Annotated in this window: 54 protein-coding genes and 2 tRNA genes (1 of these 56 only partly in view); 37 read left to right on the top strand and 19 right to left on the bottom strand. The window is 57.6% G+C overall.

Features of this window, described 5'->3' with window-relative positions; all coding sequences use genetic code 11:
* Window positions 1-480: 480 nt before the first annotated feature.
* From AC2FD9_RS04340 to AC2FD9_RS04360, 5 genes are all read left to right on the top strand, one after another.
* A complete protein-coding gene (locus AC2FD9_RS04340; protein ID WP_496835572.1) occupies window positions 481-2307 on the top strand; it encodes a BCCT family transporter in 1827 nt (608 codons plus the stop codon).
* 156 nt (window positions 2308-2463) lie between these two features.
* Window positions 2464-4011 (top strand): trimethylamine methyltransferase family protein, encoded by a 1548-nt coding sequence (locus tag AC2FD9_RS04345; RefSeq protein ID WP_496835574.1) that lies wholly within the window; start codon window positions 2464-2466, stop codon window positions 4009-4011.
* Window positions 4012-4087: 76 nt separating this feature from the next.
* Window positions 4088-5191, top strand: coding sequence for a mandelate racemase/muconate lactonizing enzyme family protein (locus AC2FD9_RS04350; RefSeq protein WP_496835575.1), 1104 nt, complete (start codon window positions 4088-4090; stop codon window positions 5189-5191).
* 11 nt (window positions 5192-5202) lie between these two features.
* On the top strand, window positions 5203-5934 hold the full coding sequence (locus AC2FD9_RS04355) for an SDR family NAD(P)-dependent oxidoreductase (protein WP_282170964.1): 732 nt from the start codon (window positions 5203-5205) through the stop codon (window positions 5932-5934).
* Window positions 5931-6665, top strand: a complete 735-nt coding sequence (locus tag AC2FD9_RS04360) for an SDR family NAD(P)-dependent oxidoreductase (protein WP_496835578.1) — start codon at window positions 5931-5933, stop codon at window positions 6663-6665. The genes AC2FD9_RS04355 and AC2FD9_RS04360 overlap by 4 nt, the downstream gene beginning before the upstream one ends.
* A 4-nt stretch (window positions 6666-6669) precedes the next feature.
* Here the strand turns inward: AC2FD9_RS04360 and AC2FD9_RS04365 are convergent, their stop codons facing one another.
* The 4 genes from AC2FD9_RS04365 to AC2FD9_RS04380 are packed head-to-tail and all read right to left on the bottom strand — an operon-like array spanning window position 6670 to window position 11142.
* Complete coding sequence (locus tag AC2FD9_RS04365; RefSeq protein WP_496835580.1) at window positions 6670-8010, bottom strand: NAD(P)/FAD-dependent oxidoreductase; 1341 nt, start codon at window positions 8008-8010, stop codon at window positions 6670-6672.
* Window positions 8007-9503, bottom strand: coding sequence for an aldehyde dehydrogenase (locus AC2FD9_RS04370; RefSeq protein ID WP_496835581.1), 1497 nt, complete (start codon window positions 9501-9503; stop codon window positions 8007-8009). The genes AC2FD9_RS04365 and AC2FD9_RS04370 overlap by 4 nt, the downstream gene beginning before the upstream one ends.
* A 3-nt stretch (window positions 9504-9506) precedes the next feature.
* Complete coding sequence (locus AC2FD9_RS04375; RefSeq protein ID WP_496835583.1) at window positions 9507-10424, bottom strand: dihydrodipicolinate synthase family protein; 918 nt, start codon at window positions 10422-10424, stop codon at window positions 9507-9509.
* Between the two features lie 7 nt (window positions 10425-10431).
* Window positions 10432-11142 (bottom strand): GntR family transcriptional regulator, encoded by a 711-nt coding sequence (locus tag AC2FD9_RS04380; RefSeq protein ID WP_058275363.1) that lies wholly within the window; start codon window positions 11140-11142, stop codon window positions 10432-10434.
* A 137-nt stretch (window positions 11143-11279) separates the two neighbouring features.
* Here AC2FD9_RS04380 and AC2FD9_RS04385 point away from each other — a divergent pair, with 137 nt between their 5' ends.
* The gene (locus AC2FD9_RS04385) at window positions 11280-12230 is read left to right on the top strand and encodes a GlxA family transcriptional regulator (RefSeq protein ID WP_108862113.1); all 951 of its coding nucleotides are present in this window, start codon (window positions 11280-11282) and stop codon (window positions 12228-12230) included.
* A gap of 384 nt (window positions 12231-12614) precedes the next feature.
* On the top strand, window positions 12615-13118 hold the full coding sequence (locus AC2FD9_RS04390) for a hypothetical protein (RefSeq protein WP_108862112.1): 504 nt from the start codon (window positions 12615-12617) through the stop codon (window positions 13116-13118).
* 331 nt (window positions 13119-13449) lie between these two features.
* Here the strand turns inward: AC2FD9_RS04390 and AC2FD9_RS04395 are convergent.
* A tRNA-Thr gene (locus AC2FD9_RS04395) sits at window positions 13450-13524 on the bottom strand.
* 83 nt (window positions 13525-13607) lie between these two features.
* On the opposite strand from AC2FD9_RS04395, the gene AC2FD9_RS04400 reads away from it, so the two are divergent.
* From AC2FD9_RS04400 to AC2FD9_RS04445, 10 genes are all read left to right on the top strand, one after another.
* On the top strand, window positions 13608-13763 hold the full coding sequence (locus tag AC2FD9_RS04400) for a hypothetical protein (RefSeq protein ID WP_199520031.1): 156 nt from the start codon (window positions 13608-13610) through the stop codon (window positions 13761-13763).
* 6 nt (window positions 13764-13769) lie between these two features.
* On the top strand, window positions 13770-15038 hold the full coding sequence (gene murA, locus AC2FD9_RS04405) for a UDP-N-acetylglucosamine 1-carboxyvinyltransferase (protein WP_109312459.1): 1269 nt from the start codon (window positions 13770-13772) through the stop codon (window positions 15036-15038).
* A complete protein-coding gene (locus tag AC2FD9_RS04410; RefSeq protein ID WP_058275388.1) occupies window positions 15035-15511 on the top strand; it encodes a DUF2948 family protein in 477 nt (158 codons plus the stop codon). The genes murA and AC2FD9_RS04410 overlap by 4 nt, the downstream gene beginning before the upstream one ends.
* 43 nt (window positions 15512-15554) lie before the next feature.
* Window positions 15555-16022, top strand: coding sequence for a GNAT family N-acetyltransferase (locus AC2FD9_RS04415; protein ID WP_496835587.1), 468 nt, complete (start codon window positions 15555-15557; stop codon window positions 16020-16022).
* A 60-nt stretch (window positions 16023-16082) separates the two neighbouring features.
* Complete coding sequence (gene hisD, locus AC2FD9_RS04420; protein ID WP_282169081.1) at window positions 16083-17384, top strand: histidinol dehydrogenase; 1302 nt, start codon at window positions 16083-16085, stop codon at window positions 17382-17384.
* A gap of 121 nt (window positions 17385-17505) precedes the next feature.
* Window positions 17506-18306 (top strand): hypothetical protein, encoded by an 801-nt coding sequence (locus tag AC2FD9_RS04425; protein WP_282169080.1) that lies wholly within the window; start codon window positions 17506-17508, stop codon window positions 18304-18306.
* A 68-nt stretch (window positions 18307-18374) separates the two neighbouring features.
* Window positions 18375-18854, top strand: a complete 480-nt coding sequence (locus AC2FD9_RS04430; protein WP_108862096.1) for a UPF0262 family protein — start codon at window positions 18375-18377, stop codon at window positions 18852-18854.
* A gap of 3 nt (window positions 18855-18857) precedes the next feature.
* Entirely contained in the window at window positions 18858-19310 is a 453-nt protein-coding gene (locus AC2FD9_RS04435; RefSeq protein ID WP_058275393.1) for an arsenate-mycothiol transferase ArsC, read from the top strand.
* A 2-nt stretch (window positions 19311-19312) separates the two neighbouring features.
* Window positions 19313-19711 (top strand): ketosteroid isomerase-related protein, encoded by a 399-nt coding sequence (locus AC2FD9_RS04440; RefSeq protein ID WP_496735260.1) that lies wholly within the window; start codon window positions 19313-19315, stop codon window positions 19709-19711.
* Window positions 19704-20297, top strand: coding sequence for a GNAT family N-acetyltransferase (locus AC2FD9_RS04445; protein ID WP_472723013.1), 594 nt, complete (start codon window positions 19704-19706; stop codon window positions 20295-20297). The genes AC2FD9_RS04440 and AC2FD9_RS04445 overlap by 8 nt, the downstream gene beginning before the upstream one ends.
* 138 nt (window positions 20298-20435) lie before the next feature.
* On the opposite strand, the gene AC2FD9_RS04450 is transcribed toward AC2FD9_RS04445, so the two are convergent.
* Window positions 20436-20849, bottom strand: a complete 414-nt coding sequence (locus AC2FD9_RS04450; protein WP_348774900.1) for a CHAP domain-containing protein — start codon at window positions 20847-20849, stop codon at window positions 20436-20438.
* A 443-nt stretch (window positions 20850-21292) separates the two neighbouring features.
* Between AC2FD9_RS04450 and AC2FD9_RS04455 the strand changes: the two genes are divergently transcribed.
* The 7 genes from AC2FD9_RS04455 to AC2FD9_RS04485 all read left to right on the top strand — a co-directional run bounded on the left by AC2FD9_RS04455 (window position 21293) and on the right by AC2FD9_RS04485 (window position 26666).
* Window positions 21293-22168 carry a carbon-nitrogen hydrolase family protein gene (locus AC2FD9_RS04455; protein ID WP_496835590.1) on the top strand — a complete coding sequence of 292 codons (876 nt, stop codon included), beginning with the start codon at window positions 21293-21295 and terminating at the stop codon, window positions 22166-22168.
* 91 nt (window positions 22169-22259) lie between these two features.
* A complete protein-coding gene (gene infA, locus AC2FD9_RS04460; protein ID WP_005978431.1) occupies window positions 22260-22478 on the top strand; it encodes a translation initiation factor IF-1 in 219 nt (72 codons plus the stop codon).
* Between the two features lie 11 nt (window positions 22479-22489).
* Window positions 22490-23068, top strand: a complete 579-nt coding sequence (locus AC2FD9_RS04465) for a Maf family protein (RefSeq protein WP_058279387.1) — start codon at window positions 22490-22492, stop codon at window positions 23066-23068.
* The gene (locus AC2FD9_RS04470) at window positions 23065-24087 is read left to right on the top strand and encodes a ribonuclease E/G (protein ID WP_496757358.1); all 1023 of its coding nucleotides are present in this window, start codon (window positions 23065-23067) and stop codon (window positions 24085-24087) included. The genes AC2FD9_RS04465 and AC2FD9_RS04470 overlap by 4 nt, the downstream gene beginning before the upstream one ends.
* A complete protein-coding gene (locus AC2FD9_RS04475; RefSeq protein WP_058275399.1) occupies window positions 24084-24266 on the top strand; it encodes a DNA gyrase inhibitor YacG in 183 nt (60 codons plus the stop codon). The genes AC2FD9_RS04470 and AC2FD9_RS04475 overlap by 4 nt, the downstream gene beginning before the upstream one ends.
* 79 nt (window positions 24267-24345) lie before the next feature.
* Window positions 24346-24420 (top strand) — tRNA-Phe (locus tag AC2FD9_RS04480).
* 233 nt (window positions 24421-24653) lie between these two features.
* Window positions 24654-26666, top strand: coding sequence for a DEAD/DEAH box helicase (locus AC2FD9_RS04485; RefSeq protein ID WP_496835592.1), 2013 nt, complete (start codon window positions 24654-24656; stop codon window positions 26664-26666).
* Window positions 26667-26727: 61 nt separating this feature from the next.
* Here the strand turns inward: AC2FD9_RS04485 and AC2FD9_RS04490 are convergent, their stop codons facing one another.
* From AC2FD9_RS04490 to AC2FD9_RS04510, 5 genes are read right to left on the bottom strand one after another with little or no spacing between them, the layout of a single operon-like run.
* Window positions 26728-28224, bottom strand: a complete 1497-nt coding sequence (locus AC2FD9_RS04490; protein WP_496835594.1) for an AMP-binding protein — start codon at window positions 28222-28224, stop codon at window positions 26728-26730.
* Window positions 28221-29642 carry an acylating sulfoacetaldehyde dehydrogenase gene (gene sauS / locus AC2FD9_RS04495; RefSeq protein WP_496835596.1) on the bottom strand — a complete coding sequence of 474 codons (1422 nt, stop codon included), beginning with the start codon at window positions 29640-29642 and terminating at the stop codon, window positions 28221-28223. Before sauS ends, AC2FD9_RS04490 begins: the two co-directional genes overlap by 4 nt.
* Window positions 29643-29697: 55 nt before the next feature.
* A complete protein-coding gene (locus AC2FD9_RS04500) occupies window positions 29698-30657 on the bottom strand; it encodes a Bug family tripartite tricarboxylate transporter substrate binding protein (protein ID WP_496835598.1) in 960 nt (319 codons plus the stop codon).
* Between the two features lie 44 nt (window positions 30658-30701).
* Complete coding sequence (locus AC2FD9_RS04505) at window positions 30702-31157, bottom strand: tripartite tricarboxylate transporter TctB family protein (protein ID WP_496696361.1); 456 nt, start codon at window positions 31155-31157, stop codon at window positions 30702-30704.
* Window positions 31154-32665 (bottom strand): tripartite tricarboxylate transporter permease, encoded by a 1512-nt coding sequence (locus AC2FD9_RS04510; RefSeq protein ID WP_496725499.1) that lies wholly within the window; start codon window positions 32663-32665, stop codon window positions 31154-31156. Before AC2FD9_RS04510 ends, AC2FD9_RS04505 begins: the two co-directional genes overlap by 4 nt.
* A 113-nt stretch (window positions 32666-32778) precedes the next feature.
* On the opposite strand from AC2FD9_RS04510, the gene AC2FD9_RS04515 reads away from it, so the two are divergent.
* Window positions 32779-33807: a LacI family DNA-binding transcriptional regulator gene (locus tag AC2FD9_RS04515; protein ID WP_496835601.1), complete on the top strand. Its 1029-nt coding sequence runs from the start codon at window positions 32779-32781 to the stop codon at window positions 33805-33807.
* An 18-nt stretch (window positions 33808-33825) separates the two neighbouring features.
* On the opposite strand, the gene AC2FD9_RS04520 is transcribed toward AC2FD9_RS04515, so the two are convergent.
* The 5 genes from AC2FD9_RS04520 to AC2FD9_RS04540 are packed head-to-tail and all read right to left on the bottom strand — an operon-like array spanning window position 33826 to window position 39595.
* Window positions 33826-34836, bottom strand: a complete 1011-nt coding sequence (locus AC2FD9_RS04520; RefSeq protein ID WP_496835602.1) for an Ldh family oxidoreductase — start codon at window positions 34834-34836, stop codon at window positions 33826-33828.
* A 10-nt stretch (window positions 34837-34846) separates the two neighbouring features.
* Window positions 34847-35476: a DUF3726 domain-containing protein gene (locus AC2FD9_RS04525; RefSeq protein WP_496835604.1), complete on the bottom strand. Its 630-nt coding sequence runs from the start codon at window positions 35474-35476 to the stop codon at window positions 34847-34849.
* Window positions 35473-37158, bottom strand: coding sequence for a hypothetical protein (locus tag AC2FD9_RS04530; RefSeq protein WP_496835605.1), 1686 nt, complete (start codon window positions 37156-37158; stop codon window positions 35473-35475). Before AC2FD9_RS04530 ends, AC2FD9_RS04525 begins: the two co-directional genes overlap by 4 nt.
* Entirely contained in the window at window positions 37155-38132 is a 978-nt protein-coding gene (locus tag AC2FD9_RS04535; protein WP_496696353.1) for a membrane dipeptidase, read from the bottom strand. The genes AC2FD9_RS04530 and AC2FD9_RS04535 overlap by 4 nt, the downstream gene beginning before the upstream one ends.
* Window positions 38132-39595 (bottom strand): aldehyde dehydrogenase family protein, encoded by a 1464-nt coding sequence (locus AC2FD9_RS04540; RefSeq protein ID WP_496707027.1) that lies wholly within the window; start codon window positions 39593-39595, stop codon window positions 38132-38134. Before AC2FD9_RS04540 ends, AC2FD9_RS04535 begins: the two co-directional genes overlap by 1 nt.
* An 85-nt stretch (window positions 39596-39680) precedes the next feature.
* On the opposite strand from AC2FD9_RS04540, the gene AC2FD9_RS04545 reads away from it, so the two are divergent.
* The 5 genes from AC2FD9_RS04545 (at window position 39681) to AC2FD9_RS04565 (ending at window position 45487) form a co-directional block, all read left to right on the top strand.
* Window positions 39681-40553: a LysR family transcriptional regulator gene (locus tag AC2FD9_RS04545; protein WP_058275410.1), complete on the top strand. Its 873-nt coding sequence runs from the start codon at window positions 39681-39683 to the stop codon at window positions 40551-40553.
* Window positions 40554-40809: 256 nt separating this feature from the next.
* Window positions 40810-41760 (top strand): ABC transporter substrate-binding protein, encoded by a 951-nt coding sequence (locus AC2FD9_RS04550; protein WP_282118889.1) that lies wholly within the window; start codon window positions 40810-40812, stop codon window positions 41758-41760.
* 78 nt (window positions 41761-41838) lie between these two features.
* Window positions 41839-42876: a quaternary amine ABC transporter ATP-binding protein gene (locus AC2FD9_RS04555; protein ID WP_058275713.1), complete on the top strand. Its 1038-nt coding sequence runs from the start codon at window positions 41839-41841 to the stop codon at window positions 42874-42876.
* Complete coding sequence (locus AC2FD9_RS04560; RefSeq protein ID WP_058275411.1) at window positions 42869-44458, top strand: ABC transporter permease; 1590 nt, start codon at window positions 42869-42871, stop codon at window positions 44456-44458. The genes AC2FD9_RS04555 and AC2FD9_RS04560 overlap by 8 nt, the downstream gene beginning before the upstream one ends.
* Before the next feature lie 54 nt (window positions 44459-44512).
* A complete protein-coding gene (locus AC2FD9_RS04565) occupies window positions 44513-45487 on the top strand; it encodes an arginase family protein (protein ID WP_496835608.1) in 975 nt (324 codons plus the stop codon).
* On the opposite strand, the gene AC2FD9_RS04570 is transcribed toward AC2FD9_RS04565, so the two are convergent.
* Window positions 45484-46452 (bottom strand): agmatinase, encoded by a 969-nt coding sequence (locus tag AC2FD9_RS04570; protein ID WP_496835610.1) that lies wholly within the window; start codon window positions 46450-46452, stop codon window positions 45484-45486. The genes AC2FD9_RS04565 and AC2FD9_RS04570 overlap by 4 nt on opposite strands.
* A gap of 71 nt (window positions 46453-46523) precedes the next feature.
* Window positions 46524-48044, bottom strand: a complete 1521-nt coding sequence (locus tag AC2FD9_RS04575) for a trimethylamine methyltransferase family protein (protein ID WP_496835611.1) — start codon at window positions 48042-48044, stop codon at window positions 46524-46526.
* 185 nt (window positions 48045-48229) lie between these two features.
* Between AC2FD9_RS04575 and AC2FD9_RS04580 the strand changes: the two genes are divergently transcribed.
* Both AC2FD9_RS04580 and AC2FD9_RS04585 read left to right on the top strand, forming a co-directional pair.
* Window positions 48230-50665: a GcvT family protein gene (locus tag AC2FD9_RS04580; protein ID WP_496835612.1), complete on the top strand. Its 2436-nt coding sequence runs from the start codon at window positions 48230-48232 to the stop codon at window positions 50663-50665.
* A gap of 89 nt (window positions 50666-50754) precedes the next feature.
* Window positions 50755-51726: a LysR family transcriptional regulator gene (locus AC2FD9_RS04585; protein WP_496835614.1), complete on the top strand. Its 972-nt coding sequence runs from the start codon at window positions 50755-50757 to the stop codon at window positions 51724-51726.
* Here AC2FD9_RS04585 and AC2FD9_RS04590 read toward each other — a convergent pair.
* Window positions 51723-52748 (bottom strand): LacI family DNA-binding transcriptional regulator, encoded by a 1026-nt coding sequence (locus AC2FD9_RS04590; protein ID WP_282118895.1) that lies wholly within the window; start codon window positions 52746-52748, stop codon window positions 51723-51725. The two genes, AC2FD9_RS04585 and AC2FD9_RS04590, sit on opposite strands and share 4 nt — an antisense overlap.
* Before the next feature lie 139 nt (window positions 52749-52887).
* On the opposite strand from AC2FD9_RS04590, the gene AC2FD9_RS04595 reads away from it, so the two are divergent.
* The 5 genes from AC2FD9_RS04595 to hisD (AC2FD9_RS04615) form a co-directional block, all read left to right on the top strand.
* On the top strand, window positions 52888-53073 hold the full coding sequence (locus tag AC2FD9_RS04595; RefSeq protein ID WP_108860892.1) for a hypothetical protein: 186 nt from the start codon (window positions 52888-52890) through the stop codon (window positions 53071-53073).
* Window positions 53074-53097: 24 nt separating this feature from the next.
* On the top strand, window positions 53098-54243 hold the full coding sequence (locus AC2FD9_RS04600; protein WP_058275419.1) for a TRAP transporter substrate-binding protein: 1146 nt from the start codon (window positions 53098-53100) through the stop codon (window positions 54241-54243).
* Window positions 54244-54354: 111 nt separating this feature from the next.
* Window positions 54355-54867 carry a TRAP transporter small permease gene (locus tag AC2FD9_RS04605; protein ID WP_496835617.1) on the top strand — a complete coding sequence of 171 codons (513 nt, stop codon included), beginning with the start codon at window positions 54355-54357 and terminating at the stop codon, window positions 54865-54867.
* A gap of 11 nt (window positions 54868-54878) precedes the next feature.
* Window positions 54879-56207 carry a TRAP transporter large permease gene (locus AC2FD9_RS04610; RefSeq protein WP_108860893.1) on the top strand — a complete coding sequence of 443 codons (1329 nt, stop codon included), beginning with the start codon at window positions 54879-54881 and terminating at the stop codon, window positions 56205-56207.
* Between the two features lie 12 nt (window positions 56208-56219).
* On the top strand, window positions 56220-56837 hold the 5' portion of the coding sequence (hisD, locus tag AC2FD9_RS04615; RefSeq protein ID WP_496835619.1) for a histidinol dehydrogenase. Its footprint extends 690 nt past the window's final position; only the first 618 of its 1308 coding nucleotides appear in the window; the start codon lies at window positions 56220-56222; its stop codon lies off the right edge, out of view.

The raw sequence follows: 56837 nt of genomic DNA on the forward strand, positions 1-56837 counted from the left end.
TAGCGCTTTTGATGATTTGATGTTTTTCTGGCTCAAGTTAAAGGCGGATGTCGCATTTTTCGTCAATGCGTCGGTTCTGGCCGAATTTTGAACGGAGCGCCACTATAGTCAGTTCTACCAACAAACGTTGTGTTTTTCGGGCTTTTCGAGAGAATTTTCCGGACGTCGCAAGACGGTACTGCGACACAATGATGTCCCGAACTGACAAACGGGAAAGGTCGAAAGGGGACGTGAAGGAGGCGCGAACCCATTCCCAGTTGGTAAGACCGAGTATCGCCTGATTGCACGGTGTGTTGAATTCAATGCAACTCAGAAGGCGTAAGACCATGCGGCGGTGCCGCATTTCTGAAACACAGAAACGAAACAAGAAAGAGCCGATACGTCTGCTGCAGCACCTTCCCCATCGTTCGAGGCGATTGGGCGAATTGCGTGAAATGCAGAGACAGTTTCGCAATTGATACAGCACCACGGAGGAGCAACATGTCGATACCCGAACCCTTTACGGATCTAGAAATAGAAACGGCCGATGCCGGATTCTATGAAAATTACAGCGTCCCAATCGCCCTAATCAGTAAGGGCATCATGGTTGCCCTTGTACTGTGGGCACTTGTCTTCCCGGCCAATGCCAACAGCACACTTGGCAGCTGGAATGGAAAGTTGCTGGAAATCTTCAACAGCTTCTACGTGGTCATTGTCGGCCTGTTTGTCATCTTCCTCGTCATTGTTGCCATCCTTCCAACGACCGGAAAGCGGGTTATGGGAACAGCGGGCGAAAAACCCGAGTTTTCGAACTTCTCCTGGTTCTCGATGATGTTCGGAGCAGGTCTGGGTGTCGGCCTGATGGTTTTTGCCACCGCTGAACCGTTGGGTCTGTGGGGATCGAACCCCGAGGTCGTGGCCGGTGCAGTTGCAGGCAATGATCCAGAGTCCGTTCAATCCGCGTATCGGTATACCTTCCTGCATTATGGCTTTCATGCCTGGGCAATTTACGTGGTGACCGGCTTGTCGCTGGCCTACTACGCCTATACTCGTGACATGCCTCTGACCATTCGCGCGGCTCTTACCCCGCTTTTCGGTCGTCTGATGAACGGTTTCCTCGGCCACGTCGTTGACGTTCTGGGCGTTGTTGCAACGATCCTGGGTGTGTCCGTTACGATCGGGTTTGGTGTCAGCCAGTTCATCGACGGTCTGTATGCAATCACCGGCATGGAATGGATCATGGATTTTGGCGGTGAAGTACCCACGCCAAGCAAGGTTGGTCTGATCGCGGGTCTGGTTGTCATCATGGGTCTGTCGATTATTTCGGCGGTCTCGGGTGTTGGTCGCGGTGTTAAATACCTGTCGAACCTGAACCTTGTTCTGTCGATCATCCTGCTGGGCACCTTTGTGATCTTCGGCTCGTTCGTATTCGCCATGACAACCTATGGCACAGCACTGTTTGACTACCTTCTGCACTTCCTCTCGCTGAGCTTTGGTGCATACGGTCCGTTGTCGACCGAAGCGTTTGCAGCGGCTCTGCCTGCAGAAGCGCAGGCGCATGCGGCTGATCTGGTGGGTGGCGCAACCAACGCATGGGGCAGCTTTGACGGCTTTAAGAGCGGTCTTGAAGGTGCTGCGGCTGAGTTGAGTGACGAGACGCTGGCGGCTGTTTATGCAGCAGGTGAGCAAGGCCGTCAGTTTGGCTGGCAGTCGGGCTGGACCACCTTCTACTGGGCTTGGTGGATTGCGTTCTCGCCGTTTGTGGGCCTGTTCCTGGCGCGCATCTCCAAGGGTCGGTCAGTGCGTGAGTTCATTCTGGGCTGCGTACTGGCGCCGGCGCTGGTTTGCTTTGCCTGGATGACTGTTCTGGGTGGTACTGCGATTGATCTGGAATTGGCTGGTGCAGCAGAAGGCGCGATCATCGGTGCGTCGAACACCAACAAGCTGTTCGTGACGCTGTCTTACATGATCGACGGTGGGCTTCTGTCCATGCTGAACGTCATGTGCGTGATCCTGATCATGACCTTCCTGGTGACCTCTGCGGACTCGGGCATTCTGGTTATGAACACCATCATGTCCGGTGGCAGCCAGGAAACCGGCGTCAAGCACCGTATCATCTGGGGTGTTATCCTGACCGCCGTGATCGGTGCGCTGATCTTGGCCGCTGGTGAAAACAACCCGATGGACGCGTTGCGCAATGCGATGATCATTGGTGCTCTGCCCTTTACTGTTGTTATGGGGCTGATGATGGTTTCGCTGACCAAGGCGCTTTATCGTGATGGTCGGCGCGACAAGCATGCTGATGCAAGCACGCAGGCCGCTGAATAAGCGCAGGTCTTAATGCCAAAACAGACGCCGCCCCAGTTGGGGCGGCGTTTTTCGTTCCGGGTTCCCGTGTCGTTTCCTGCAAACAGATATCGCAATCAGTGAGGCGCGCCGCCGCCGAATCCGTCAATCTGAAAAGTAAGATTGGAGGATTGCCCCGTGAACATTCGTACTGCGACACGCTCGGGCGGACGCTCTGCCCGTCGCGCCCTGCGCACTGCCCCGAACTTTGAAATGCTGCCCGGCCTGACCAGAGGTATCCCCTTGTGTGAGGTGATGGATGGTGCCCAGGTCGAACGCATCGACAGTGCCTCGATGGACATCCTTGAGAACGTTGGCGTTCAGTTCCGAGACCCCATCGCGCTAGAAGACTGGAACAAGGCCGGTGCCAAGGTCAATGGCGAGCTGGTTTACCTCGACCGTGGTTTGGTGCGCGAGTTGATTGCCACCATACCCAGCGATTTCACATATCACGCGCGGGACCCGAAAAAGAATGTGCGGCTGGGCGGTAAGCACTCGATCTTTGTGCCTATGACCGGCGCTCCATTCCTGCGCGATCTGGACGACGTGCGCCGAAATCCGTTGCTGGAAGATCTGGCGATGTTCCACAAACTCAGCCACATGATGCCTGCGCTGCATTCCTCGGCGCATCACATCGTGGAACCCTACGACCATCCGATCAGTCAACGGCACCTGCGCATCACCTACTCGTCGATGAAACACTCGGACAAGACGTTCATGGGCATGACGACCTCACCCAAGAACGCCGAAGATGTCATGGACATGTGCGCGATCCTGTTTGGCGAGGAATTCCTTGAAGATCACCCGGTGACTACCGGTAATTGCAATGGCAACTCGCCACTGGTGTGGGACGAAACCATGCTGGGTGCGTTGCGGGCCTTTTGCCGCTGCAATCAGCCGGTGCTCTGCTCACCCTTCGTTCTGGGGGGGGCTAACACGCCCGCATCTGTTCCGGCCACGGTAGCCCAGTTGAATGCCGAGGCGCTGAGCGCACTGGCCTACACGCAGGTTATCCGCAAGGGGGCTCCGGCGATCTATGGTCACTACCTGTCGACCGTGTCGATGAAGTCCGGTGCGCCGATGGCGGGTACACCCGAGATCAGCCTGATGAATTTCATGATTGGCCAGATGGCACGGCATTATGACGTCCCTTGGCGTACTTCGAACACGTTGGGTGGGGCCAAAACCTTTGATGCTCAGGCCGGATATGAATCTGCCACCACCTTGCAGGCAGTCATGCATGCGGGTGCCAACTACATCTGGCACTCGGCCGGATGGAATGAGGCCGGGATGCACTGTTCCGTGGCCAAGTTTATCGTCGACGCCGAACAATGTGCGATGGCGTACCGCATGGCCGAGGGGCCAAAGTGGCACGATTTCGATCAAGCCCTCGCAGCGGTTCCGGATGTTGGGCCCGGTGGTCATTATCTTGGTCACCCCCATACACAGGACAATTTCCAGAGTGCGTTCTTCATGCCCGAGCTGTTCGACAACAACTCGATCGAACAATGGCAGGCAGAAGGCAGCATTGAAATCACCGCGCGCGCCCTGAACCGCGCACGCGCGTTGCTGGCCGAGTATGAAGAACCCAAACTGGATGAGGCGAAAAACGAGGCCCTGCTGGACTACATCGCGCGACGTGAGCGTGAAATCCCGGCCGCTGATGAACTGAACCAAAGTTACTGAAGTAATTCCCCCGTATTCCACCCGCCTGACCAGTTGGGCGGGTTTGTCCCTTCAATAGCAGTACGGAACACAAGCCGTGAAAATCGCTGAAATTCACATCTATAGCCACGATCTGCCTGTCAAAAACGGCCCGTACACAATGGCCAATGCCGAGGTCTGGGCGCTGGACACCACATTGGTCAAAATGGTGGCCGACAACGGGTTAGTCGGATGGGGCGAGACCTGCCCGGTTGGCCCCACCTATGCTGAGGCCCACGCCGCTGGTGCTCGGGCTGCGTTGGCTCAGATGGCCAAGGGTTTACTGGGTGCCGAGGTCTCTCTGCTTGGGCTGCACCGACGGATGGATGGCATTTTGAACGGACACAACTATGCCAAGGCGGCTATCGACATCGCGGCACATGATCTGCTGGGCAAGCAGTTTGGGATCAGCGTGTCGGAGCTTCTTGGCGGTGCAGAAGTAGACAAGGTTCCGTCATATTATGCGACGGGGGTTGGGGCACCCGACGATATAGCCGTTCTGGCTAGGGAAAAATTGGCTGAAGGTTACCTGCGCCTGCAAATCAAAGTTGGTGGTCGACCGGTTGAAATCGATATCGAAACCATCCGCAAAGTGTGGGAGGCAATCGGCGGGTCAGGCATGCGGCTGGCCGTGGATGGAAACCGCGGCTGGACAACCCGTGATGCGTTGCGTGTCAGCCGCGAATGCCCGGACATTCCGTTTGTCATGGAACAACCCTGCGATACGATCGAAGATCTGCAAAAGATACGGTCACAAGTGAGCCACCCGATCTACATGGACGAAAATGCCACCAATCTGAATACGGTTATCACTGCGGTGGGCACTGGTCTGGTGGATGGGTTCGGCATGAAAGTCACGCGGATCGGTGGCCTGCAGCCCATGCGCGCGTTCCGAGATCTCTGCGAAGCGCGGAATCTGCCCCATACCTGCGACGACAGTTGGGGAGGGGACATTATTGCCGCAGCATGCACACATATCGGCGCGACTGTTCGACCCGATCTGCTGGAAGGCGTTTGGCTGGCTGCGCCATACATCGAAGGCAATTACGATCCCCAGAATGGAATTCGCATTGAAGGCGGGCATATCCAAGTTCCAACCGGGCCGGGGTTGGGCGTCGTTCCCGACGAAACCCGCTTTGGCGCGCCGGTCGCATCTTTCTGATGGAGCATATCATGGAGTTTGCGGGAAAATCAGCTTTGGTCACGGGCGCTGCAGGGGGGATCGGAACCACTCTGGTGCGCCGCCTACGTGCCGCCGGCGCGCAGGTTGCCGTTGCTGACCGCCTGACTGACGGGATCGAGGCCGAGGCCCATCTGCCTGGTGATCTGCTGGACCCGACCTATGCCGATGCACTTCCGCAAAGGGCAGCAGATGCGCTGGGCGGGTTGGACATTGTTGTTAACAACGCAGGTGTCATTACGCGGGGTGCCGTCACTGAAACCTCGGATCAGGATTGGTCTCTGTCTCTGGGCGTGAACGTCGAAGCCCCCTTTCGCATTTGCCGCGCTGCGATCCCGATTATGGCTGCCAACGGAGGCGGTGCGATCGTAAACACCGCATCCTGCTGGGGCCTGCGCCCCGGTCCAAACCACGCTGTCTATTGCATGACCAAGGCCGCGATTGCCTCTCTGACTCAATGCATGGGGATGGACCACGCCCATCAGGGCATCCGCATCAACGCGGTTTGCCCGAACGAGGTGAACACGCCTATGTTGCGATCCGGTTTTGCCAAGCGTGGCTTCGACCCGGACACAGCTGTCGCCAAGCTGGGGCAGACTGTTCCCTTGGGGCGAATTGCTGAACCCGAAGACATTGCTGATGTAATCCTGTTTCTGGCCTCGGATGCGTCGCGCTATATCTGCGGCGCGGTGCTTGAGGTGAACGGAGGCAAGCCAGTATCATGACCCGATTTGAAGGCAAAACCGCCCTTGTCACCGGCGGACGCAGCGGGATCGGTCGGGCTATTGCTGAGCGATTGTGTCAGGACGGGGCGCAGGTGTTTACCGCGCAGCGCGGGCAAAATCCCAGGTTCGAAGGGATCGAGGCAGATTTTGGTGATCCGAGCAGCCCGCAATCTGTGGTAAATCAGGTCGTTGAGCGGGCAGGGCGTCTGGATATCCTCGTCAACAACGCGGGCATGATGCAGGAAGTCCTTGTCGAAGACATGAGCCTGGAGGATTGGCAGCGCAACCTGACAGTCAACCTGACGGCTCCTTTTCTGCTGATCAAGGCGGCGCTGCCCCATCTGCGGCAGACGCAAGGGAACATCGTCAATATCGGCTCAATCGAAGGATTGGGCTGTAATCCTGGCCATGCGGCCTATTGTGCGACCAAAGCCGGGTTGCACGGATTGACCCGTGCCGTCGCCGTGGATCACGGGGCGGAGAGGGTCCGGTGCAACGCGGTGGCGCCCGGCTGGATCGACACTGAACTGAACATGGGTTTCATCGACGCTCAGCCGGATCCGGATGCATTTCGCCGCGACATTGGCCGCATTCATCCCGTCGCCCGGACTGGCCGACCAGAGGAGGTCGCGGCAGTGGTAGCGTTTCTTGCGTCCGAGGACGCAAGCTTTGTCACCGGTCAGATTTACACGGTGGATGGGGGTCGCATGTCCAAGCTCAGCCTGCCCTGACAGGTCATTCCTTTCCTGAACGCCACTCTTTCCAAATCAGATAGCTATTTGCACCCAATGATGCGAACGGCTCTGGCGGCAGGCGCGACGGCATCGGTTGGGTCAGGAAATGATCCGCGATGTCCGATCCGCCCTGCGTGAACAATTCCGCCACTGCCATGCCCTGCAATGTCCCTCGGGAAATTCCCAAGCCGTTCTGACAACAGGCCGAGAAGACGCCCTCATCCAACTCTCCGAATGCTGCTGATCCGTTTCGGCTAAGGCAAAGCATTCCGGCCCAACGATGCTCCATTTGCACCTGGGGCAGATGCGGGAACCGTTCGCGAAATTTGCGGTCGTGCACCCAGCCTGCATTGCGCAGGCGCATTGGGCTGGTCTCGATTGTCGGATGAAAAGTTGAACAGGACCGGATCAAAATCCGGTCGCCATAGCTGCCTGAGACCCGCCGGACTGAGGTGCCCATCGGATCGGCCGGAGTGACCGACCAGCGGGATTGACCGCCCAATGTCGTGATCTGTTCAGGCGTCAAACGCTCGGTGATCGACGCGTAAAGGCAGATGTGCATCAGTCGGCGTTCGTAAAAGCCAAAGCTCTCCAGATGGCCGTTATTGGCTAGAATTATGCGGCCCGTCGAAACCTGCGCTTCAGGTGTTTTCACAAGCCATCCCACGCCTTGTTTTTCAAAGCCGGTAACAGGAGAGTTTTCGAACAGATCAATATGTGGCGATAGGTGAGAGGACAGAGCGCGAATGTAGCCGGCGGGCTGGATCATCACTGTGCCGGGTGCGTAGAGGCCCGAGCTGTAGTGCGGGCTGCCCGTGATCTCTTGCATCTGTTGGCGGTCAAAAAGCGTGCTAGGCTCTCCCAACCGATCCAGATGTGCGGCGAATTCGCGGTTGTGCCTGTCCCCGGCTCGTGTGGCAGCGGCGTTGAACTTACCGCAGGGGTCGAACATTTCCTGCGGCAGGTCGCATTCATCTGCCACGCTCGTCGCAAACCTTATTGCGCGGCGGTTTAGGGCTATGGTTGCGCGGTCCGCTTCCAGCCCGCCTCCGGCGTAATTGTCCGAGGCCAGATCATGGGGCAGATCGATCATGAAGCCCGAATTGCGGCCAGCGGAACCTTCGGCAAAACGACCGGCCTCTAGCAGAACAACCTTGAGCGCCGGGTCAAGCTGGCGCAGCCTGCGCGCGGCGCTCAGCCCGGTAAACCCGCCACCGACAATTGTGACATCGGCTGAGATGTTCTGTTCAAGTCGGGGTAGCGATGTTTGGGGCGGCAAAATGGCGTTCCACCCCGCCGGCCCGGTCTGTCGTGGCAGCCGTTTTGCAGTATAGGCCGTCAATCGATCGCCTCGTCCGCGTCATCGGCCAGATCAATCCAGATGGTTTTCAACTGGGTGTACTGGTCGTGGGCATGGACCGAGTTGTCGCGGCCACCAAAACCGGATTGTTTGTAGCCGCCGAAGGGGGTGGTGATGTCACCCTCGCCAAAGCTGTTCACCGTCACGGTTCCGGCGCGGATCGCCCGCGCGCCGCGTATGGCTCGCTTGGCGTTAGCCGTAAAGATCGAAGCACACAGGCCATAGTCGGTGTCATTGGCAATCTTGATGGCCTCGTCAAAGCCAGACACTTCGATCACCGACAGAACGGGACCAAAGATCTCTTCGCGCGCTAAAGTGCTGTGATTGCCGGGCACTTCGACCACGGTCGCTTCGACAAAACCCTTGTTGGCATTGCCACCAATCACCACGTTTTCGGCTTGCTCTAAGTAGCCGCAGACCTTGTTGTAGTGGCCTTCGCTGACCAACGCACCCATTCGGGTTTCCGGGTCCAGCGGATCACCGATGTTCCACTGCTTCGCGTGATGGGCGATCCGCTCCAGCAACTCGGCCTTTACGTCCTTGTGCACGATCAGACGGGACGAGGCGGAACAATTCTCACCCATATTCCAGAACGCGCCATTCACGACATGGGCCGCCACGCGGTCAAGGTTCTCGGCGTCATCCATCACGATGGCCGGGTTCTTGCCGCCCATCTCCAACACAACCTCTTTGGCGTTGCTTTCCGCCGAATAAGTCAGGAACCGTTTGCCAGTGACGGTCGAGCCGGTGAAAGAGACCATGTCGATATCCATGTGTCGACCAATCGGCTCACCGACATCAGCGCCGCCACCGGGCACGATGTTCAAAACGCCGCGCGGCAGGCCCGCCTCCATCGCCAGTTCCGCGAGGCGCAGGGCGGTCAGCGTGGTTTCGGTCGCCGGTTTCACCACGACGGAACAGCCCGCCGCCAGCGCTGGCCCGATCTTCCACGCCAGCATCAGCAGCGGGAAGTTCCACGGCAGCACCAACCCCACAACTCCGATGGGTTCGCGCACCACCATGGCGATGTGGTCGTCGCTGGCGGGCGAGACCTGATCATAGATTTTGTCGATCGCCTCGGCATGCCATTTCAGGCAGTGGATCGTTTCGGGGATATCCACGGTTTCGCAGTCATAGATGGTCTTGCCGCTGTCGATACTCTCCATCACTGCCAATTCACGGGCATTGCGAGTCATCAACTTGGCCAGTCGGATCAGTATGTCCTTGCGATCCGAGGGGTGCATCCTGGACCAGCGTCCATCGTCAAACGCCTCGCGCGCTTTTTCGACGGCAAAATCCACATCCGCCGCGTCGCAAGCGGCAATATCGGCCAGTTTCTCGCCTGTAGCGGGGTTCACCGTCTCAAAAGTCTTGCCAGAGACAGCCGGGCGGAAAGCGCCGTCGATGAAGGCGCCGGTGGGCAAGGTCAGGCCCGCAGCGATGGATTTGTATTCGTCCTGTGTCAGCAATTCCATGCCTTAGCCCTCCGCCACGATATCTGCGATTGTTTTCTTCAGCACGCGCGTCACCTGTTCCAAAGCGCGTTTGTCATCCTTGTTCAGCCCCTTAAGCGGGGGCCGCATCGCGCCTGCGTTGATCCCGTTCATGGTGACGCCATGCTTGATGGTCTGGATGAACTTGCCGCCCTGTTCCAGCACCCGCATCAACGGCATCATGGCGGACATGATGCGGCGGCCCTTTGCGAAGTTCCCTTCGACAACGCAGGCTTGATATAGTGCTACATGTTCGGCTGGCAGGAAGTTCGACCCACCGCAGACCCAGAACGGTGCGCCCCAGGCGAAGAATTCCAGCGCCTGATCATCCATGCCGCAGCCAAGCTGGATATGCGGGTAATCCCGCGCCAACAAATGCACCCGGTTGATATCCCCTGAGCTTTCCTTGATGCCGCAGAAGTTTCGGCTGCGCCCCACGCGGTCAAGGAATTCTTCCCCCATCATTGTACCGGTGCGGTGCGGGTAGTTGTACAACATCACCGGCAAGTCAGCGGCCTTGTCGATGGCCAGCGCGTTCAGGGCGTTTTCCCGATCGGTCGGCACCGAATAGGGTGGGCTGGCCAGCAGGATCGCGTCTGCGCCAATCTCACGCGCGCCCGAGGCCAGCGCGATAGAATCCGGCGTCAGCATCGCGCCGGTTCCGACCACCAAAGGCAACCGACTTTTCAACTGCTTATGCGTGAACGACGCCACTTCCAGCCGTTCTTCGACGGTCTGGGCATAGTTCTCACCCGTTGACCCGCCCGAGATCAGCCCGTGCACACCATTCTCAATCAGGTATTCGATCACGTGGGACAGGGCATCCCAGTTCACGCGGCCATCTTGGTGATAGGGCGTGACCACCGGGGTATAGATCCCCTCAAATCTGAAAATCGGGTTCATTCCGTCCTCATGCAGGTTTTGAAAGGGGCGGGATACCCATCGGGATATCCAGCGCAGCAGGCATCACGAACAGTTCGATTTGGTCGCGTGACAGGTTCCAGTGATCCTCGGCCAGCTGCGCAGCAGCCGCCTCATCGCCCGCCTCGATGGCGGCGATGATGGCGTCATGCTGGCGACTTGCTTCAGACAGATTCTCGGCCTTGTGCACGGATTGGGGTCTGTAGAAGGTCATCCCGATCCGGGCATGGTCGATCAGCAACCGGTTGAATGATGGCCGCAAGTAGACATTGCCTGACATCTCTCCGGTCACATCATGAAAGCGGTTATTGGCCAATGCCCGATCTTCGGCGGATCCGGACTGCAACGCAGCCTTGAACGCCTGTTGCGCGTCTTTCAAGTCGTTGATCTGAGTTCGTGTGGCGTTCTGCGCGGCAAGTCGCAAAACCGCGCCATAGACCATGGGTGCAGCCAGAAAGAAGTCACGCAGGGTGGTATAAGACATCTCAGACACCCGGGCACTGCGGTTGGTGCGTAAGTCCAGATAGCCTTCGCCCGCCAGTTGCCGGAACACTTCGCGCAACGGTGTCCGGGACAAGCCGAAAGCGTCGGACAGATGCGCTTCGTCCAAATCTGTGCCTGGTTGCAGGCGCAGCGTCAGGATCGACACCTTCAGGTGCTCCATCAACTCTGCCTTACGGGATTTGGCGTCGTCTTTCATCCGTTCCTCCAACAGTCGCTGCGCGAATCGTGTCGGCTAATTCGTTCATTCTCTGTATTCTAAAAAAATACAAGTTGTATACAGAAAAGAATCGTGCAGCATAGGCCGTCGACCACGTCAAACTGAATCGGACGTCTATGCGCCAACCCCGCCACATCACTTTCATCCTGATCGAGGAATTCTCGCATCTCGCCTTTTCCTGCGCGGTCGAGCCGCTGCGCATTGCCAACCTCGTCAGCGGTCAAGATCTGTATGAGTGGTCTTTTGTATCCGAACACAGCAAGCAGGCCGTCTGTTCCAACGGGTCGGTGACTTTGGTTCATGGGGGACTGGACGCGTTGCCAAAGACCGACCAACTGTTCGTGCTGTCAGGTATTCATATGCGCAACCATGTCTCGCGCCCTTTGCTTGCAACCCTGCGGCGCGAGCGGGCGAGAGGTACGGCCATCGGCGCCTTGTGTTCGGGCGCGTGGTTGCTGGCCGAGGCAGGATTTCTGGACGGGATGCAGGCCGCCATTCACTGGGAGTACCACGATGCCTTTATGGAGGCCTTTCCCGAGGTGAATCTGGTGCGCAGTGTCTTTGTCGCCGATGAAAAGCACATCACCGCCTCGGGTGGCACGGCGACCGCCGACCTGATGTTGCACCTGATTGAAAGGGACCACGGCGAAGAGTTGTCCATCGCGGTTGCTGACCAGATGGTCTACAACGCCGTGCGCAATGCCACAGCCAAACAGCGCGTGTCCCTTCAATCGCGCAACGGGATGCGTAACGCGCATCTCGCCAAGGCAATTCATATCATGCAGGACTGCATCGAGGCACCGGTTTCCCCATCTGATATTGCCGGGGATCTGGGGATTTCAACACGCCAGTTGGAACGGTTGTTCGGTAAATACCTCAACACGTCGCCCAAGAAGTACTTTATGGAGCTTCGGCTGGAGCGCGCTCAGAAGCTGTTATTGCAAACCGAGGCATCCGTGACCGAAGTGGCAATGGCCTGCGGGTTCGAAAATCCGGGACATTTTTCGCGCGTTTACCGGTCGAGTTTTGGTGTGACGCCACATGCTCAAAAGAACAAGATAGACTAAGTGATAAGGACGGGGGGAGCGTCTCTGTCCTAAGGCGAGCCTGGCTGAACAGGCGCTCACCCCCTGATCCTGCTTCGTACCCCCTCGTTAAAACTTTACTGGTAAACTGGTCAGCAGGATTGAGTATTCATACATATCGAAGTGGGCATAACTATTACAAGATCGTGTCAGATATGTGTGCTTTTTGTTTAAAACATTAACGTTTGCGGTGTTCACCAGTTGACCAAATGGCTCAAAACAGGCCAACTTTAGGGTGAAATGTATAGACAGACTCTGAAGTTGGCCAAAAAAGACGACAAATCGGGAAATTCTGACCGCAATTCCCATGCGGGCGATGCCGTCAGATTTTATATCTTCATCACAATTTGACGGTGGAGGATACCAATGCACTTGGAAATCGGTAAATCTGACTCCCGCTTCGCCAACGGCGCGGTTTCTCGTGCCAGTCGCGAGCGTCAGATTTGCGATGCGGCCAAATTGGCCGAAGCTGCCTTTTCCGAACTGACCGCTGTTGCGGGTCGCGCGCCGGATATGGCGGCGTCCAACGGTCAGGTTTTTCAGGTGTTCCGTTGGTATTTCTTGTCGGCTTATTGCACGCGATTGCTGACCAACGCCGCCCATCGGCTAGAGCGTCAAACTTTACAGGTCTCGATGGACGTGTTCAGCGCCGTTAGAATGATCCTGCCGGACACAGAGGTTGAAGCATCCATGGCCCTGGCTCAGGGTGAAGTGACAACACCGGCCGCGGCGCGCTTGAACAAGATCGGATGCCGTGGACATTCTGCGGGCTGGATCGCCGCAAAGCTGAATCAGCAAGGTCGGGACACCCCGTCAGAGATCAAGAGCTCGCTTGCGGGCGCATTGTCAGCGTCGGAACGGCGTATTTGACGCGACCGGGGATCCCACACGCGCTGGGCAATTTCGACAAAAAATAATTCCACGCACTGTCGGTTTCTCAATGGGAGAGTGGATCGACAAATTCAAGTTTATCCCGGCAAGTGGGGCTTACAAACGTCAAGTCCCACCCCCGTTTGAGGAAGGTTGCATTCATACTCCGCGAACAAGGCGTTTTGAGCTGAATGGTCCAAAGTAAACTCAATACCTCACGCGCAATTCGAACCGCACCACCGGGCTTGATACGTCCATGGCACATGCGAGCGGGTACTGGGCAGCCATGCTCATAACCGAGCAGCGTGCGCATTATTCAATGAAGATTATATGGTGCTGCTGGAGAGAATTGAACTCTCGACCTCTCCCTTACCAAGGGAGTGCTCTACCTCTGAGCTACAGCAGCGCTGTGGGCGGGTGATTAGACTCAAACGAAACGCGGCGCAAGGGTGTCTGGACGGTTTTTTTCGTCTCCTGTAGAGAAAGACAATGGCAGATAAAAATTCACCTAAAAAAGACGGTAAATCCGGGGACGCGCGCGAAGAACGGCTTAAGGCCGCGCTTAAGGCGAATATGGCGCGGCGCAAGGCGCAGGCCAAGGCGCGGGCGGCATCCGAGGACAAGACCGGCAAGGACGAGGGATAAGAGCAGATGGATTCGATTTTGGTAACGGGCAACGGGCCGCTGAACGGTCAGATACCGATTGCGGGGGCCAAGAACGCATGCCTGACGCTGATGCCCGCAACGTTGCTCAGCGAAGAACCGCTGACGCTAACCAATGCACCGCGACTGAGTGACATCAAAACAATGACTGCGCTGTTGCAATCGCTCGGGGCCGAGGTGTCCTCGTTGCAGGATGGTCAGGTGCTGGCGATGTCCAGCCATGATCTGACCAGTCAGACAGCGGATTATGAGATCGTGCGCAAGATGCGGGCGTCCAATCTGGTGCTGGGTCCTTTGCTGGCGCGTTTTGGACAGGCCGTTGTGTCGTTGCCGGGGGGGTGTGCCATCGGTGCGCGGCCGATGGACCTGCATGTCGAAGGTCTTGAGGCGCTGGGCGCCGAGATCGAGCTTAAAGACGGTTACTTGCACGCCAAAGCCCCGGGTGGGCTGAAAGGCGCAGTGCATGAGATGCGCTTTGCCTCGGTGGGCGCGACTGAGAACATCGTTATGGCCGCCACGCTGGCCAAAGGCACGACCGTTCTGAAGAACGCCGCGCGTGAGCCGGAGATTGTTGACCTGGTTGAGTGCCTACGCAAGATGGGTGCGCAGATTTCGGGTGAGGGGACCTCGACCATCGAGATTCAGGGCGTTGATCGCCTGCATGGTGCAACGCATCAGGTGGTGACCGACCGGATCGAACTGGGCACATATATGTTGGCCCCGGCCATGTGCGGCGGTGAAGTTGAGTTGTTGGGTGGTCGGATGGCTTTGGTCGAATCTTTTGCGGCCAAGCTGGATGCGGCGGGAGTGCATGTCGAAGAAACCCCAAATGGCCTGAAGGTTGCCCGTAAGAACGGCCGTGTTAACGCTGTGGACGTTGTGACCGAGCCGTTTCCCGGCTTCCCGACGGATTTGCAGGCGCAGATGATGGCGCTGATGTGCACGGCCGAAGGTACCTCTGTTCTAGAAGAACGTATCTTTGAGAACCGCTTCATGCACGCCCCGGAATTGGTGCGCATGGGCGCGAATATTGAAGTGCACGGTGGTACGGCGACCGTGACCGGGGTTGAACGTCTGAAGGGAGCGCCCGTGATGGCGACGGATTTGCGGGCCTCAGTCTCGTTGATTCTGGCCGGAATGGCGGCTGAAGGGGAAACGACAGTCAGTCGGGTCTATCATCTGGACCGCGGATATGAACATGTGGTGCGTAAGCTGGAAGGCGTGGGCGCAAAGATTGAACGGATCAAAGGCCAATGACAGATGCAAGTTTCGAAGACGGACGTGAGGCCCCACTGAATCTGGGGGCCGAGGATGCTGATGACCTTCAGGTGATCTCGACCTTGGCACAGGATGCGATTTTCCCAATCACCGAGATGACATGGCGGCCCTCTGAGCGTCGCTTTGGCCTGTTGCTGAACCGGTTCCGCTGGGAAGACAAGGATGCCGCCGCCCGCCGCGACCGCCCGTTTGAACGGGTACAGTCGGTTCTGGTTTTCGATTCAGTGCTGTCTGTGGCGAGCCAGGGGGTCGAACGCGGCGACAAGGAAATGGTGATGTCCTTGCTGTCGATTGATTTCGAAGCGGGCGAAGACGGTGCCGGGCAGATCATGCTAACACTGGCCGGAGATGGTACGATCCGCTTGTCGGTCGAGGCGCTGGATGTCACCCTCAAGGACGTGACCCGGCCGTATCAGGCCCCATCCGGTCAGGCACCGCACCATCCGGAATAAGCGCGGCATAGCGCAGGCATTCACCGGCCCCCCCCAGGGTCTGGTGCTGCGTCGTGCGACCGTTTTCGACGTGTTCGATCTAAGCCGTGTTCTGGTCCGGTCAATTACCGAGCTTTGCACGGCGGACCATCAGGATGATCCTAAGGTGATCGCACAATGGACCGCAAACAAGGATCCGGCGACGATCAGGGGCTGGATCAGGAACGGCGTACAAATCTGGCTTGCCGAGAATAACGGGCAGACTGCGGCAGTCGGTGGGCTGACCGAAGCTGGAGAAATCACGCTTTTGTATATCGATCCAGATCACATTGGTTGGGGTATTGGCGGCGCTTTGTTGAAGGCGCTTGAGCAAGAACTTATCGACTTTGGCTGTGCCGAGGGGCAGCTTGAAGCCACCCAAACGGCACAGGGTTTCTATGTGCGGCACGGCTGGGAAGCCACCGGAGGATGCAGTCAGCGCAATGACGTGTCCTGTCTGTGTATGCGCAAATCGTTGCACCTACAGGACTGAGGGTTGAGGCCGGCCCATCTGGGCGGTATGTCCCGATCAAACGCTCCGGAGTGCCAGAACATGCCTGTTTTCCTCGACACGACGTCGTCTGAATTCGAGACCGCCTTCAAAACACTATTGTCCGCCAAGCGCGAGGACAGCCCGGATGTGGACGCCGTTGTCGCCGGGATTATCGAAGACGTGCGGAAACGTGGCGATGCGGCGGTGATCGAGCTGACCGCCAAGTTTGACCGGCTGCAGCTGACGCCCGAAACAATGGCCTTCAGCGCTGAACAGATCACCGAGGCTGTTGATCAGGTCTCATCTGAAGATCGGGCTGCTTTGGAATTGGCCGCTGAGCGCATCAGATCCTATCACGAAAAGCAGTTGCCAGAGGATCACGAATGGACAGATTCGTCGGGCGCAACGTTGGGTTGGCGCTGGTCTGCTGTGTCGGCTGCCGGACTCTACGTGCCCGGTGGGCTGGCATCGTACCCGTCTTCCGTGCTGATGAACGCAATCCCCGCGAAGGTCGCTGGGGTTGAGCGTCTGGCCATTGCCGTGCCGACACCAGACGGGCAAGTGAACCCGTTGGTCCTGCTGGCGGCGCAGCTTTCCGGTGTGGACACGATCTATCGTATTGGCGGGGCACAGGCGATTGCCGCACTGGCCTATGGCACGGACAGTATAGCGCCCGTCGACAAAATCACCGGGCCGGGCAACGCCTTTGTCGCCGCCGCAAAGCGGCGTGTATTCGGGAAAGTTGGCATCGATATGATCGCCGGCCCGTCCGAGATTCTGGTGATTGCCGACAAAAACAACGACCCCGACTGGATCGCGTTGGATCTGCTTAGCCAAGCAGAACATGACGAAAGCGCGCAATCGATTCTGATTACAGATGACGCCGGGTTTGGACAGGCCGTTGCCAAAGCCGTCGACAAACGCCTTGAAACCCTGCAACGCCGCGCCATCGCCGGGGCCAGCTGGCGTGATTTCGGCGCGATCATCACCGTACGTGATCTGGACGAGGCAGCAGCGTTGTCGAACCGCATCGCGCCCGAACACCTGGAGCTGTGCGTGGCTGACCCAGCGGCGTTGAGCGCTAAGACTGTCCACGCCGGGGCCATCTTCTTGGGCCAGTACACACCGGAGGCCATTGGCGATTATGTCGGTGGCCCCAATCACGTGCTGCCAACAGCGCGTTCGGCCCGCTTCTCCTCTGGTCTCAGTGTGATGGATTTCCTCAAGCGCACGACACTCAGCCAAATGACACCAGAAGCCCTGCGTGCGATTGGACCCGCAGCCGAGCAGCTGGCCCACTCCGAAAGCCTTGAGGCGCATGGACTTTCAGTAACGGCGCGGTTGAAGCGACTGAACGGCTAAATCCTTATGGCCTAAGGGTCACACCCGCCGCGAACCTGCACGGATTATGTAGGTAGGGACTTGAAACAATCGGTTGTTCAACGGCGCCTTGACCGCAGGGCCTGACAAATAGGAGCCAGACTTGGAACGCGTGGCAACACTCTGGATCGGCAAGCGGTTTAGTTTTCTGGAGCATTTGTGCCTGAAATCCTTCGCGGATGTGGACCAGAAGCCGATCGTCTACCACTATGGCGACCTAGAGGACATTCCGGACTACATTGAGGCGCGCGACGCACGCGAAATTTTCGACACGTCCGAGACTTACCGTGATCCAATCACCCGATCCGTTGCCGTTCATGCGGATCTGTTCCGCCTGAAACTTATGCAGGATACGGACTATATCTGGGTGGATGCCGATGCCTATGCGAACAGACCGTTCGAGACGAACCAGGGCTACCTGTTCCCGCAAGGGAACCGTAACAAACAACGGTTGATGAATGGCGTTCTGGCCTTTCCATCTGGAAGCCTAGCGTTAAAGCAGATGTGCGAATTTGCATTCGAAAGCGATCTTGTTCCGCCCTGGTGGCCGGAAGATCAGCAACAAGCCTACCTGCGTATCTTTGGAAAATCCACGTATTGGAGTTTGCCCCTGTTTAGCCTGGGGCCTCCAATGCTGTATTACTATGTCTCTCGAAGCGACGAGAATTCGATGGCAACGCCTCGAACCGAGCTGTATTCAATTCCGCCGCGCTTCCGTGCTTTGTGGAACGACCCAGATATCTCAAAGCTGGATTTTCTCGAATGGCAGGACAAGATGTCGATCCACTTTTATGGATCATGGTTCCGCCGGATGTTTTCAGGCGTAAAGAGCTTTAATGAAGGCTCTCTGATCGATCAGCTTCTGAAAAACCATCAAATCGACCCTGCAGAGCATCCGATTTGATCTGCTCTTGCGTTGTTCATCATTTTTAATTGCGATAAGTCTGTCCCGACCTGAACGGACCACGCATTATGACTCGTATCTCGTACATCGAACTAGATGACCGAAACCTGCCTCCGCCGACCCCCGAAATCGAGCAGGAGCGTAAGGTTGCGATCTATGATCTACTGGAAGAAAACAGCTTTGCGCTGCCTGTACGCGATGACCGTGTCGTGCCCGACGGACCGTACCGTGTGCAGCTATCGATCCGCGACAAACGGCTGGTCTTCGACATCGCCACAGAGGCCGAGGAAAAGGCGGCAGAGTTTCATCTGTCACTGGGGCCGTTTCGCCAGGTGGTCAAAGATTACTTTCAGATCTGCGAAAGCTATTTCAACGCGGTAAAGACCCTGCCGCCCAGCCAGATCGAAACCATCGACATGGCCCGTCGCGGCATCCACAACGAAGGCAGCCGCGTTTTGCAAGAACGTCTTGAAGGTAAGGCTGACATCGACACCGATACCGCACGCCGTTTGTTCACGCTGATCTGCGTGCTGCATTTCGGGGGCTGACGCGTGAAGCCTTTGCCGCAGTCGGTCCTGTTTTGTTGCGACCATAACGCGGTTCGGTCCCCTATGGCCGAAGGGCTCATGAAAAAGTTCTACGGCACTGGCACCTACGTACAATCCGCCGGTGTGCGAAATGACCTTGAGATTGACGGGTTCTGCATCGCGGTCTGCCAAGAAGTCGGCGTTGAACTGTCCCGTCATCGGTCACGCTCGTTTGATGAAATGCAGGAATGGGGCGACGACCTCAGCTCGTTCGACCTGATTGTTGCGTTGTCGCCGGCAAGTCAGCGCCAGGCGCTGGAATTGACGCGCATTTTTCACCTGGATGTCGATTATTGGCCAATAATGGACCCTACCGGACTGGGCGAAAGCCGCGCAGACAAGTTAATTCACTACCGACAGACCCGCGACCAGATCATTCAGCATCTGAAAGGTCGCTGGGGCGAACCTACGGAGTGACCATGAACCAGACCGTCAAAACCTATTTCGACGCTTTCAACGCCGGTGACGTCGACGGCATGCTGGCCTGCCTGTCCGATGATGTGGCGCATCACGTGAACGAAGGCCAGATCCGCACCGGCAAGGAAAAATTTGCAGCCTTCTGCGCCCATATGAACCGCTGCTATCGGGAAAACTTGACTGACATCGTGGTGTTCGAAGCCGAAAACGGCACTCGCGCCGCAGCCGAGTTCACCGTGAACGGCACCTATCTGGAAACCGACGAAGGTCTGCCCGATGCGCATGGCCAGACCTATCGCCTGCCGGCCGGATCGTTCTTTGACCTGAAGGATGGCAAGATCACCCGCGTCACCACGTTCTACAACCTCGCTGACTGGACCAAGCAGGTCTCGAATGGCTGAGGTTACAGCTGTTCGTCCCCTGACCGGGGCGGCGCTGACAGATGCCTTGGATGATGTGGCGCGTTTGCGGATCCAGGTGTTTCGGGCGTGGCCGTATCTGTATGACGGCGACATCAAATACGAGCGGAAGTACCTTCAGTCCTACCGGGACAGCGATAAGGCTATCGTGGTCGGGGCATTTGATAGAGACCGCCTGATAGGCGCTTCGACCGGTGCCCCACTGACCGACCACGCTGATGATTTCGCTGCCGCCTTTGATGGCTCTGGTCTGGATCTGAACGAAGTCTTCTATTGCGCCGAGTCTGTCCTTTTATCGGATTATCGAGGGCAGGGAGTTGGCCATAAGTTCTTTGACCTTCGCGAGGAACATGCACGCAAGCTGGGCTTCAGAAAATGCGCCTTTTGCAGCGTGCAGCGCCCTGTTGATCACCCGATGCGTCCGGAAAACTATCGCCCCCTGGATGCCTTCTGGCACGCGCGTGGATACGAACCGCTACGTGGTGTGATCGCGCAGTTTTCTTGGAAGGATGTTGGCGAAGAGGGCGAAACAGCAAAGCGACTGCAGTTTTGGATGCGGGATTTATAGATAGTTTTCTGTTCTCTGTGGACGATATCGACGTTCTGCATCCCCGCGCAAACGGTAAGTGCCCGCGATTCACGGCCGAAGCAGGAAACGCTCGTGGCGCATTCCGATGCCTCGCGGTGGACGCGAAGAGAAACTGAGCTACCCGTCATCTTTCGGATAGATAAACCCGTTCACTGGGTAGAAATTGCCATACCGGCCCGGTTGGGTTTCAACACGGACCAAGGTCCAATCATTGCGTTTGGATACGTCCCTGACGCCCATTTTCAACGATACCTTGTTTCGGAGCCAGTTGGCGTGATTCACAATAACTTCCCGGTCCGTGACAATATCCGACACGACAGCCACATGACCCAGGGGCATTCCGCGGGTTGCCCGAAACGACATCACAGCACCGACAGCTGGTTCATTGCCGCGTTCAAATGTACTGCGCGCCCTTCCCCACCAATCCTTGGCGTTGCCACGAATTTGGATGCCGCTGAGGTTCCGTGCGTAGGGAACGCACCACACCCTTTGCCCCCGGGCTTGCTTTTGCGCGACCTCCCGCAAAGCCATTGACTGACGTTCCGGATTGAGGTCTGCATCGGTTGGACGCTCGGAGCAGGCGGAGACAAGACAAAAAACACCCACCGCAATCGCGGTTCGGGCGGTGCCGGACAGGCGCGGCCAAATCGTATTTGTTTTGTAGGTGCTGTATTCCAAGACGCTTCATTGCCGGTTCGAAGACTAACGGGGTTCTACGATGGTTTGACCGAAAATGAAAAGGGGCTTGCCAATTCTCCCGCAAGATTTTGCCAGTTCCCTGTGCCGTTGTTAACCCAATGGCTGAACTGGAAGACGCATATGCACTCGTTGTGATGGATGTTGCGCTTGAAAAAGAAGTCGGCACTGAGCCCACAGTGGAGTTGTTCATTCAATACACATGTTGACAGGATGGGGCTATACAGACCGCGAACTCACACTTAAATTCGCCCGAGTTTGGACCGCAAGGATAGCCCATGAAAGTCGCTACTGCCGCCTATAACCTCGATTGGCTCGACAGCTGGGCGCAGTATGAAAACAAGCTGGACCGCTGGGTCTCAGACGCCGCGGGGCAGGGGGCGGACCTGCTGGTTTTTCCTGAATATGGCGCGATGGAGCTGTCTACGCTCGACGGGGCCGAGGTGGCGGGTGATCTGGAGCGGTCGATCCACGCGGTCTCGGATCGGATGGCGGATGTGCGAAATCTGCACCGGCGCCTCGCGCAGGAGTACAAGACGTACATTTTGGGCGCATCGGCCCCGGTTGTGGATGGCCCTGGTCGACCTGTGAACCGGGCTGCATTCTATGCCCCAGATGGCAAACAGGACCACCAGGACAAACAGATCATGACCCGGTTCGAACGCGAGTCGTGGGATATTGCCCCTGGCGGCCCACTGAAACTGTTCGATACTGCGCTGGGCAAAATCGGGGTGCTGATCTGTTACGATAGTGAGTTCCCGCTGTTGGGTCGTGCTCTCAGCGAGGCAGACCTTATCCTTGTCCCATCCTGCACCGAGGCGTTGTCAGGCTATTGGCGGGTGCGTATCGGCGCGATGTCCAGAGCATTGGAAAATCAATGCGTTACGGTGATGTCGTCCCTGGTGGGCGCTAATGATTGGTCCGAAGCCGTTGATCTGAACACCGGCACTGGCGGTATATTTGGTCCACCGGACAAGGGCTTTCCCGCGACCGGAGTGCTGGCCGAAGGCTCGCTGAACCAACCCGGCTGGACTTATGCTGAGGTCGACATGTCGGCCATCGCCTGTGTGCGTTCCGATGGCCATGTCCTCAACCGAACGCATTGGGATGAGCAATCACCCCGAGTCGATTCGGTCACAATATCCGCCCTATAGGTGATTCCGCCCTTGAAATAGGGCCAAAATAGGCTCATTTAAGCGCACATCCCCGCAGATTCTGCGGGTGCAACTTAAATGTGGAGACAACATGGCCAAGGAAGATACGCTCGAATTTCCCGGTGTCGTGAAGGAACTCCTGCCTAATGCGACGTTTCGGGTCGAGCTGGAAAACGGCCATGAGATCATCGCACATACGGCAGGCAAGATGCGCAAGAACCGCATCCGTGTTCTGGCCGGCGACAAAGTTCAGGTCGAGATGACCCCCTATGATCTGACCAAGGGTCGGATCAACTACCGCTTCAAGTAACGCCTGCCGCAATGGCGTTTATCTTAGGATCGGGCAGCCCAAGGCGGCTGGACCTGTTGGCCCAGCTTGGCGTGCAGCCCGATGCCATCCGTGCACCCGACATTGATGAAACGCCGCTGAAAGGTGAGCTGCCGGTGCCCTATTGCAATCGCATTACGCGGGCAAAAGTGCAGGCGGTACAGGCCGATGGCGACGATGTAACTCTTTGTGCGGATACCACTGTCGCACTGGGCCGCCGTATTCTGGGAAAACCGGAAGACGCGGGCCAGGCGGCTGAGTTCCTGCATGCTTTGTCCGGTCGACGGCACCGCGTAATCACCTCGGTCGCCGTACGATGCGGGGACCGCGTTCTGCAACGTGATGTGGTGTCTCAGGTCAAGGTCAAACGCCTGTCAGACGTCGAAATCAACGCTTACCTGGCGACCGGAGACTGGCAGGGCAAAGCAGGCGCTTACGCCATTCAAGGCCCTGCCGGGGCTTTCATCCCTTGGATTTCTGGTTCGTTTACCGGCATCGTGGGGCTCCCCCTGTCCGAGACTGCCGCGCTTTTGCAAGGCATCGGCTATCCCCTGTATCGTGAGGTGTCATGAAGGGTCGAACCATTGTTCTGGATCACATCGAAAACCGCGAAGCTGCCGCCCTTATGGTCGACGGTCAGCTGGACGATTTCCTGATTGCAGCTGACGCGTCCGCGCCGGGTACGATTTACCGTGCCCGTGCCGACCGACCGGTCAAAGGGCAGGGCGGCATGTTCCTGACCACACCTGACGGTCCGGCCTTTCTACGACAGATCAAAGGGCTCGCACCCGGTGCACTGATGTTGGTTCAGGTGACGGGCTATGCCGAACCCGGTAAGGCGTTGCCAGTGACCGATCGGGTTCTGTTCAAAAGCCGCTATGCGATTGTCACGCCTGATGCGCCCGGTTTGAATATCTCACGTTCCATCCACGACGAAGATGAGCGTGACCGCCTTCTTGAAATCGCTCATGAGAGCATGGAGGGCAGCAGCCATGGCCTGATCCTGCGGTCCTGTTGTGAGGGCGAAGGTGCGGCTGAAATCGCCGAAGATATCGGCGCGATGCTGGCCCATGCGGATCAGGTTTTGAACGATCCGGGAACTGAGCCCGAGCTGCTGCTGGAAGGTGACGGGCCCCATGTTCTGGCCTGGCGCGACTGGACCGACCCGGCTGAGGTTGTGACGCAGCCGGGCAGTTTCGAAACGCATGGCGTATTGGATGCATTGGACGTGGCGCGTGGTATTTCCGAGCCGCTGCCCGGAGGCGGGTATCTATATATTCAGCCCACCCGGGCCTTGGTCGCTGTGGATGTCAACACCGGGTCCGACACGTCGATGGCAGGCGGAACCAAGGTCAATTTTGCCTGTGCCAAGGGGCTTGCCCGTGCCTTGCGCGTTCGCGGTCTTGGGGGGCAAATCACTCTGGACCTAGCACCAATGCCTAAAAAGGATCGCCGTGGGTTCGAGGCCTCTCTGCGCGCTGCGTTGAAGGCAGATTCGGTCGAAACCACGCTGGCAGGTTGGACCCCTCTTGGCCACTACGAGCTACAGCGCAAACGCGGCCGTATCCCGTTGTCGGAAGTGCTGAAATGAGCTGCCCGATCTGCGCAGAAAAGTCTGTAACCGAGTTTCGGCCATTCTGTTCGAAGCGGTGTGCTGATATTGATCTGGCCAAGTGGCTGAACGGGTCCTACGCGGTTCCATCGCAGCGGGAAGAGGACGTTGAAACAGAAGTTTCCGATCCCGAACCAGAGCAACAACGTCCACATTGAAAAAATGTGAAAAAGCCTCTGGACACTGCCTGTAGCAAGTCATAGAAGGCCTCCACCCAACGGTAAACGCCGTTCCCGTGCCCGGGTAGCTCAGGGGTAGAGCAGTGGATTGAAAATCCTCGTGTCGGTGGTTCGATTCCGCCCCCGGGCACCACTTTATCTGGTAAAGTATTGGTTTCGCATCGGCTTTTGACAGTTGGCTGAAACTGCAGACAAGTTCATCAAAAGATACCTACGTGACCGGCGGTTTTTTACTTCGGTCACCACAAAAGACACGGCTATACATTGCCAGCGACTCCCGTTAAGAGGCGGTCTTTAACCTTGGAAGATGCGCTGATTGCAATACCGCAAGGCACGTATCCCCCGGCTGATACAAAGAACACCACCGTGAAACAGACCATCGCAGATGCGCTTGCCCGCAAGGGTTACGATACTTTGACACAAGTCCAGCAGGCCGTGACACAGCCCGAGCTGGAAGGGCGCGATATGTTGGTGTCGGCGCAAACCGGATCGGGAAAAACCATCGGGTTCGGGTTGGCGATCGCACCACAGTTGCTGGGCGAAGATGAGACGTTCGGGGCGTCCGGCGCGCCGTTGGCTTTGGTGGTTGCGCCAACGCGGGAACTGGCCATGCAGGTCAAGCGCGAGCTGAGCTGGCTGTACTCTGATGCCGGTGCGTTTCTGGCCTCGTGTGTTGGTGGCATGGATATGCGTGATGAACGCCGGGCTTTGGCGCGTGGGGCGCATATTGTTGTCGCAACGCCGGGTCGCCTGCGCGATCATATCATGCGTGGTTCCATTGATCTGACCGCGATCCGGGCTGTGGTTCTGGACGAAGCCGATGAAATGCTGGACCTTGGATTTCGCGAGGATCTTGAGTTCATCCTGGATGAAACTCCGGCAGAGCGGCAAACGTTGCTGTTCTCAGCCACGGTCCCGCGCGCCATTGCTAGCCTGGCAACGCGCTATCAGCGCGATGCCGAGCGGGTGAGCACGGTCAGCGAGAAAACCCAACATGCTGATATCGAATATCGTGCGATGATGGTGGCGCCGCGGGACGGGGATAACGCGATCATCAATGCATTGCGGTATTACGAAGCCCCCAATGCCATCGTTTTCTGTAATACCCGCGCGATGGTGTCGCGACTGACCACGCGGCTTTCCAACCGCGGGTTTTCGGTGGTGGCACTGTCTGGTGAGTTGACGCAGAGTGAACGCTCTAACGCGTTGCAGTCGATGCGCGATGGGCGTGCGAGGGTATGTGTGGCGACGGATGTCGCGGCGCGCGGGATTGATTTGCCGAACCTCGATCTGGTGATCCATGCTGAATTGCCCAACAGTCACGAGACGCTATTGCATCGCTCTGGACGCACGGGCCGGGCAGGGCGGAAGGGCGTCAGCGCCCTGGTTGTCGAACCGTCATCGCGGAAAAAGGCTGAGCGTATTCTGAAGTTCGCAAAGCTCACGGCGGATTGGGGCGTCGCCCCGTCTTCAGATGAGGTGAACGAGCGAGATCAGGCGCGGATGCTCGCCTCGGATGACTGGCAAGTCGAAGTTACCGAAAGCGAACAGGATGCGGTTCAGCACCTGGTTGAAAAATTTACCCCTGAGCAAATAGCAGCAGCGTATCTACGTCAGTATAAATTGCGCCATTCAGCACCGGAAGAGTTGGCCCCGGTTACAGCGGACCGCCCCAAACCCCGCGCCGCCTTTGGTCCGAGCGTTTGGTTTTCCTTGTCTGAAGGTCGCAACCAAAATGCTTCGCCGCGCCATTTGCTGCCGATGATCTGCAAGGCCGGTGATCTGACCAAAGACGATATCGGTGCGATCCGGATTGCCGATGATGTGTCTTACGTCGAGATCCGCGAAGCCAGTGTTGCGGGCTTTCTGGCGGCTGTTGGACCGGGTATGAAAATCGAAGGTTCGAAAGACGTTGTGCGCTTGGATGGCGCGCCTGACGTGCCAGCGTTTGAGCGTCCAAGGTCCAACCGCCCACCCAAGGGTAAACCGCGCCCGCGCAAAGGGGACACCACCCCCGTTGATTGGAACGATGCCCCGACGCCCCGTAACCGCAAACCCAAGCCCGAAGATCGCAAGCCCAGTAAAGCAGCGGAACGCGGTTTCAAACAGACCCGATCAAAAGAACATGGCTCGACACCGCACCGCGACTCGTCACTGAGCGAGCCGGATGTTAAATTCACGGCAACGAGCGCAAAGAAGAAAACCCACAAAACGCCCGCTAACAAGAGCAAAGACGGAAGCGTAAAGCCCGGCGGTAAACCCACCAAAGGCCCGCCGCCGCCCAAGGGAAAACCCAGCAGCAAGAAGAATCGCGCCCGCGTTTCAGCCGCGAAAGCGGGCAAGGGCGGAGAGGCTGTGCCGAAACGGCGCAAGACTTAGCGCCGTTCTATGCACAGGGTCGGCCCCGGCTGCGCGCCAGCGGTCATAGTCCCGCTAGTGCTCAGCCCTGATCGTCAACGATTTCGAGTATCCGGTTGCGCTGGATCTTACCCGATGGCCCCTTTGGCAGATCATGCAGAATGTGAACCTCGTCAGGGGATTTGAACCGACCCAGTTTGGTCTCACAAATCTGCAATAAGGTCAGCGGCGTCAGCACGGACCCTTCCCGGATTTTGACAGCGGCCTCGACGGTTTCGCCATAGCTGCGGCAGGGGCGTCCAAAGGCTGCGGCTTCGACAACGTCGGGGTGGGAATAAAGTGCCTCGTCGATTTCACGCGGGGCGATGTTCTCGCCGCCCTTGATGATCAGCTCTTTCAAGCGGCCCGTGACATATACGTATCCATCCTCATCCATACGCGCCAGATCGCCGGTGCGAAGCCATCCATCGGCAGTAAACGTGCCTGCGGTCGCCTCCGGATCCTTAAGGTATTCAAGCATCACATTTGGTCCGCGTATGACCAGTTCACCCTCGGTTCCGTGTGGGACGGGCTGTTGGTTCGCATCGCGGATCGCGGCGTCGTTTCCATAGGCAACACCTGGTGAGCCGATCTTGCGCACACCCGGCGGAAGTGGGTTCGAAAGGATCTGCGCAGCGGTTTCGGTAAGGCCCATTGTTTCGACGATGGGAACGTCGAGCCGTTCTTCGAAAGCCCGTTGTACGTCCGGTGCCAGCGCGGACGAAGCAGAGCGCCCGAACCGCAACCGCTGACGGGTTTGGCTGTCCGGGTTGGTGTCGGATTGCAGCAAATGAGAGATGATGGTCGGGACTACCGAAAACCAAGTTGCCTCAGTTTTTCCAAGATTGTCCCAGAACCGGCTGGCCGAAAACCGTTCGCACATAGCCAGGGACCCGCCTGAAACTAGGGTTCCCATCACAGTCACACAAAGACCGTTGATGTGATAGATCGGCAGGACGCAGAAACCGCGATCCGTGTCGGTCAGCTCATGTGCGACAGCGGTGGTCCAGCCGCCTGCCAAAAGGCTAGAATGGGTATGAACAACGCCCTTTGGTCTGCCGGTTGTGCCTGAGGTGTACATGAGAAGGGCATGATCTTCCGGCTTCAGGTCATAAAGCTGGGTATCTGCGTCACCAGCATCGGCGATCTGCAAAGGTGTGGTCACGGCCGGGTCGGCTGTTCGGCCGAACAGCTCGGCTTGATCCGGGTGCACGAAGGCAAAGCGCGCGCCGCTGTGTTCAAGGGCGTAGGCCACGGCACTGTCGCCAGCGACGAGATTGATCATTGTTGCCCGGAATCCGCCATAGAGTACGCCGAACAAGGTGATAAGCGCTTCGCGGCAATTGGGATAGATAAGGGCGACGCTTTCGCCTTTTTGCGCCCCAAGGCGGGTTAGCATGCCTGCAGTATTTCTGGCCGAGTCGCGCAGTTCAGCCCAGCTCAGATCCTGTGCGCCATCGGGAAAAACAAACCCGGTTCCGCCCTGATCGGCTCTTAGGTTCAGCCAATCGCGGACCGTTCCTTTGGGCGGTTCCATCATTGGCCAGCCTCCCTCCAATACGCGCCGAATACATCCTCGAGCGCGGGTTCGCGTGGGGCTATTTCACGCACAATTTTGGTGGTCTGGACGAAGTGCCGCCAATGCAGGTTGGTGTCGATAGAGTTTCCGCCCCAGCTGCCGCATCCCATCGAAAGCGAAAAGGGCATTCCGTTGTTAAAGCTGCCGCCTGTTGCAAAGGTATGCGCCTGGTTCACGATAACCCGGCAGGTTGGTAGCTCGCGGCCCAACTCAACAGCGCGCGCGTCGTCGCTGGTGTGAATGCCAACCGAATGTCCGGCCCCCTGATGGGCTAGAACACGCGCTGCAGTGGCCTTGGCAGCCGCATAGTCCGACGCCCGGTACAGCGCCAGAACGCGGCTCAGCTTCTCTCCAGACAGAGGATGATCGGGACCGATCCCATCGGTCTCTACTGCCAGAAACTTCGTGCCTTCGGGCGCTTTGTCTGCCATCCCCAACGCATCAAGCGTCTTGCCGGCATCCTGAGCGATCGCCGATCGGTTGAGGTGCCCGTCCGGCCAGAGACGTGCAATGATCCCTGCGGCATCGGAAGCAGGGACCAGCGCACCGCCTTCGGCCGCCATTGCTGCGACGAAGTCGTCATAGACTGCGTCCACCACCACAACCGCGTTCTCGGACGAGCACGAAGTCGCATTATCAAAACACTTTGACGCTGTGATCTTGGCCGCGGCCGCCGACAGATCGGCGGTTTCATCGACAATCACGATGACATTGCCCGCGCCGACCGCGACGGCCGGTGTGCCGCAGGACTGGGCCCGGTGGACGTTGTTCTGACTGCCGGTGCAGATCACCCGATCCGAGGTCTCCATCAGCCGTTGTGTTTTGGCCTTTGATCCCGGTGCGGGGATCATCTGGACCAGGTTCCGATCCAGCCCCAGCTTGTCAAACTCGGCGTGAATGAAGCTTAGCAGCATCTCACAGGATGCCACGCCCTTGGGCGAGGGGGCGACGACGATAGCATTGCCACCCTTGAGAGCATTAATGATGTTGTTGGCCGGTGTTGCGGCCGGATTGGTTGAGGGAACGACCGCGCCTACGACGCCGATCGCACGGGCGATTTCCGTGATGCCTGTTTCAGGATCGTCGCTGATGACCCCATATGTCTTTGCCTCGGCAATGTCGCGCAGAAGACCCAGAGTTTTGCGGTGGTTTTTGGTGATCTTATCGGGGACATTGCCCAGCCCGGTGGTTTCAACCGCCAGTTCAGCCAGTGCTTGGTTGCGAGTGGGTTCCATGATCGCCCAGCCTGCCGCCAGCGCAGCCTTGTCATAGAGCGCCTGACTGCCAGTTGCCTCATAGGCAATCTGAGCCTTGCGCGCCTGTGCCACGATCCGGTCCACTTCGGCGATTTCGGGGGCTATGTCGTTTGGAGCGTTCATTTTGGTCCTCGATTGGTTGTCCGGGGCGGGTTCTGCCCGCCCCGATTGGGGTCGGTTAAAGACCCGCCAGCAATTCGTTCAGCGTCTGCTGGCGCTGCGCCCACATCTCGATCACTTCGTCACGTGTCATGATGTGCATGGGCGAGCCACCCGCTTCCATCTTCTTGGAAACGCGAGAATTGGCGAACATCTCGGGCACGGTTGCGGCCAATTTTTCAATCACCTCAGGAGGTGTTCCCTTGGGCACCATTACACCCCGGAAATTGACCGAGGAGTTGTCCACGTCCAGCCCCTGTTCCATCATCGTCGGAACATCCGGCAGGAACGTGTTGCGTTCAAGATCGGCAACGCCGAGGATTTTCACATTGCCCGCCTCTTGTGCGCGGAACGCATCGGACAGGTTGTTGATGCCGCCCATGACTTCACCAGCGATGACGGCCTTCATGGCTGCTGCTCCGCCACCTTTGGTCGGGATGTAGGCCATCTTGGTCCCGGCTGCCTTGTCGATCTGCAGCGCCGCGATGTGGTGGCCCACAAAAAGGCCCGCGCCGGATACCGTCAGCTTGCCTGGGTTTTCCTTGGCATAGGCGACAACATCATCCATCGAGTTGAATTCACTGTCGGCGCCAACCACGAACACGGCCGGGTCTGCGCCCCAGTTCGCGATGGGTTCAAAGCTGTCGGTCGAGTATTCGACGCCACCCTTGATCGACTGGGCGATGAAATGAGGAACGTTGTAGGCACCCAGCGTATAGCCGTCCGGATCGGCCTGAGTTGCGAACCAGTTCCAGCCAACGCGCCCACCGGCACCAGGCTTGTTGATGATGGCGATGGGCATTCCCAGCGCATCCTCGTTTCCAGATGTCATCGTGACGATCCGGGCCTGGAAATCGGTCGCGCCTCCGGCTCCGTAACTGACCATCATCATGATCGGCCGTTCGGGATATTCCTCGGCCATTGCCGCACCCGTCAGGCCCGTCAGAGCTATTGCTGCCCCTGCAATCAATCGTTTCATTTTGCGTTTCCTCCCTGATTTGGTTCATCCGCGCATTTGCGTGTTCAGAACAGAATTTCTCTTGGTGTGTAGACGTTCAAAAGCATGGCAAAGAGCCCGTACATAACCGCCACAAAGACCGCCGTAATGATCCCGCGTTTGATCCAGGTTTTGACCTCGGAATGGGGGGCGGGGTCGTAGATCGACAGCAGGGTAAAAAAGGCGATGGTTGTTGCGGTGTAGAACCCCAGCGTCTTCGCCGCCCAAAATACGTAGATCAGCGTGATGATCAGTCCCGGCAGCATGTTCACGAACATCGTCCGCGTCACGCCGTTTCCGACCTTGGACAGACCCATAACTGCTTTGCCAAATGTCCATCCGGCCAGAACCACAAAGACCGTTGCGATCAGGCGTGGGAACAGGAATGCCTCGGCGGGTTGTTGCGTGTAACTGACCCATGCGACCCACAGGCCAACTGCAAAGACCAGACCTGACCCGAATACGTGCTGTGAGCGGTTCATGCCTGTGCCTCCTCTTTGGTTGTGTAGCGGCGGCTGCGCAGTTCCATCCAAACCGAATAGGCGATCGAGGCCAGTACCACTGCGATCAGGAACAGGTTCAATCCACCGGTCATGAAGTACGAAGCCTTGCCGACGGTCGCGTCAGCGATCATTCCACCCTGGATGAAGTTGGCCTCGGCGATTGGCCCGAGGATCAGGCCCAGTACCAACGGTGCAGCCGAGAAACCGAAGCGTTCCAAAAAGAACATGCCGATGCCGAGGCACGCCATCACGTATACGTCGCCCATCGAACCCTGAACCGAGTATGCGCCAAAGACCGAAAGGGCCAGAACGATGGCGGCCATAACCGATTGCGGAACCTGTGCGACGCGAGCGGCAAGACCCGCGACATAGAGGCCGAAGATACACATCAGAACCTGCCCAATCAGCATCGAGTTGATGAAGGTCCAGGCGACGTCGGGGTGATTATCAAACAGGTCCGAGCCCGGGAAAATCCCGTGGATCAGCAACCCGCCCAACAGCACGGCGGCGGTCGGGCTGCCGGGGATGGACAGCGTCAGCAGCGGGACCAGCGAGGGGCCGACCATCGCGTTGTTTGCGGATTCCGCGGCGATGACACCCTCGGAATGGCCGGTGCCGAACTTTTCTTTTTCCGACGAGAACTTCTTGGTCTGGTCATAGGCGACAAGGCCCGCGATTTGCCCACCGACACCGGGGATCAGGCCGATGATCGAGCCCGTCAGCGTGCCGATGCTCAGCGCGCGCGTGCGGCTGAACAGTTCCTTGAACGCCGCCAGGATCGAGTGGCGTTGCACTTCGATCACTTCGGCACCTGTGTTGTGACGCCCTTTGGCAAACATGGTCAACACCTGAGGTATCGCAAACAAGCCAATCAACGCGGCGATGATGTTGATACCGCCGCCCAACGCGGGATGAAAGATAAAGCGCTGTGCACCCATGATGTCGTCGAACCCGATCGTGGCCAGCCACAACCCGATACATCCGGACAGCAGCCCTTTGACCACCGACGCGGAATCCAGTGTTCCAATCACCGTGACCCCTAGAATGGCCAGCCAGAACAGGTGCGACGGGCCAAAGGCAAGCGCCCATTGCGCCAAAACGGGCGTCAGGAAGATCAGCAGCAGAACGCCAAAGATTCCGCCCACGGCCGATGCCAGAAAAGACAGCTGCAAGGCGCGGGCACCTTCGCCCTTTTTGGCCATCGTGTGGCCATCCAGAGTGGTGGCGATATTCGCCGGAGCGCCAGGGATCTTCAATAGGATGGCGCTGACCGCGCCGCCAGCCACGGTCGAGGTATAGGCTGCCCCCAGCAGGATCAGGCCTTGCGCGGCCTCAAGTTGGAAGGTGAACGGGATCAACAGGGCCACCGCCATCGTTGGTGACAGGCCGGGGGTCGCGCCCAGAATTAACCCTCCGATCGTGCCGCCCAAAAGCAGCAGGAACGACATCGGCGTGAACACATCTCCGAAGTAGTAAATGAATTCCATCCTGGGCCTCCCAACCCGTCCGTTCGCACTTTTACCTTTGTTGACAAATCAGGTTAGGGGATGAAAATAGTATTGCAAATGTTTTCATAAATTTGACCGGGTAGGGTAAAATTATGGCTAACTTTCAAAAGGGTAAGGTGGATATTGTAGCTGTTGCAAAGGCTGCAAAGGTGTCGCCGTCTACGGTTTCACGTACTTTCAATCACCCCGATCTGGTCAACCCGGCGACTCGCAAAAAGATCAACAAGGCCGTGCAGCGATTGGGTTACATCCGCAACCGCGCGGCCCAAACGATGCATGGAAAACGGTCGGGAACAATTGGCCTTGTTGTGCCCACAATCAACCACGCCATTTTTTCCGAGGTCATTCAGGCCTTTTCGGATTCGATCGACAAAGCGGGGTTTAGCCTGTTGCTGGTGTCGCATGGGTATGACCTGGATCGGGAATACGCGATGGTTCGCAAGTTTCTTGAACATCGCGTGGACGGTGTGGCGCTGGTCGGGTTGGAACATTCCGACGCCACCAACCGCTTAATCACGCAACAAAAGATACCCGCATTGGCAATCTGGAATTACTCAGAAGAATCACCCCTTCCTTGTGTGGGGGCGGACAACCATCTGGCCGGACGATTGGCGGCCGAACACCTGCTAGATCTGGGGCACCGTGACATCGGGCTGATCTTTCCCGAAACTCAGGGGAACGACCGCGCGCAACACCGCCTTTCCGCTGTGCATGATGCGTTGGGCGAACGGGGGGTTTCCGTACCTGATGAGCATGAAACCCAAGCGCCGTACAGTGTTTCTCAGGCCAAGCAGGCGGCCATGGCCCTTTTGACGACGTCGAAACGTCCGACGGCATTGCTGTGTGGCAATGACGTCATTGCACAGGGGGCGCTGTTCGCTGCCCAAAAACTTGGATTAAGCGTTCCAGATGATCTGTCGATAATTGGTATCGGAGATTTCAAAGGCTCAGCGGACGTCGAGCCTGGCCTTACAACCATCCGCATTCCTGCAGAAAACATCGGAGCACTGGCCGGTGAGAAATTCACCGATTTCATCACGTCGGATGACCCAAAGCATTTCAGCATCCGCTGTGATTTGGAATGTGTCGCCAGACAAACGACCCGTTTGCTGGCGACCTGACAGGCCTGGGCAGAATAGCTAGGCTATGATTGCCTCAATCTTATCCAGCGTGGCCGCATTGACTGCAACGCCGTCGGTCTGTGCCTGCCTGCGCTTGCCGCCTCGACCATCGCCGGGCAGATGCGCTCCGTTCTGTGCGCGGATTGCGCCGACCAACTCGCTGATCCCCGAAGCAAACGCATCGCCAGAGGTGGCGGTCGGGTCTATCGCAATGAAGAACTGCCCGGTCTTGGGCGGCCCACCGGCGGTGCCGGAAAAGGGCGAGGCGTTAATGCCAAGGGTCGCTCCGGTCAAAGCTGCGGCCAGGACCTCGGTCAGCAGGGCAACACCGACACCTTTGTAACCGCCTGACGGTGCCATCGACCCCTTAAGGCCGACATTGGGGTCTGTGGTCGGGTTGCCATCCGCGTCCAGAGCCCAGCCAACCGGGATCGGTTTGCCTTCGCGCGCGTGTTTCATGACCTCGCTTTTAGCAATCGTGCTGGCGCTTTGGTCGATCAGCAGGGCAGGCTGGCCGTCCGCGCCCGGTGCCGCGATCGAGAAAGGGTTGGTTCCGACGACGGGTTTCGCACCGCCCGAAGGCGCGATCGAAGCCGGAGCATTGGTGAACCCCAACCCAACCAACCCGGCCTGCGCCAACCGGTATGTGTGGTAGCCAAGGACACCGCAGTTATAGCTGTTGCGGATCGACAGTGCCGCGATCCCTTGTTCACGTGCAGCTGGGATAAGGACCTCAAAACCCATATCAATTGCGGAATGGGCAAAGCCGGTTTCTGCGTCCACATTCACTGCGCCAGGGCGCGGGCGCGACAGTTCCGGTTGGGCCGTTCCGTCCACTTTCCCACATTGGACGTGCTCGCAATATATCGGGATGTAGGCCAGCCCGTGGCTGGCAACCCCATCCGCCTCGGTTGCAGCCGTCGCAACGGCCAATGGCCGGGCGTTGGCTTCAGCGGTTCCTGCGGCAACAAGCGCACGGAAGGCGAGATCTTCGATCTGCTCAAGGGTCAGGGTACGGGTTTCAATCATAGGGGCCTCTTTAGTCGTTGTCGGATAAGCCCGCTCCGGCCCCGCGCAGGCGGGATTCCTCGGTGGCAGGGGCGTATGTGCGGTGGGCGAACCGGTTTAGTACCGCCCAATCGGTCGGATCGGGTTCAGCCCGTGTTCGATGCGGGGCGGGGGCGGTAAGTTGGCCGCCAAGGTGCACAGATACCTGATGTGCCCGGTCCGGGATCGGGGCGTCCAGGGACAAGTCAAAACCGTCGGTTTCCGCTAGTGCGTGGTCATAATCTACGCTCACGCAGGTCGCTAGAACGCGTGCGGCATTGGCCGCAAATGGAAGCAGCAGTGCGGGTACGGCTACGTTTCTTATTGCTATCGGGGATGAATTCAGGCGGTGGGCACAATCGGACAATAATGCGCCGGTCACCAATGGGCACAGCTGGTTTTCGCTCTGCCATTCGCCGCTCAGATCGGACGGGGCGTGTGTCTTTGGTGTGCTCGCCAAATCAAGTTGCAGAAGCTGAGCCAAAGCACCGGTACCGTTTTGCCCGTGCGCGCACAGCCAGCGCGTTGCTTTCGCGGCTTCCTCAGCAAGTCCCCAGCTATATCCAGCTCCTCGGGTCGCACGCTTTGCGGTGGCTTCGACCTCATTCAGCGAGACGTTCATTGGGAAAGCTCCGGATAGACCCACAGATCTGCGGTTTTGGCATTCAGATCTTCGGGGTAGGGCGCGCCAGCGTACATGCAGATACGCACCCAGCGGTCCGAGCGTGGGTCAAAATGCGTAGCACCAAAAAAGGATAACTTGGCCCGAAGCATATCGATGGGCATGACCCCAGCGCTGATCGTGTTGTCGCGAAGCTCGCCATATGGTGCGACAAGGCCGATCTGCGCACGCCGGATCGTGTGACGGTGTTCAGGATGGCACAGAAGGAACTCGGCTATCGACCTGTCGTCCTGCCAATTCTCAAGGTCCGCGAAAGCCAGCGCGGCGTCTCTGGCCGGGGCAAGGGGCTGTTCGTATTCGGCAATTGGTTCCTCGAACCGTTCACCCAAGCGTGGTTCCAGTTTTTCTTCAGACACGTACCAGGCGCGCGCGCAGTTTGCCTCCGCCGACCATTCCAAATCCAACGCCCAACCAAAGCGGTCCTGAATCGCGGTGCGGACCTGATCGACGGTCATGCCCCCGTTGATAACCTGTGCCTGCGCATTCCCGTCAGCCATACAGCCGGTCAGGCCATCCACCAGATCGCCATAGGGTTCCAGAACAAGTGAGGCGAGCAGTTCCTGCCCTTCTTCGCCAAGTGCGGTTTCGGACCATCGGATCAACCTGTCCCACGGGTGGTCCTGCCTCAGGTCATTCTGATCCAGGTAGCTGGTAATTGCCGCAAGATCGGCATTCAGCGACGCAAGCTTCTCAATCTGGACCGGATGCTCTGATCGCCACCACGACATCGACAGTTTGCTACGATCGTAGATTTCACGAAAGTGTCGGGCTTCATCCTCAGACGCTGTTTGCAGGGATCGCACCCGCGCCAAAGCTTCTTCGCGCGTCATAATCCAATTATTGAACAGTACCGGGTGGTTTACGATGAACGGAGCCATGCCAAGGCCGGTAGAGTTACCGATGCCCAGCCACTGCGCAATCTCGGGGTCCAGATCTGCTGTCTGCATGCCGCCTTTGGCGAGGGCCATATGTTGCACCAGATCGCGGACAAATGTTCGCGTCAGGTAGACCGACAGCATTTCCGCCTGAAACGGTGCGTGCAGTTCTGGTCGGTTCGCTATCTTCTCGCGATCTGCGGCGCCGAACTTGCCCGATCCGTATACGGCCGTCGTCCGCATCAGGTAGCCAACTTTATGGATTTGCTCCAAGTCGGGCTGTTGTCCGGCAGCCAACCTGTCGACCACGTGTTTCCACAAACGTACGGACCGGTTGGCGCGGGACAGTGACAGCTCGCTTTCGCTTACGCGCCCGGCTTCTTGCAAAGGCACGTTTTGGGACAGGCGTTGAATGTCGTTTTCCGTTGGGATGCCATCGAATAATGCGAAAGTGGCGTCCCACGCCTCGGCGATCACCCGGTCCGACCGTTGTTCGGGCGGCAGGTCATGGGCAAACGCAACCAGCGAATAGGCGCGATCCGGACCTTGCACAGTGTAGACAGCGTGGCCGACGCCGTTTTCGTCGATCTCAAAAACAGGGCGCGTAAAGGCCCAGTTCTCACGCGCCATACGCCGGGTCAGTTGCCGCATGAAGCTGAGTCTGCACTGATGCAGCGAGCCCAGCCGCGACAGGCGCATAACCTGCGCAGGATCGCGTCGCGGGATATCAGTACTGACGTGGTTCATGCAGTTCGTGGTCCAAAGTTCTGATCGAAAAAGCCGTACCAGTTGCCGCCCATGATGCCCGAAACTTCTTCGGCGTTCATGCCAACGTTGCGCAGCCCGGTTTCGATATTGCCAAAGTCGCGATTGTCCTCGAACCAGCTGGGCATCGGCGGAAAGCCGGGATTGCTGGCTGAACCTTCGCCGTAGTCGATTTCCTTGGTCCAGCGACCAACGCGCATCCACTCGACAATGCTGTCGGGTTGATCCTGACACAAGTCGGTGCCGATCCCCAGATGTTGTGCACCGTATTTTTCGGCCGTACGGGCGATCATCTCGCAAAAACTCTCCAGCGTGCAGTCGGATTTGTCTTTCAGGTGATGAGGGTAGACCGAAAAGCCCAACATCCCACCGTTTTCGGTCACTGCCCGGATCACCGAATCACGTTTGTTGCGCAGGGCCGGGGACCATTCGTGCGGGTTGGCGTGGGTGATGGCGATGGGACGTTCGGACAGCTCGGCGGCCTCGATTGTCGAACGATCCGCCGAATGGCTCATGTCGACGACAAGGCCTACACGGTTCATCTCTTTGATAACCTGTTTGCCCATACGGGTGATGCCGGTGTCTTCGGCCTCGTAACAACCGGTCGCCAGAAGAGACTGGTTGTTATAGGTCAGCTGCATGAACCGCGCGCCCAGATCGTGCAGGATTTCCACCAGCCCGATATCATCTTCGATGGGCGAGGGGTTCTGGAAGCCAAAGAACACAGCCGTCCGCCCGGTTTCCCGGGCGATGTCGATGTCGCTGGCCCAACGGCCTTTCATGATCAGGTCCGGAAATTGCTCAAACCAGCGGTTCCACTTTTCAAAGTTCAGAACCGTTTCTCGGAAGTTCTCGTGATACGAGATGGTGACGTGTATTGCGTCCACGCCCCCTTCACGTAGCTGCCGAAAAATCTTCTCCGACCAGTTGGCGTATTGCAGCCCGTCGATGCGCATCAGACCGGTGTTCCCGCGCTGATGTAGGCTGTTTTAACAGTGGTATAGAATTCAGCCGCTGCCTTGCCCTGCTCGCGTGGACCGTAAGAGCTGTCGCCGCGCCCGCCGAACGGAACGTGATAGTCAGTGCCTGCGGTCGGCAGGTTGACTGTGACAACACCGGTGCGTGCGTTGCGGCGGAAGTGCGTTGCGCGCGCAAGGCTTTGCGTCACGATGCCCGAAGTCAGTCCAAAGTTGGTTGCGTTCACCACGCTCAGCGCTTCATCATAGCTGCCGACCTTGATGACGCTGGTCAACGGCGCGAACATCTCTTCGCGGTTGATCCGCATATCGTTGTTGGTGTTCAGGAACACGCCGGGGGACATGTAGAAACCGTCATGCGGCATCTCAAGTCGCTGACCACCGCAGGCCAGCTCGGCACCTTCGGATTTACCCAGATCGACATAGGCCAAATTTTCGTTCAGTTGCTGTTCACTGACGACCGGCCCCATTTGAACGCCGTCTTCCAGCGCGTGGCCGACTTTCATGGCCTGCGCACCCGCGACAAGTTTTTCGACAAATGCATCGTGCACACCGGCATGAACGACCAGACGCGAGGATGCGGTACATTTTTGACCTGTACCGCCAAAAGCTCCGCCCAATGCCAGCGTCACCGCCAAATCCAGACCGGCGTCATCCATCACGGCCAGCGCGTTTTTCGATCCCATCTCCATCTGAACTTTGGTCAGGTTCTGAATCGCAGCGGCGGCGATGCCTTTGCCAACCGGAACGGAACCGGTGAAGGAAATCGCGTTGACCTTGGGGCTTTCAACCAGCCGCTGACCGATCGAGCGGCCCGACCCCATGACAAGGCTGAACAGACCCTTGGGGATGTCCTGACGTTCGATGATCTCGGTCAGGGCTACGGCAGAAGCCGGCGTGATGTTGGCGGGTTTCCAGACAACTGCGTTGCCATAGCACAGCGCCGGAGCAATCTTCCAAGAGGCCGTCGCGGTCGGGAAGTTCCAAGGGCTAATGATGGCTACGACGCCCACGGCCTCGCGGCGGACGTCAATTTCAACACCGGGGCGGACGCTGTCGGCGTTCTCACCGATCTGGCGCAGGCATTCGGCTGCGTAATAGGTGAAGAACTGACCAGCGCGATACACTTCGCCTTTGCCTTCGGCCAACGGCTTGCCCTCTTCGCGGGAAAGCAAGGTGCCCAGCTCTTCGGCGCGCGACATCAGCTCGTTGCCGATATTCATCAGAACCGCTTGCTTGCGTTCGGGGCCGTAGGCTTCCCATTCTGCCTGTGCAACACGCGCCTGATCCAATGTGGCCTCAAGCTGATCCGCGCTGGCCTGTGCGAACATGCCAACCAGATCGCTCAGATCCGAAGGGTTGCGGTTTTCAATTTCGGTCTCGCCCGCCAGCCATTCGCCAGCAATCAGGTTCAGTTTTGTCACGATGCGCCCCAGAGTCATGAAAATTGGTCTGGCGCAGAATGGCTTTTTGAGTAGATATCAGTCAAACTCAAATAAATTGAGCAAACTTCAAAAAAGGTGAAGCTTGGCGATCAAGATCGAGACCCTACGGTGTTTTTGCACCGTCGCTCAAACTGGCAACCTGATCGAGGCGGCCGACCGGTTGGGCCGCACGCAGTCGGCGGTCTCGATGACCCTCAAGCAATTTGAGGATCATCTGGGTAAAAAGCTCTTTGAAGGAGAGCGCAAAAACCAGTTGTCCCCGTTGGGGTTACAGGTTTTCGAAGTGGCTTTGAAACAAGTCCGCCAATTCGATCAGGCCGTCTTGGATATAATGGCCGCAGCAAAAGCAGAGCACGGGTTGCTGCGCATCGCGTCCGTTCCATCGGTTGCGGCGCTGATTTTTCCTAAGGTTCTGGCCTATGTCACAGAACGCTTTCCCGGAGTAAAAGTCGAATTGCGCGACACAGATACTCAGCAGGTATTGGACGCACTGGTTGAGGGTAAAGCGGATATTGGCATCGCCTCAGGTCAGCACGCGCTGAACGGAGTTCGGTCGCTTCCGTTGTTCGAAGACAGGTTTGGGCTGGTATGCGCCTCTGATCACCGATTGATACGACAGCCAAATACGCCAACAATTGACGAAGTCCTGACACTTCCGTTTATACGAAACGCGCTGTGCGATCTGATTCAATCGCCCAAGTTCCGGGCATCCGAAGCGCAGGCGGATGTTACTGTTCACAACACCCATTCCCTTATCACAATGGTCAAGACCGGGGATTGGGTAACGGTGTTGCCGCAATCGGTCGCCAGTTTCATGCCCGAGGCGACGGCGTTTCGCGAAATTGCGGATTTGCCCGATCAGCGCCAGGTCTGCCTCTATGTCAGTGAACATGCGCGGTTCAAGCATCTGACCGAAGAGGCGGTCGCTTACATTCTGGAACTGGGCGCTGCCTGATGGCAGAGTACGAGTTCACGGCCAATTTTCGACAAAGCCGAAACATTTCTATGATAATATCGAATTTGAGTGCTTCTTGGACGTAACGCTTGATGGGTGACGCGTCGCCATGTTTCAATTTTTCTTGCCGGGTCGGCGCATCGTGCGGCTGACCCAAAAATGGGAAAGCATCGGCTTTCCGACTTTGTTTGAAAGGTGCAGCACGGCCCTCGGGCATAGAAAAACAGCGCCGCAGACGCCCAACATGGAGACACAAATGAAGAAACTAGCCACGTTACTGGGAGGCGCATCCGTTGTGATCGCCGGACCCGTCCTTGCTGCTGATATCGTGATCGGCGTGCCGAACTGGCCTTCGGTAAATGCGACGGCACATATTTTGAAGGTCGCGATCGAACAGAACCTCGGTCTTGAGGTTGAACTTCAGAATGGCACCAACCCGATTGTGTTCGAGGCAATGGACTCCGGTGCCATGCACGTACACCCCGAAGTTTGGATGCCCAACCAGCAAAACCTGCATGATACCTACGTAAAAGATAAGGGTACGGTTACGTTCAACGCGAATGGCGTTGAAGCCTTTCAGGGTATGTGCGTCGACAAGGCAACCGCCGAAGCACATGGCATTACGTCCATTGAAGACCTGACAAATCCCGACAATGCAGCGCTGTTCGACAGCAACGGTGACGGGCAGGGTGAGCTATGGATCGGTGCGCCGGGATGGGCGTCGACCAACGTCGAAAAAATTCGGGCCAAATCCTACGGTTATGACCAAGTTTTTGAACTGACAGAAATTGACGAGACAGTGGCTTACGCGAATCTCGACAATGCAATCAAAGCTGGCGAGCCTTGGGTAGGGTTCTGCTACACGCCGCACTATGTGTTTGCCCTGCATGACATGCAGATCTTGGAAGAACCGGCGTACGACGCGGCCAAGTGGAACGTGCTGCAGCCCACAGACGACCCAGATTGGCTGGAAAAATCCGAGGCCGGCGTTGCCTGGGATCTTGCCTACCTGCATTTGCACTTCGCAAAGTCGCTTGAGGAAGAATATCCGGAAGTGGCGACCATGCTGTCCAACATGAAACTGGATACGGACACGGTTTCGGCGATGACCTTTGCATTGGTGATCGAAGGCCAAGAGCCTTTGGCTTATGCCGAGGAATGGGTCGGTGCGAACGAAGATGCCGTTCTGGGCTGGATGTCAAATTGATTGACGCCCACCGGAATTGAAACTCTGGCAGGCCGTCGGGACAGCCCCGGCGGCCTGTTTTGCACCAAAGGGACAAAAATGACCGAAACAGTCGTTAAACTGACGGATGTCTGGAAAATCTTTGGCGCAAAAGCCGAAGAAGCCATGGAAGCCGTCCGGAATGAAGGCATCGGAAAGCCTGAAGTTTTGGAAAGATTCAATTGTGTTGTTGGCGTGCAGGGCGCGTCCTTCGAAGTGCCAAGGGGCGAGATTTTCTGCATCATGGGCCTGTCAGGCTCTGGCAAATCTACGCTGGTACGACACGTCAATCGCCTGATCGAACCGACCGCCGGAAAGATCGAAATTCTGGGGCAGGATGTCTCCAAGATTTCCGAGGCCGAGCTGCGTCGCATTCGGGCCATGCAAATCGGGATGGTGTTTCAGCACATGGCACTGATGCCGCACCGCTCGGTTCGCGATAATGTCGCCTACCCGCTGGAAATCCGCAAAGTGTCGAAATCGAAACGCTGGGCGGTTTCGGATCACGCATTAGGGTTGGTAGACCTGACGGGCTACGAAGACCGCCTGCCCAAAGAATTGTCGGGCGGCATGCAGCAACGTGTTGGGATTGCCCGCGCGCTGGCCTCGGACCCCGAGATCCTGCTGATGGATGAGCCGTTTTCAGCCCTTGATCCGCTGATCCGCCTGCAATTGCAGGACCAGTTCAAAGCACTGGTGGCGCAATTGAAAAAGACGACGCTGTTCATCACGCACGATCTGGACGAGGCCATTCGCATAGGCCATCGCATCGCCATCATGAAAGACGGTGTCATTGTGCAGATAGGTACGCCGGAAGACATCGTCATGAACCCGGCAGACGATTACGTGCGAGAGTTCGTGCAGGGCATTTCCAAGCTGAAACTGGTCAAGGCGCATTCGATCATGGAGCCGATCGAAAGTTACTCTGGCCCGACCGATGGCGCACCACGCGCGGATGAAGGGGCGGATTTGGACCAGTTGATCGACCTTGCCGTCAATACGGACCTTCCGGTCATCATTACCGATGCTGGCGCTGATGTAGGCGTGGTCACTAAACCGCGTTTGCTGCGCGGAATTCAGGGGGGCAAAAATGACTGATGCAACCACGGAAGTAAAAGTCACGGCCGCCTCGGATATCGAAGTCGACCGCGAGGCGCTGGACCGCTCGATCCACGAATTTACCGGGCCAAACGGCGACTACTACGTCAACGCGTTTCACAAAATTCATGACGCGACCAGCGGTATTCCCAATACCTTCAACATCTGGGCGGCTGTTTTGGGACCATTCTGGTCTGCGTCCCGCGCGATCTGGGGGATGTTCTGGACTTTCCTGATCCTGGAAATCATCGCCTGGGTTCAGATCGGCCGCGGTGCCTGGGGCAACCCCGGCGCTGATCTGGCCGAACGGGCTGAACGTCAGCAGACCCGCGCGAACGAGCTATTGGAACGTGCGACTGCGGCCACCGAAAAGGCGGACATTGACCGGTTCAACAAGTTGGCAGCGAATATCCAGAAGGCCGCAGATGCCAGTTTTGAGAAAGCGGCGTCCGCCCAGTCTGAGGCGTTTGGCATCATGGTTACAGGCCTGTTGATGTTGTTGGTTTTCAAGCTTGCGCAAGGTTTTTATGCGGACCGTGTGTACGAAAAGCAGTACTCGAATTGGCGGACAGATCCTGCCAGCACCGAAAGCGGCCGCTCGACCCGCAACACTGTTCTGGGTGCTGTTTTGGTGGCCGCAATTGGCCCACTGATCGTGTACAAATTCACCGTCAACGCCTCACTCCCATTGTTGGATGCATTCCCCGAGCAGGAAGTCTCCGCGATGATATTGGGCGAAGGCAACGGAACGTTGTTCTCAAATCTGGCAAGCTGGATGGAGGCGCAGATAGATGCAGCCGCCGCAGCCGGCGGGGATGTATTCGACGGTATCGTGGCGGGTGTGCGATCTGTTCTGGATGCGTTGACGGTGGCATTGATCGGTTCCCCGTGGCCGGTTGTGATGTTGGTGATCTGTGTGACCGCGTGGCGCGCGGCAGGGCCAAGGGTGGCAATCTTCACCGCGTCTTCGTTGGCCTATATCGCGCTTCTGGGGTATTGGGATGTGGCGATGGAAACCGTGGCCTTGGTGGGCGCGGCGGTGCTGTTGTGCGTTGTGTTCGGCATTCCGCTGGGAATTTGGTTTGGTAAATCCAAACGCGCCTATCGCGCGGCGGAACCAGTGTTGGACCTGATGCAGACATTGCCGGCGTTTGTCTACCTGATCCCAATCATCGCTTTCTTTGGCACCGGTAACCCACCGGGCATTCTGGCGACGATCATCTTTGGCATGCCGCCGGTCATTCGTCTGACCGCGCTGGGGATGCGCGGGGTTCCGGAAAGCATAAAAGAAGCTGCCGTGGCTTTTGGGGCATCGAAATGGCAGTTGCTCAAGGATGTTGAGATCCCGCTTGCCCTGCCGTCGATCATGACCGGCGTGAACCAGACCATCCTGATGTGCTTGTCGATGGTGGTGATCATCTCGCTGATCGGCGGTGGAGGTCTGGGCAAGGAAATCCTTGAAGCGCTGCAATACGCTGCCAAAGGTCCGGGTCTGCTGGGTGGGTTCGCCATCCTGTTCCTGGCCATGGTCATGGACCGTATCGTGCAAGGCGCCTTCCGCCGAGAAGACGAAAAACTCTGAACGCAAACGCCCCCGGTTCACATCGGGGGTGTTTTTCTTTCACCGGAGACGCAGATGACCGACCGTTACGAACAGTCTATGATGGACAATCTATATTGGTGGGGGATACCGACCCTATTTCGGTGCCCCAATCAGGGTCCCGAAGGGCAGGACATCGCTTTGGTCGGAGTGCCGCATTCGGCAGGCAACGGCACAACCGAGCGGGATCAGCATCTGGGCCCGCGTGCTTTGCGGCATGTCTCGGCCGTACAGCGGCGGGTACATTCGGTGTTTGAAATTGATCCTTGGAATTGTGCGAAGATTGCAGATGTGGGCGACGTTCCATTTCCGCGGGCAAATGATAACGAAGACTGCATCGAACGGATTACGGCTTTTTACAAAGACATCGATGCAGCCGGTGCGCGCCCGGTGTCGATTGGCGGCGACCACTCCATCACTGGCGGGATCGTGCAAGCGCTGGGTCGCGGTAAACTGGCTGGTGGAGAGCCTGTCAGCTTTCTGCATTTGGACGCGCATACTGACGTCTTCACCAAGGTCGATCATTTCCTGGGGGCGAAGAAATCAGCGGCCCATTGGGGCGCGTATCTGGCGGATCAGGGGCAGGTCGACCCCACGCGATCCATGCAAATCGGACTTAGGGGCCATCCACGAAGCTTGGACTGGCTGCAGCCGTCCTACGACTATGGCTACAACATCGTCACCATGCTTGAATTTCGCCAGCGCGGGCTGGCGGATGTCGTGGCTCAGACCAAAGAAGTGCTGGGGGACCGCCCAGTCTATATCACGTTCGATCTGGATTGCCTTGATCCCACTGTCGCGCCTGCCGTGTCCAATCTGGAACCGGGCGAGAAGGGTTTCGATATTGACGAGGCTGTCGGCATTCTTCGTGCCGCGCGCGGGTTGAACATTGTGGGCGGGGACGTCGTTTGCATGATGCCAACCAAGGACAGCCCGAACAACATCACCGCGCTAACGGCAGCTGCGGTGATGTTCGAAATGATCTCGATGATCGCCGAAAACGCCAGCTAGCGCCGTGCGTCCACGGCCTGCGCCAAAACGCAGAGCAGTTCAAACATCAGCGAAATGCCCAGCCACGCGGTGCCTCCGTTCGGATCGAATGGGGGCGATACTTCGACCAGATCAGCGCCAATCAGGTTCACGCCAGACATCTGGCGGATGACCTGCTGCGCCTGAAAACTGTTTGGTCCGCCGATCTCGGGCGTTCCGGTGCCAGGGGCGTAGGTTGGGTCAACAAAATCAATGTCATAGGTGCAATAAGTTGGTGCTTGCCCAACGATACCGCGCACCTCGGCCATCACGTCGTCGATGCCCCGATCAAACAGTTCTTCGATACGGATGATGCGAATACCCTGTGCCTCGCCCCACTCGATGTCTTCGGTGTTGTAGGCGGTGCCCCGGATGCCAACCTGAACAAAGCGTTTGGGGTCGACCAGTCCTTCTTCTACCGCCCGCCGAAACGGAGTGCCGTGGGTGAACTTATGGCCCCCAAAATAGCTGTCGAACAGGTCTGTGTGACTATCGAACTGGATCAGGCCAATGGGGCCTTCGGCGGCAAGCGCACGCAAAACGGGCAGGGTGGTCAGGTGGTCCCCGCCAGCGGTGAGCGGAACAATGCCTTTTGCCTGTAGGGTCGAGTAGAAATCCTTAACCCGGTTCAGAGTATCTTCGATATCAACCGGATTGGGCGCAACGTCGCCAAGATCGGCGCAATTGACCATTGAGAACGGCGCGACGCCTGTGACTGGGTTCATCGCGCGGATCATCGTGGAATAGTCCCGCAATTGTCGCGGACCATGCCGCGCGCCAGGGCGATTGGTAGTGCCGCCATCCCACGGGATGCCGATGAGACCGACCTGAACATCTAAAATCCGTTCGTGATCCAGGTCCAGGCTGGGCAAACGCATGAACGAGGGGATGCCGGCAAACCGGGCCAGCTCCATCGCCGATACCGGCTGAAAAAATGAATCGGTCATGGCCTTATCCTTCGCGCAATTCCCATTGGACCCTAGCGGCCCAATGAAGTGTTGGGAATGCTCTGTGGTTTTTATCTCAGAATGCGGAATCGTTTGCGAATTTCAGCATCCTGTTCGGCGCTCAAATATTCTGGGTGATGGCTGGCCAGAACTTCTTTGGCGTGATGCCGGGCAGATGACCACGCGTCTTTGGCACCATCGTTTTGCCACGTGCGGGGCTCCTGTCGATCGGCGAGTTCGGGGTAAAAGTAATCCCGCTCCATCGCCGCATAGGTTTGTTCACTTCCCAAAAAATGCCCGTCACCCAGAACAGAATGGCAGATGGCGTCAAAACCCAGGTTTTCCTCGCTCACCTCAATCCCGCGCAGCGCCCGATAAGTGTGTGAGTGCATTTCGTTGTCCAGAACAAACCCCTCGAAACTTGCGCCTAACAAGGATGCGGTCATTCCCGAGCTTTCATAGATCAGGTTCCCCCCAGCCAGTGCCGCGGCAAGCGATGTCATGCCTTTTTCAACGCCGTACTGCGCGTCGACAGCCTTTGCGTCGGTCATGGAGGCGGCTACGCCCGAGGGCAAACCTAACCAGTTCGTGAGCTGCGCCGAGGCCGCGTTCAAAACAGCCGTCTCTCCGCTGCCGCCGGCAAAAGACCCGGTCCTGAGGTCTACGATGAAAGGCCAATTGGAAAACACCATCGGAAATCCGGGTCTGATCGCGTAGACCATGACAAGGCTGGCCAATGTCTCGGCCAGCGATTGCGCCAAAAACCCGGCCAAAGTCGCCGGGGCCGTGGCACCGGCCTGGGCCGCCGTGATGCACGACATGGGAATGTTGTGGGCGACGCATTCATAGACGACATCAACCGCATCCTCCCCATACCGCAGTGGCGAAATCACTGGGCTGATATGAGCTTTCAGAAAGGGGCGTTTGGTGAATTCACCCGGCCCTCCGGCGACGATATCCAGCAACTCGACAATGGGGCCGACATGTTCGGCCAGAGTAAACGATGTTGCCACTGGTTTGGTCGTATTGCGCACCAGCGCATAGGCGGTGTTGACGTCCAGATCGAATACATCAGGTACGTCTGTGGCCACGCAGCATCGGGTGAACCAGCTGACATTGGCCAGCGTGTCCTGCAATCGGGTGAAGTCGTGCAAATCCGCCAAGGTAGAGGGGCGATAAAGGCCGCTATCGATGTCCAGCGTTTGAACGGCGGCGCCACCCGTGCCGAAATACACGCGGTCGCCGCCAACCTCGATCGAGCGGTTTTCGTCCCGGCCATGGAGCACGAAACTTTTGGGGGCTGTATCGATTGCGCGCTGAACCATTTCACGCGGGAACAGCAACCGGTCTTGCTGACCCGCCTGCGCACCTGCGGCTTTGAGGTCTGCCGCTAATTTGTCTGGCACGTTTCCCATGCCCAAACGTTCCAACAGCTGCAGTGCTGTATCGTATATCTGTTCGATCTCGCGTTGGCTCAGAGGTTTATAAGCGCCGCCCTTCTGGCCGGGTGGGCAGGGGTCTACGACCGGTTTGGCTGCTCGCTGGGCATGCCGCGCTTTTCGGCCGCTGCGTTTAGAACCCTCTGATGACATCCGGTCCAATTCCCTTTTATCACTTTCCTGCACCGTAAGGGGCGGAACATCCCGGCATCAAAGGCGAATTGCCGTTTTCAGAATCCGAAATCGCAGTTTCGATTTTCCTGCACCCGCATTTGCGCAGTTGTCGCCTAAGCCTTTTCTTCCGCAAAACTTGGACGAAATCTTACGGAGCAAAGCCAATGAAGTCGCGTACCAAAGTCGTTGTGATAGGTGGCGGCATCGCCGGATGTTCGACCCTCTATCATTTGACGCAAGAGGGGTGGACCGACGTGGTGCTGGTCGAACGGAACGAATTGACCTCGGGCACGACGTGGCATTCGGCCGCGCAGGTGACGAACTTTGGCATGAACCAGACGATGGTGGGCCTGAAAACGCACTCGATCCAATTGTACAAGGAGTTAGCCGACGATCCGGATTATCCGATCAACTACCACCACGGGGATGGGGGGATACGCCTCGCCAACGCCGAAGGCCAGATGCAGGGCTATCGCCACTTTGCATCCATGGCGCGGGGAATGGATGTGCACTTCGAGGTGATTGACGCGGACGAATGCGCCCGCCGCCACCCTCTGATTTCAACCGACAACCTGATCGGTGGGCTGTGGGACCCCTTGGACGGCGATATTGACCCCGCTCAGTTGTGTCAGGCATTGGCGCGCCGGGCGCGCAAGGCAGGGGCAGAGGTTTATCGGAATACACCAGTGACTGGTCTGGTGCAGCACGCCGACGACACCTGGACTGTGCAGACCGAGCATGGTGACATCGATTGCGACATCGTGGTCAACGCCTGCGGATATCGCGTAAACGAAGTCGGTGCCATGATGGGCGTTCATCATCCTGTCTCGTCGATGGAGCACCAGTACTTCCTGACCGAAGAGATACAAGCGATACGCGACGCGGGTCACCGGATGCCGCTGCTGCGTTGTCCGATCAGCGATTATTATTGCCGGCAGGAAAAAAACGGCCTGTTGCTCGGGTTTTACGAACAGGACTGCAAAACCTGGGGTATGGACGGGATTGATCCGAACTTTGTGAACGCCCTTTGCCCCGACGATCTGGATCGCGTGACGGACGTGTTGGAGGGCGCATTCGCGCGGATGCCAGCGCTGATGGAGGTTGGTATTCACACCGTGGTCAATGGGCCGATTACTTATACGATCGACGGGGCTCCGCTGGTGGGCCCAATCCCCGGCAAACGCAACGCCTTTTGCATCATCGGCCTGCGCGCAGGGCTGGGCGAAGGGGGTGGGCATGGGTGGCTGCTAGCCCAGCAGATCGTGCATGGTGAGGCGTGTTACGATACGTGGTGCCTCGACCCCCGGCGGTTCACTGGTCATGCAAATGTCGAATTGACCGCGCTTAAGGCCATTGAAGATTATCAAAACGAATTCCGGTTCCACTTTCCGCATGAACATCGCCCTGCAGGACGTCCCGCCAAGACCACACCTCTGACGCCGGTGCTGGCGGCGGAGGGGGCCGAGTTCACCGTGGTCAATGGGTGGGAGAGGGTGGATTATTTCAAACCCTCGCCGGAGTTCACGCCGACGCATAGTTTCGGTTTTGACGAATCATTTGACGTGGTCGCCGCTGAGGTTCGGAATGTGCAATCGGGTGTTGGACTGGCCGAGGTGAACGGGTTCAATCGGATCGAAATCACTGGAAACGACCGGCATGCTTTTCTAGACCGGATGTTCTGTGGGCTTGTGACCCGGCGCGAGGCGCGTGTTGGGCTGGGGTACCTGCTGAACCATCACGGTATGATCAAAGCCGAGGCTACTGTGGCCAATATACCGGCCAGCGATAGGGGGGAGGCGCGTGTCTGGTATGGCTCAGCCGCAGCAAGCGAATTTCATGACATGGATTGGCTGCGTCTGCACATGCACGGCGATGAAGACGTTCAACTGCGTAGTCTGACAAATGACCAAACCATATTGGTCCTCGCTGGTCCGAAGGCGCGAGATGTCCTGTTGGCCAGCGCCCGAGCGGATTGGTCGGCTGAGGCTTTTCCATGGCTCAGTGTGCGCGAGTGCTTTGTTGGCATCGCCCCGGCTACAGTCATGAACCTCAGCTTTTCCGGTGAATTGGCTTATGAGATACACGTGCCCAACGCCTCACTCTACGCGGCCTATCTGGCGTTACGGCAAGCAGGTGAGGCGCACGGATTGAAACTGTTCGGAGCGCGGGCCGTTGAGTCGATGCGGATGGAGAAGAGCTTCCTTCATTGGAAAGCAGACCTGATCACCGAGTTCGATCCGTTTGAAACCGGATTGGACAGGTTCGTCCGATTGAATAAGGGTGATTTTGTCGGGCGCGACGCGTTGATAAAACGGCAATCGGAAGGTCCTCGCAAACAGCTTGCCGCACTTCAGGTCTCCTCGACCCTGGGTCCTGCACATCCCGGAGCGTCCTTGATGCAGGGGGATCAGGTGGTCGGCACCGTCACGTCAGGCGAATGGGGGCACCGCACCGGGTTGAACCTGGCGCATGCATTTGTCGACCCCGTCTTCAAGGACATAGGCTCCGAAATGGAATTGGAAAGCTGCGGGCAGAGGGTGCACGCAACGGTCATTCCGCCATGCCCATATGACCCGGGCTTTGACCGGATGAAGGCGTAAGCCTGAACCCAAAGTCAAATTCAGCATTGCCGTTCGGTCAAATCTTTGCTTGGCTAGTTTCGAGCAAATCGAAACAATGATTGGCACCCATGTCCAAATCGCTGAGCCTGAGATGGTTGGAAATCTTCCAATTGATCGCCAAATCCGGATCGATCCAACAGGTCGCGTCCGAAACGGGTCTGTCGATCAGCACGGTCTCGAACCACCTGCGCAGCTTGGAAAACACGCTTGGTATCGAGCTGGTCGATCATGGGCGCAGACCCATGGGCCTGACACCCGCGGGCGAGGTCTTTGCGCGGTATGTCCGCGACGGTTTGACCGTTCTAAAGCGGGGCGAGGCCGAAATACGAACGGGCAACTGGCAACACGCGACCGACTTGCGATTGGCGCTTATTGACGATTTTGACAACCAGATCGCGCCTGATATGGTCCGGTTTCTGGCGCAGGCATTGCCGCGTTGCAATTTTCGTCACTATACGCGTCCCAGCCACGAAATCCTCTCCAAGCTACAGGAACACAAACTGGATGTGGGCGTTGCCACCCGACCACCGGGACGAACCGAAGGGTTGATCGAGTACCCATTGATGCGCGACCCGTTTTTGGTCGTGCTTCCCAACAGTTTTGAAGGGTCGCCCGAAGAGTTGTTTCACCCGGACGCGGATCTACCCCTGTTGCGATATTCTCGGGACTACGTGATCGGGAAGCAAATCGAGATCCAGCTGGCGCGTAGCAAGTTCAGCTTGCCGAACAGGTTCGAACTGGAATGCAACCAGTCGATCATCGGTTTGGTAGCCCAGGGTAGCGGTTGGGCGATCACAACGGCCGCCTGTTTTCACCGGACCCAGCGGTTCCATAACAGCGTCAAAGCAATGCCGTTCCCCGGCAGAAATTTTGTGCGAACCGTGTCGCTGTTCACGACCGAAGTGTATCCCGTGACGACCTCGGAATTGATCCAGAAAGTTATGGTGAAACTGATCCGGCAACATTTTACCCGCCCAATGTGCGCCAAGCATCCTTGGTTGAAAGACGATTTCCGCACGATGGAGTGCGAAGCGGCTTAGCCCGACGCGGGCTTGCCAAGCGACGGTCGATTTACAATTCTCGTCGCCAGTTGTTCGCCAGTCCCTGCGGTTTGGTTTTCGACCATCTCAATCAATTGCAGGGCTGCTTTATGCCCCATTTCACGGTGGGGGACATGCACTGTGGTCAGCGCCGGGGAGACGATCCGGGCCAGTTCGATATCATCGAAGCCCGTGATCGAAACATCGCCGGGTACATCGAGCCCCATTTTTTGCGCCTGTCGCAAAGCACCAGCGGCTAACACGTCATTACCACACAGGATTGCTGTCGGCGGCGTGGTGGCGTTCATCAGGTCGCTAAAGGCTTTGGCGCCGTTTTCGATTTCATACGACGTTTCGATAACGGTCAGATTGTTGGCCTCAAGCCCACGATCAGCGACTGCTTCTCGGATGCCCTGAACCCTGAGACGGGCGCGGTCATTTCCGTCAACGCGAGCCGAGATCACGCCGATCCGCGTGTGCCCCAACCCAATAACGTGACTGGCGAGGTCGAACATCGCCGCGCGATTGTCAAAGCCGACCGAAGGCAGTTTGGAGTCCGGCAGATAAGACCAGGCGACCAAAGCAGGAATATTGCGCTGGTCCAGAAAGTCATAGATCTCGGGATCGCGGTCATGCCCGATTAGCAGCAACCCGTCAGCACCACGCGCAATCAAGGTCCGGATTTGTTCTTCTTCGATTTCCGGTTTGTAGGCCGAACTTGAAACCAAAAGCGTATAGCCGCGCTGATGCAGTTCCTCCTGAAATGCCTGAAGGCCCCGCGCAAAAATCGCGTTTTCCATGGTTGGAATGATCGCGCCGATGGTGAACGACCGCTTGGCCGCCATTACACGGGCTGCAAAGTTTGGCGTGTACCCAAGCGCATCAACCGCGGACTGCACGCGTTCACGGGTAGCTTTGACCACCCGGTCCGGACTGTTGAGGCAGCGCGACACAGTGGCCGTCGAAACACCTGCCATTTTTGCCACATCATCCAGTGTCGGCGCCGACCGGGATTTCGCCATTTCCAAACTCGCAATTTGCTTTTGCTGATAACTCTAAACTCAACTGCGGTGAGAGGGAAGCAATTATGTAAGCGCTTGCATTTTGCATGTAAGCGCTTACAAATGACGTTGGGCCGAATCTGAAAAGGGAGTCCAAGAGATGTTTCTGGCTGCGTCCGCACTCGTGTTTGCCGTCTATTTTGCGAACGTGGCGTTGGGGGCTTTTGCAAACAGCGCCTTTCTTGGTGACGTCGGAGAGATGTTGGTTCTGTTCGCGGCGTCGATCCTGTTCGTTGTCGCAATTCTAAAAAGGGAAGCTGTCCGCGACGCAAAAAAGGATGGCTGAATTTTTTGCTTGGGAGGGCACTAAATGAAAAACGACAGAAATGAACTGGCGTCCGTCGAACGCCGTAATTTCCTGAAGCTCAGCGCCAGTGGGTCATTCACTGCAGCGCTGGTCGCAGGTGCAGGCGGCGTCCTTTGGTCGTCCGAGGCCGTGGCGCAGACAGCCAAAGAAGAAAGTGAGCGTGAAAAGGCCGCCGATCATGTCATGACGGTCGCGACCGCATATGTACTGGGCGCGTCACGTAGCTATCCGATCATGCAGCTTGATCTGAAAGAAAACATCCAGAACGCGACGAACGGCAAGGTGTACGTCAAACTTGCGCCGGGTGGTCAGCTGGGTGCCGGTGGTGCATTGGTGCAGAAAGTGCAGGGCGGAACCATTCAGGCGGCGCAGCATTCGCTGTCCAACTTCGCCCCGTTCGCGTCGACAGTAGACCTTATCAATATGCCGTACCTGTGCGGCTCGAACCAGCGGTTCACCAACCTTGTGCATTCCGACACATGGCAGAACGAAGTACACCCGAAAGTCGAAGCAGCCGGCTTCAAGGCCCTGTTCTATGTGGTGATCGACCCGCGCGTCGTTGCCGTGCGTCAGGGTGGTAATGCCATCATCACGCCGGGTGACATGAGCGGCGTGAAGTTCCGCGTGCCCGGCTCGAAAATGCTGCAGCAGTACTACCGCATGGTCGGCGCGAACCCGACACCTGTTGCCTGGGGTGAGACCCCATCGGCGATCAAACAGGGTGTTGCGGATGCGCTCGATCCGTCGGTCGGAGCGCTGTATGTGTTTGGCTTCAAGGACATCCTCAGCCACGTGACCTTTACGCAGGCCGTTCCGGACAGTCAGGTTTATTCGTGTAACCTCGAATGGTTCAATTCGATGCCGCCGGACGTTCAGGAAGGCATCATGTGGGGTTCGGAAATGACCAGCCATCAGAACCTTTCCAAAGTTCCCTCGGCCCGTGCCTTTGCCATGGCCGAACTGAACAAGGCCGGAGTGGAATTCCATTCGCTCAACGCGGATCAACTGGCTGAATGGGAAAGTGTCGGCGGCTACCAAAACGCCGATTGGGATCCGTTCAAGACAGAGTTGGCCGGGTCGATGGACGCATTTGAGAAACTTGTCGAGGCGGCCGGGACGCAAGGCAAGTACTACGTCCACGACGCATGACCTAAACCGGCGGGCGTCTTTTAGACGTCCGCAATCACTCAACAGCAGTCAGGCCTGAAAGGGCCCGAAACAGAAGGCCGCGCCTGACTGTTCTGTCGCCGAGGGAACACGATGACCTTACTCCGAAATATTGATCGCAACGCCGAGCGCTGGCTGCTGCTGGTGTTCTACGTGATGCTGGTCATCACCATGGCCATCGAGGTTCTGCGGCGCGAAATCTTCGCTTATTCCTCGATCTGGGGAGAAGAAATCGTCCGGTATTCCTTCATCTATTTGGCCTGGATCGGTGCCGCGGCAGCGGTCAAAGAGCGGGCGCATATCCGGATTGATGTCGTCATGCATTACCTCGGGCCGCGTCCCAAGGCCCTGCTGTACATCTTTGGCGATCTTGTGATGTTCGCCGTCGCTGTGATCGCGCTTTATTGGTCATATGAGGCGGTTCACGTCTCGGCCAAGTTCGGGTCAGTGACTGATGGCCTCCGGGTGTCCAAAGTCTGGTTCCTGATGGCGGTGCCGACCGGTTTTGCGCTGATGATCTGGCGCCTGATCCAATCTCTTATGCGTGACATCAAATCCCTTCGCGACGGCACGCCCGTCTTCGAAGGTGACAAGCTGTTTGACTGAGGGGATTTGATATGCTCTGGAACACTCTCAATCAAACCGTAGAACTGGGCTGGGATTTCTACCTGCCCGTCATTCTGTTCGTTGTTCTGATCGCCATGGCTGTTCCGGTTTGGGCGGCGATTGGTTCTGCTGCCATCGTGATGTTGGTCATGTCGGGCGATCTACCGCTGAGCCTGGTGGGCGAGAGCCTGTTTACCGGGATCGACGCCTTTGCCCTGACAGCGGTGCCGCTGTTTATCCTGACAGGTGACGTGCTGGTCCGTACCGGTTTGTCACGTAAATTCCTGGATGTGGCTGAGGCGCTGACTTGCTTCGCCAAGGGCGGGTTTGGCTCGGCCACCGTTCTGGTTTGCGGCATGTTCGCCGCCATTTCGGGTTCGGATGCCGCTGGCGCGGCCGCTGTCGGTCGCATGACCATCAACCGGCTGGTCGAAAGTGGATATCCGCGCCCCTACGCCTGCGCCTTGGTCGCGGCGGGGGCTTGTACCGGCATCCTGATCCCACCGTCGATTGCCTACATCATCATCGGTTTGGTGCTGGGGATTTCCGCGTCGACCCTGTTCCTGGCTGCCCTGATTCCCGGTCTGGCGATTCTGGTTTCGATCCTGATCACCAACATCATCATGAACCGTCTTTACGCTTATGAGGGTGGCGGCATGATGACGATGGGCGAGTGGCTGGCCAATTTGGGCAAGGCCCTGAAATCCGGCTGGTACGCCTTTATTGTCCCCGGGATTATCTTCTACGGCATCTTCTCGGGTCGCCTGACCCCAACCGAGGCGGGCGCTACTGCCGTGGTTGTCACCATCATCATGGGTTTCATCATGCGCACCCTGACACTGGCCGACTTTCCGTCGATGTTGGTCAGCTCAGCCAAGGTGAACGGGGTGATCCTGCCGATCATTGCCTTTTCGGCCCCCTTGGCCGAGGCGCTGGCGATCATGGGCGTGCCGCAAGGGTTCGTCGCCTCGATCACGTCGCTGACCGACGATCCGTACCTGCTGATCCTGCTGATGATCGGTATCCTGATTGCTGCGGGCTGCGTTATGGAAACGACCCCCAACATCGTGATACTCGCCCCGATCCTTAAACCGTTGGCCGATAACATCGGAATGAACGAAATTCAGTTCTGCATCATGATGATTACCGCGCTGGGTGTCGGGTTTATCACGCCTCCACTTGGCCTGAACCTGTTCGTCGTATCTGGCATTACGGGTGAGTCCATTCTGAAGATTGCGGCCCGTGCTATTCCATTCGTATTAACAATGCTGATCGTAGTTCTTCTGATTGCTTACGTTCCGGCGGTTTCGACCACTTTGCTTCCTGAAATCTACCAATAGGACCTACTGAAAATGCCTCGCGACTATCTGAAAAAGGCGACCCTGACGGCTCAATCTCATGCCACGGAAGTGCATGATACAGTGAAGACAATCCTTGCCGACATTGAGGTTGGAGGGGATGCCAAAGCGCTGGAATACGCAGTCAAGTTCGACAAGTTTGACGGCAACGTGTTGATGACCGCCGATGAGATCGAGGCCGCCTGCGCGCTTGTCCCCGAAAGGCTCAAGGCGGATATTCGGTTTGCTCACGACAACGTTCGCCGGTTTGCTGAAACGCAGAAATCCACGGTGTCTGACGTTGAGATGGAAATTGTCCCGGGCTTCGTCGCTGGCCAAAAGGCCATCCCTGTGGACGCGGCTGGCTGCTATGTGCCCGGCGGACGCTATAGCCATATTGCCAGCGCGATCATGACGGTCACTACGGCAAAGGTTGCCGGGTGCCGCCACATCACAGCCTGTTCGCCGCCACGTCCGGGTGAAGGCGTGGCGCCTGCGATTGTCTATGCAGCGCATATCTGCGGTGCGGACAGCATTCTGGCCATGGGCGGCGTTCAGGGCGTGGCCGCCATGACCTATGGTTTGTTCGGCCTGCCGAGCGCAAATATTCTTGTGGGCCCAGGCAATCAGTTT

The organism is Ruegeria sp. YTSC230 (genome assembly GCF_059609665.1).

Coding starts and splice junctions, on each gene's coding strand:
- AC2FD9_RS04340 (WP_496835572.1), top strand. CDS start 481: ATGTCGATACCCGAACCCTTTACGGATCTAGAAATAGAAACGGCCGAT.
- AC2FD9_RS04355 (WP_282170964.1), top strand. CDS start 5,203: ATGGAGTTTGCGGGAAAATCAGCTTTGGTCACGGGCGCTGCAGGGGGG.
- AC2FD9_RS04360 (WP_496835578.1), top strand. CDS start 5,931: ATGACCCGATTTGAAGGCAAAACCGCCCTTGTCACCGGCGGACGCAGC.
- AC2FD9_RS04370 (WP_496835581.1), bottom strand. CDS start 9,503: ATGGAATTGCTGACACAGGACGAATACAAATCCATCGCTGCGGGCCTG.
- AC2FD9_RS04375 (WP_496835583.1), bottom strand. CDS start 10,424: ATGAACCCGATTTTCAGATTTGAGGGGATCTATACCCCGGTGGTCACG.
- AC2FD9_RS04380 (WP_058275363.1), bottom strand. CDS start 11,142: ATGAAAGACGACGCCAAATCCCGTAAGGCAGAGTTGATGGAGCACCTG.
- AC2FD9_RS04385 (WP_108862113.1), top strand. CDS start 11,280: ATGCGCCAACCCCGCCACATCACTTTCATCCTGATCGAGGAATTCTCG.
- AC2FD9_RS04390 (WP_108862112.1), top strand. CDS start 12,615: ATGCACTTGGAAATCGGTAAATCTGACTCCCGCTTCGCCAACGGCGCG.
- AC2FD9_RS04400 (WP_199520031.1), top strand. CDS start 13,608: ATGGCAGATAAAAATTCACCTAAAAAAGACGGTAAATCCGGGGACGCG.
- murA (WP_109312459.1), top strand. CDS start 13,770: ATGGATTCGATTTTGGTAACGGGCAACGGGCCGCTGAACGGTCAGATA.
- AC2FD9_RS04410 (WP_058275388.1), top strand. CDS start 15,035: ATGACAGATGCAAGTTTCGAAGACGGACGTGAGGCCCCACTGAATCTG.
- hisD (WP_282169081.1), top strand. CDS start 16,083: ATGCCTGTTTTCCTCGACACGACGTCGTCTGAATTCGAGACCGCCTTC.
- AC2FD9_RS04430 (WP_108862096.1), top strand. CDS start 18,375: ATGACTCGTATCTCGTACATCGAACTAGATGACCGAAACCTGCCTCCG.
- AC2FD9_RS04440 (WP_496735260.1), top strand. CDS start 19,313: ATGAACCAGACCGTCAAAACCTATTTCGACGCTTTCAACGCCGGTGAC.
- AC2FD9_RS04445 (WP_472723013.1), top strand. CDS start 19,704: ATGGCTGAGGTTACAGCTGTTCGTCCCCTGACCGGGGCGGCGCTGACA.
- AC2FD9_RS04450 (WP_348774900.1), bottom strand. CDS start 20,849: ATGGCTTTGCGGGAGGTCGCGCAAAAGCAAGCCCGGGGGCAAAGGGTG.
- AC2FD9_RS04455 (WP_496835590.1), top strand. CDS start 21,293: ATGAAAGTCGCTACTGCCGCCTATAACCTCGATTGGCTCGACAGCTGG.
- infA (WP_005978431.1), top strand. CDS start 22,260: ATGGCCAAGGAAGATACGCTCGAATTTCCCGGTGTCGTGAAGGAACTC.
- AC2FD9_RS04465 (WP_058279387.1), top strand. CDS start 22,490: ATGGCGTTTATCTTAGGATCGGGCAGCCCAAGGCGGCTGGACCTGTTG.
- AC2FD9_RS04470 (WP_496757358.1), top strand. CDS start 23,065: ATGAAGGGTCGAACCATTGTTCTGGATCACATCGAAAACCGCGAAGCT.
- AC2FD9_RS04475 (WP_058275399.1), top strand. CDS start 24,084: ATGAGCTGCCCGATCTGCGCAGAAAAGTCTGTAACCGAGTTTCGGCCA.
- AC2FD9_RS04490 (WP_496835594.1), bottom strand. CDS start 28,224: ATGATGGAACCGCCCAAAGGAACGGTCCGCGATTGGCTGAACCTAAGA.
- sauS (WP_496835596.1), bottom strand. CDS start 29,642: ATGAACGCTCCAAACGACATAGCCCCCGAAATCGCCGAAGTGGACCGG.
- AC2FD9_RS04500 (WP_496835598.1), bottom strand. CDS start 30,657: ATGAAACGATTGATTGCAGGGGCAGCAATAGCTCTGACGGGCCTGACG.
- AC2FD9_RS04505 (WP_496696361.1), bottom strand. CDS start 31,157: ATGAACCGCTCACAGCACGTATTCGGGTCAGGTCTGGTCTTTGCAGTT.
- AC2FD9_RS04510 (WP_496725499.1), bottom strand. CDS start 32,665: ATGGAATTCATTTACTACTTCGGAGATGTGTTCACGCCGATGTCGTTC.
- AC2FD9_RS04515 (WP_496835601.1), top strand. CDS start 32,779: ATGGCTAACTTTCAAAAGGGTAAGGTGGATATTGTAGCTGTTGCAAAG.
- AC2FD9_RS04520 (WP_496835602.1), bottom strand. CDS start 34,836: ATGATTGAAACCCGTACCCTGACCCTTGAGCAGATCGAAGATCTCGCC.
- AC2FD9_RS04525 (WP_496835604.1), bottom strand. CDS start 35,476: ATGAACGTCTCGCTGAATGAGGTCGAAGCCACCGCAAAGCGTGCGACC.
- AC2FD9_RS04530 (WP_496835605.1), bottom strand. CDS start 37,158: ATGAACCACGTCAGTACTGATATCCCGCGACGCGATCCTGCGCAGGTT.
- AC2FD9_RS04535 (WP_496696353.1), bottom strand. CDS start 38,132: ATGCGCATCGACGGGCTGCAATACGCCAACTGGTCGGAGAAGATTTTT.
- AC2FD9_RS04540 (WP_496707027.1), bottom strand. CDS start 39,595: ATGACTCTGGGGCGCATCGTGACAAAACTGAACCTGATTGCTGGCGAA.
- AC2FD9_RS04550 (WP_282118889.1), top strand. CDS start 40,810: ATGAAGAAACTAGCCACGTTACTGGGAGGCGCATCCGTTGTGATCGCC.
- AC2FD9_RS04555 (WP_058275713.1), top strand. CDS start 41,839: ATGACCGAAACAGTCGTTAAACTGACGGATGTCTGGAAAATCTTTGGC.
- AC2FD9_RS04560 (WP_058275411.1), top strand. CDS start 42,869: ATGACTGATGCAACCACGGAAGTAAAAGTCACGGCCGCCTCGGATATC.
- AC2FD9_RS04565 (WP_496835608.1), top strand. CDS start 44,513: ATGACCGACCGTTACGAACAGTCTATGATGGACAATCTATATTGGTGG.
- AC2FD9_RS04570 (WP_496835610.1), bottom strand. CDS start 46,452: ATGACCGATTCATTTTTTCAGCCGGTATCGGCGATGGAGCTGGCCCGG.
- AC2FD9_RS04575 (WP_496835611.1), bottom strand. CDS start 48,044: ATGTCATCAGAGGGTTCTAAACGCAGCGGCCGAAAAGCGCGGCATGCC.
- AC2FD9_RS04580 (WP_496835612.1), top strand. CDS start 48,230: ATGAAGTCGCGTACCAAAGTCGTTGTGATAGGTGGCGGCATCGCCGGA.
- AC2FD9_RS04585 (WP_496835614.1), top strand. CDS start 50,755: ATGTCCAAATCGCTGAGCCTGAGATGGTTGGAAATCTTCCAATTGATC.
- AC2FD9_RS04590 (WP_282118895.1), bottom strand. CDS start 52,748: ATGGCGAAATCCCGGTCGGCGCCGACACTGGATGATGTGGCAAAAATG.
- AC2FD9_RS04595 (WP_108860892.1), top strand. CDS start 52,888: ATGTTTCTGGCTGCGTCCGCACTCGTGTTTGCCGTCTATTTTGCGAAC.
- AC2FD9_RS04600 (WP_058275419.1), top strand. CDS start 53,098: ATGAAAAACGACAGAAATGAACTGGCGTCCGTCGAACGCCGTAATTTC.
- AC2FD9_RS04605 (WP_496835617.1), top strand. CDS start 54,355: ATGACCTTACTCCGAAATATTGATCGCAACGCCGAGCGCTGGCTGCTG.
- AC2FD9_RS04610 (WP_108860893.1), top strand. CDS start 54,879: ATGCTCTGGAACACTCTCAATCAAACCGTAGAACTGGGCTGGGATTTC.